The organism is Geodermatophilus sp. URMC 62, from assembly GCF_052931475.1.
In genome coordinates this window covers 4,687,795-4,744,274 of record NZ_JBRFHY010000001.1, presented here as the reverse complement: position 1 = coordinate 4,744,274, position 56,480 = coordinate 4,687,795, and the positions used below count along the sequence as shown (strand labels likewise).

Annotated in this window: 54 protein-coding genes (2 of these 54 only partly in view); 27 read left to right on the top strand and 27 right to left on the bottom strand. The window is 75.3% G+C overall.

Annotated features, from left to right (window positions below; all coding sequences use genetic code 11):
- The 9 genes from ACU616_RS22810 to iolC form a co-directional block, all read right to left on the bottom strand.
- On the bottom strand, positions 1 to 437 hold the 5' portion of the coding sequence (locus tag ACU616_RS22810) for a mycofactocin-coupled SDR family oxidoreductase (RefSeq protein ID WP_446760698.1). 418 nt of this gene lie to the left of the window's left edge; the window shows 437 of its 855 coding nt (coding positions 1-437); it begins with the start codon at positions 435 to 437; the stop codon falls past the left edge of the window.
- A gap of 229 nt (positions 438 to 666) precedes the next feature.
- The gene (locus ACU616_RS22805; RefSeq protein WP_446760697.1) at positions 667 to 2,160 is read right to left on the bottom strand and encodes a CoA-acylating methylmalonate-semialdehyde dehydrogenase; all 1,494 of its coding nucleotides are present in this window, start codon (positions 2,158 to 2,160) and stop codon (positions 667 to 669) included.
- Between the two features lie 9 nt (positions 2,161 to 2,169).
- Positions 2,170 to 3,180: a sugar phosphate isomerase/epimerase family protein gene (locus ACU616_RS22800; protein ID WP_446760696.1), complete on the bottom strand. Its 1,011-nt coding sequence runs from the start codon at positions 3,178 to 3,180 to the stop codon at positions 2,170 to 2,172.
- Positions 3,177 to 4,250, bottom strand: a complete 1,074-nt coding sequence (locus ACU616_RS22795; protein ID WP_446760695.1) for a Gfo/Idh/MocA family protein — start codon at positions 4,248 to 4,250, stop codon at positions 3,177 to 3,179. Before ACU616_RS22795 ends, ACU616_RS22800 begins: the two co-directional genes overlap by 4 nt.
- Complete coding sequence (locus ACU616_RS22790) at positions 4,247 to 5,209, bottom strand: sugar phosphate isomerase/epimerase family protein (RefSeq protein ID WP_446760694.1); 963 nt, start codon at positions 5,207 to 5,209, stop codon at positions 4,247 to 4,249. The genes ACU616_RS22795 and ACU616_RS22790 overlap by 4 nt, the downstream gene beginning before the upstream one ends.
- A gap of 31 nt (positions 5,210 to 5,240) precedes the next feature.
- A complete protein-coding gene (gene iolD, locus ACU616_RS22785; RefSeq protein ID WP_446760693.1) occupies positions 5,241 to 7,187 on the bottom strand; it encodes a 3D-(3,5/4)-trihydroxycyclohexane-1,2-dione acylhydrolase (decyclizing) in 1,947 nt (648 codons plus the stop codon).
- Positions 7,184 to 8,095 (bottom strand): 5-deoxy-glucuronate isomerase, encoded by a 912-nt coding sequence (iolB, locus tag ACU616_RS22780; protein ID WP_446760692.1) that lies wholly within the window; start codon positions 8,093 to 8,095, stop codon positions 7,184 to 7,186. Before iolB ends, iolD begins: the two co-directional genes overlap by 4 nt.
- Positions 8,096 to 8,106: 11 nt before the next feature.
- A complete protein-coding gene (locus tag ACU616_RS22775; RefSeq protein WP_446760691.1) occupies positions 8,107 to 9,030 on the bottom strand; it encodes a class I fructose-bisphosphate aldolase in 924 nt (307 codons plus the stop codon).
- Complete coding sequence (iolC, locus tag ACU616_RS22770) at positions 9,023 to 9,985, bottom strand: 5-dehydro-2-deoxygluconokinase (RefSeq protein ID WP_446760690.1); 963 nt, start codon at positions 9,983 to 9,985, stop codon at positions 9,023 to 9,025. The genes ACU616_RS22775 and iolC overlap by 8 nt, the downstream gene beginning before the upstream one ends.
- Positions 9,986 to 10,206: 221 nt before the next feature.
- On the opposite strand from iolC, the gene ACU616_RS22765 reads away from it, so the two are divergent.
- Positions 10,207 to 10,935, top strand: coding sequence for a GntR family transcriptional regulator (locus tag ACU616_RS22765; protein WP_446760689.1), 729 nt, complete (start codon positions 10,207 to 10,209; stop codon positions 10,933 to 10,935).
- Positions 10,936 to 11,079: 144 nt separating this feature from the next.
- The gene (locus ACU616_RS22760; protein WP_446760688.1) at positions 11,080 to 11,361 is read left to right on the top strand and encodes a hypothetical protein; all 282 of its coding nucleotides are present in this window, start codon (positions 11,080 to 11,082) and stop codon (positions 11,359 to 11,361) included.
- 59 nt (positions 11,362 to 11,420) lie between these two features.
- On the opposite strand, the gene ACU616_RS22755 is transcribed toward ACU616_RS22760, so the two are convergent.
- From ACU616_RS22755 to ACU616_RS22735, 5 genes are read right to left on the bottom strand one after another with little or no spacing between them, the layout of a single operon-like run.
- Positions 11,421 to 11,681: a hypothetical protein gene (locus tag ACU616_RS22755; RefSeq protein ID WP_446760687.1), complete on the bottom strand. Its 261-nt coding sequence runs from the start codon at positions 11,679 to 11,681 to the stop codon at positions 11,421 to 11,423.
- 59 nt (positions 11,682 to 11,740) lie between these two features.
- Positions 11,741 to 12,589 carry an ABC transporter permease gene (locus ACU616_RS22750; RefSeq protein ID WP_446760686.1) on the bottom strand — a complete coding sequence of 283 codons (849 nt, stop codon included), beginning with the start codon at positions 12,587 to 12,589 and terminating at the stop codon, positions 11,741 to 11,743.
- Positions 12,586 to 13,551 (bottom strand): ABC transporter ATP-binding protein, encoded by a 966-nt coding sequence (locus ACU616_RS22745; protein WP_446760685.1) that lies wholly within the window; start codon positions 13,549 to 13,551, stop codon positions 12,586 to 12,588. The genes ACU616_RS22750 and ACU616_RS22745 overlap by 4 nt, the downstream gene beginning before the upstream one ends.
- The gene (locus tag ACU616_RS22740; RefSeq protein ID WP_446760684.1) at positions 13,548 to 14,627 is read right to left on the bottom strand and encodes a hypothetical protein; all 1,080 of its coding nucleotides are present in this window, start codon (positions 14,625 to 14,627) and stop codon (positions 13,548 to 13,550) included. The genes ACU616_RS22745 and ACU616_RS22740 overlap by 4 nt, the downstream gene beginning before the upstream one ends.
- Positions 14,611 to 15,132, bottom strand: coding sequence for a sigma-70 family RNA polymerase sigma factor (locus tag ACU616_RS22735; protein ID WP_446760683.1), 522 nt, complete (start codon positions 15,130 to 15,132; stop codon positions 14,611 to 14,613). The genes ACU616_RS22740 and ACU616_RS22735 overlap by 17 nt, the downstream gene beginning before the upstream one ends.
- 198 nt (positions 15,133 to 15,330) lie before the next feature.
- Here ACU616_RS22735 and ACU616_RS22730 point away from each other — a divergent pair, with 198 nt between their 5' ends.
- Positions 15,331 to 16,182, top strand: a complete 852-nt coding sequence (locus tag ACU616_RS22730) for an MEDS domain-containing protein (protein ID WP_446760682.1) — start codon at positions 15,331 to 15,333, stop codon at positions 16,180 to 16,182.
- Positions 16,179 to 17,117, top strand: coding sequence for an anti-sigma factor RsbA family regulatory protein (locus ACU616_RS22725; RefSeq protein WP_446760681.1), 939 nt, complete (start codon positions 16,179 to 16,181; stop codon positions 17,115 to 17,117). The genes ACU616_RS22730 and ACU616_RS22725 overlap by 4 nt, the downstream gene beginning before the upstream one ends.
- Before the next feature lie 51 nt (positions 17,118 to 17,168).
- Here the strand turns inward: ACU616_RS22725 and ACU616_RS22720 are convergent, their stop codons facing one another.
- Complete coding sequence (locus ACU616_RS22720) at positions 17,169 to 18,341, bottom strand: acyl-CoA dehydrogenase family protein (RefSeq protein WP_446760680.1); 1,173 nt, start codon at positions 18,339 to 18,341, stop codon at positions 17,169 to 17,171.
- A 162-nt stretch (positions 18,342 to 18,503) separates the two neighbouring features.
- On the bottom strand, positions 18,504 to 18,680 hold the full coding sequence (locus tag ACU616_RS22715) for a hypothetical protein (RefSeq protein ID WP_446760679.1): 177 nt from the start codon (positions 18,678 to 18,680) through the stop codon (positions 18,504 to 18,506).
- A gap of 138 nt (positions 18,681 to 18,818) precedes the next feature.
- On the opposite strand from ACU616_RS22715, the gene ACU616_RS22710 reads away from it, so the two are divergent.
- From ACU616_RS22710 to ACU616_RS22690, 5 genes are all read left to right on the top strand, one after another.
- The gene (locus tag ACU616_RS22710; RefSeq protein WP_446760678.1) at positions 18,819 to 19,478 is read left to right on the top strand and encodes a GntR family transcriptional regulator; all 660 of its coding nucleotides are present in this window, start codon (positions 18,819 to 18,821) and stop codon (positions 19,476 to 19,478) included.
- 223 nt (positions 19,479 to 19,701) lie between these two features.
- On the top strand, positions 19,702 to 21,126 hold the full coding sequence (locus tag ACU616_RS22705; RefSeq protein WP_446760677.1) for an MFS transporter: 1,425 nt from the start codon (positions 19,702 to 19,704) through the stop codon (positions 21,124 to 21,126).
- Positions 21,127 to 21,144: 18 nt separating this feature from the next.
- A complete protein-coding gene (locus ACU616_RS22700) occupies positions 21,145 to 22,020 on the top strand; it encodes a transketolase (protein WP_446760676.1) in 876 nt (291 codons plus the stop codon).
- On the top strand, positions 22,017 to 23,084 hold the full coding sequence (locus ACU616_RS22695; RefSeq protein ID WP_446760675.1) for a transketolase family protein: 1,068 nt from the start codon (positions 22,017 to 22,019) through the stop codon (positions 23,082 to 23,084). The genes ACU616_RS22700 and ACU616_RS22695 overlap by 4 nt, the downstream gene beginning before the upstream one ends.
- Before the next feature lie 35 nt (positions 23,085 to 23,119).
- Positions 23,120 to 23,881 (top strand): SDR family NAD(P)-dependent oxidoreductase, encoded by a 762-nt coding sequence (locus ACU616_RS22690; RefSeq protein ID WP_446760674.1) that lies wholly within the window; start codon positions 23,120 to 23,122, stop codon positions 23,879 to 23,881.
- 71 nt (positions 23,882 to 23,952) lie between these two features.
- Here the strand turns inward: ACU616_RS22690 and phaZ are convergent, their stop codons facing one another.
- Both phaZ and ACU616_RS22680 read right to left on the bottom strand, forming a co-directional pair.
- Complete coding sequence (gene phaZ, locus ACU616_RS22685; protein WP_446760673.1) at positions 23,953 to 25,197, bottom strand: polyhydroxyalkanoate depolymerase; 1,245 nt, start codon at positions 25,195 to 25,197, stop codon at positions 23,953 to 23,955.
- Between the two features lie 130 nt (positions 25,198 to 25,327).
- A complete protein-coding gene (locus ACU616_RS22680) occupies positions 25,328 to 26,932 on the bottom strand; it encodes an acyl-CoA synthetase (protein WP_446760672.1) in 1,605 nt (534 codons plus the stop codon).
- Between the two features lie 395 nt (positions 26,933 to 27,327).
- Here ACU616_RS22680 and ACU616_RS22675 point away from each other — a divergent pair, with 395 nt between their 5' ends.
- From ACU616_RS22675 to ACU616_RS22655, 5 genes are read left to right on the top strand one after another with little or no spacing between them, the layout of a single operon-like run.
- The gene (locus tag ACU616_RS22675; RefSeq protein ID WP_446760671.1) at positions 27,328 to 28,116 is read left to right on the top strand and encodes an ABC transporter ATP-binding protein; all 789 of its coding nucleotides are present in this window, start codon (positions 27,328 to 27,330) and stop codon (positions 28,114 to 28,116) included.
- Complete coding sequence (locus tag ACU616_RS22670; protein ID WP_446760670.1) at positions 28,113 to 28,979, top strand: ABC transporter ATP-binding protein; 867 nt, start codon at positions 28,113 to 28,115, stop codon at positions 28,977 to 28,979. The genes ACU616_RS22675 and ACU616_RS22670 overlap by 4 nt, the downstream gene beginning before the upstream one ends.
- Positions 28,976 to 29,866: a branched-chain amino acid ABC transporter permease gene (locus ACU616_RS22665; protein ID WP_446760669.1), complete on the top strand. Its 891-nt coding sequence runs from the start codon at positions 28,976 to 28,978 to the stop codon at positions 29,864 to 29,866. The genes ACU616_RS22670 and ACU616_RS22665 overlap by 4 nt, the downstream gene beginning before the upstream one ends.
- Positions 29,859 to 31,097: a branched-chain amino acid ABC transporter permease gene (locus ACU616_RS22660; RefSeq protein WP_446760668.1), complete on the top strand. Its 1,239-nt coding sequence runs from the start codon at positions 29,859 to 29,861 to the stop codon at positions 31,095 to 31,097. Before ACU616_RS22665 ends, ACU616_RS22660 begins: the two co-directional genes overlap by 8 nt.
- An 8-nt stretch (positions 31,098 to 31,105) precedes the next feature.
- Positions 31,106 to 32,344 carry an ABC transporter substrate-binding protein gene (locus ACU616_RS22655; RefSeq protein WP_446760667.1) on the top strand — a complete coding sequence of 413 codons (1,239 nt, stop codon included), beginning with the start codon at positions 31,106 to 31,108 and terminating at the stop codon, positions 32,342 to 32,344.
- Positions 32,345 to 32,406: 62 nt separating this feature from the next.
- Here the strand turns inward: ACU616_RS22655 and ACU616_RS22650 are convergent, their stop codons facing one another.
- From ACU616_RS22650 to ACU616_RS22640, 3 genes are all read right to left on the bottom strand, one after another.
- Positions 32,407 to 32,856: a MaoC/PaaZ C-terminal domain-containing protein gene (locus ACU616_RS22650; protein ID WP_446760666.1), complete on the bottom strand. Its 450-nt coding sequence runs from the start codon at positions 32,854 to 32,856 to the stop codon at positions 32,407 to 32,409.
- Between the two features lie 19 nt (positions 32,857 to 32,875).
- Positions 32,876 to 33,844 carry an NADPH:quinone oxidoreductase family protein gene (locus ACU616_RS22645; protein ID WP_446760665.1) on the bottom strand — a complete coding sequence of 323 codons (969 nt, stop codon included), beginning with the start codon at positions 33,842 to 33,844 and terminating at the stop codon, positions 32,876 to 32,878.
- Positions 33,845 to 33,998: 154 nt separating this feature from the next.
- On the bottom strand, positions 33,999 to 34,376 hold the full coding sequence (locus ACU616_RS22640) for a hypothetical protein (protein WP_446760664.1): 378 nt from the start codon (positions 34,374 to 34,376) through the stop codon (positions 33,999 to 34,001).
- Positions 34,377 to 34,544: 168 nt separating this feature from the next.
- Between ACU616_RS22640 and ACU616_RS22635 the strand changes: the two genes are divergently transcribed.
- The 4 genes from ACU616_RS22635 to cydC are packed head-to-tail and all read left to right on the top strand — an operon-like array spanning position 34,545 to position 40,308.
- Positions 34,545 to 35,969: a cytochrome ubiquinol oxidase subunit I gene (locus tag ACU616_RS22635; RefSeq protein WP_446760663.1), complete on the top strand. Its 1,425-nt coding sequence runs from the start codon at positions 34,545 to 34,547 to the stop codon at positions 35,967 to 35,969.
- Between the two features lie 2 nt (positions 35,970 to 35,971).
- Positions 35,972 to 37,006, top strand: coding sequence for a cytochrome d ubiquinol oxidase subunit II (cydB, locus tag ACU616_RS22630; RefSeq protein ID WP_446760662.1), 1,035 nt, complete (start codon positions 35,972 to 35,974; stop codon positions 37,004 to 37,006).
- 16 nt (positions 37,007 to 37,022) lie between these two features.
- Complete coding sequence (cydD, locus tag ACU616_RS22625) at positions 37,023 to 38,681, top strand: thiol reductant ABC exporter subunit CydD (RefSeq protein ID WP_446760661.1); 1,659 nt, start codon at positions 37,023 to 37,025, stop codon at positions 38,679 to 38,681.
- 13 nt (positions 38,682 to 38,694) lie between these two features.
- Positions 38,695 to 40,308: a thiol reductant ABC exporter subunit CydC gene (gene cydC / locus ACU616_RS22620; RefSeq protein ID WP_446760660.1), complete on the top strand. Its 1,614-nt coding sequence runs from the start codon at positions 38,695 to 38,697 to the stop codon at positions 40,306 to 40,308.
- Positions 40,309 to 40,348: 40 nt separating this feature from the next.
- On the opposite strand, the gene ACU616_RS22615 is transcribed toward cydC, so the two are convergent.
- Positions 40,349 to 41,293 carry a quinone oxidoreductase family protein gene (locus ACU616_RS22615; RefSeq protein ID WP_446760659.1) on the bottom strand — a complete coding sequence of 315 codons (945 nt, stop codon included), beginning with the start codon at positions 41,291 to 41,293 and terminating at the stop codon, positions 40,349 to 40,351.
- Positions 41,294 to 41,389: 96 nt separating this feature from the next.
- Here ACU616_RS22615 and ACU616_RS22610 point away from each other — a divergent pair, with 96 nt between their 5' ends.
- From ACU616_RS22610 to ACU616_RS22595, 4 genes are all read left to right on the top strand, one after another.
- Positions 41,390 to 42,025 carry a cysteine hydrolase family protein gene (locus ACU616_RS22610; protein ID WP_446760658.1) on the top strand — a complete coding sequence of 212 codons (636 nt, stop codon included), beginning with the start codon at positions 41,390 to 41,392 and terminating at the stop codon, positions 42,023 to 42,025.
- Between the two features lie 162 nt (positions 42,026 to 42,187).
- Positions 42,188 to 43,345, top strand: coding sequence for an NAD(P)/FAD-dependent oxidoreductase (locus ACU616_RS22605; RefSeq protein WP_446760657.1), 1,158 nt, complete (start codon positions 42,188 to 42,190; stop codon positions 43,343 to 43,345).
- A gap of 24 nt (positions 43,346 to 43,369) precedes the next feature.
- Positions 43,370 to 44,899 carry an L-piperidine-6-carboxylate dehydrogenase gene (gene amaB, locus ACU616_RS22600; protein WP_446760656.1) on the top strand — a complete coding sequence of 510 codons (1,530 nt, stop codon included), beginning with the start codon at positions 43,370 to 43,372 and terminating at the stop codon, positions 44,897 to 44,899.
- Between the two features lie 66 nt (positions 44,900 to 44,965).
- On the top strand, positions 44,966 to 46,288 hold the full coding sequence (locus ACU616_RS22595) for an ATP-dependent 6-phosphofructokinase (RefSeq protein ID WP_446760655.1): 1,323 nt from the start codon (positions 44,966 to 44,968) through the stop codon (positions 46,286 to 46,288).
- A gap of 160 nt (positions 46,289 to 46,448) precedes the next feature.
- Here the strand turns inward: ACU616_RS22595 and ACU616_RS22590 are convergent, their stop codons facing one another.
- Entirely contained in the window at positions 46,449 to 47,342 is an 894-nt protein-coding gene (locus ACU616_RS22590) for a PadR family transcriptional regulator (protein ID WP_446760654.1), read from the bottom strand.
- A complete protein-coding gene (locus ACU616_RS22585; RefSeq protein WP_446760653.1) occupies positions 47,320 to 47,955 on the bottom strand; it encodes a hypothetical protein in 636 nt (211 codons plus the stop codon). Before ACU616_RS22585 ends, ACU616_RS22590 begins: the two co-directional genes overlap by 23 nt.
- A gap of 283 nt (positions 47,956 to 48,238) precedes the next feature.
- On the opposite strand from ACU616_RS22585, the gene ACU616_RS22580 reads away from it, so the two are divergent.
- Together ACU616_RS22580 and ACU616_RS22575 are read left to right on the top strand one after the other, a co-directional pair.
- Positions 48,239 to 48,874 carry a hypothetical protein gene (locus ACU616_RS22580; RefSeq protein ID WP_446760652.1) on the top strand — a complete coding sequence of 212 codons (636 nt, stop codon included), beginning with the start codon at positions 48,239 to 48,241 and terminating at the stop codon, positions 48,872 to 48,874.
- A 172-nt stretch (positions 48,875 to 49,046) separates the two neighbouring features.
- Positions 49,047 to 49,445 carry a hypothetical protein gene (locus tag ACU616_RS22575; RefSeq protein ID WP_446760651.1) on the top strand — a complete coding sequence of 133 codons (399 nt, stop codon included), beginning with the start codon at positions 49,047 to 49,049 and terminating at the stop codon, positions 49,443 to 49,445.
- Between the two features lie 40 nt (positions 49,446 to 49,485).
- On the opposite strand, the gene ACU616_RS22570 is transcribed toward ACU616_RS22575, so the two are convergent.
- Positions 49,486 to 49,776 carry a DUF1540 domain-containing protein gene (locus tag ACU616_RS22570; protein WP_446760650.1) on the bottom strand — a complete coding sequence of 97 codons (291 nt, stop codon included), beginning with the start codon at positions 49,774 to 49,776 and terminating at the stop codon, positions 49,486 to 49,488.
- A 227-nt stretch (positions 49,777 to 50,003) separates the two neighbouring features.
- Here ACU616_RS22570 and ACU616_RS22565 point away from each other — a divergent pair, with 227 nt between their 5' ends.
- A complete protein-coding gene (locus tag ACU616_RS22565) occupies positions 50,004 to 50,600 on the top strand; it encodes an AAA family ATPase (protein ID WP_446760649.1) in 597 nt (198 codons plus the stop codon).
- Between the two features lie 2 nt (positions 50,601 to 50,602).
- Here the strand turns inward: ACU616_RS22565 and ACU616_RS22560 are convergent, their stop codons facing one another.
- On the bottom strand, positions 50,603 to 53,113 hold the full coding sequence (locus ACU616_RS22560) for an HAD-IC family P-type ATPase (protein ID WP_446760648.1): 2,511 nt from the start codon (positions 53,111 to 53,113) through the stop codon (positions 50,603 to 50,605).
- Positions 53,114 to 53,225: 112 nt separating this feature from the next.
- Here ACU616_RS22560 and ACU616_RS22555 point away from each other — a divergent pair, with 112 nt between their 5' ends.
- On the top strand, positions 53,226 to 54,764 hold the full coding sequence (locus ACU616_RS22555) for a sensor histidine kinase (RefSeq protein WP_446760647.1): 1,539 nt from the start codon (positions 53,226 to 53,228) through the stop codon (positions 54,762 to 54,764).
- Between the two features lie 118 nt (positions 54,765 to 54,882).
- On the opposite strand, the gene ACU616_RS22550 is transcribed toward ACU616_RS22555, so the two are convergent.
- The gene (locus ACU616_RS22550; protein ID WP_446760646.1) at positions 54,883 to 55,092 is read right to left on the bottom strand and encodes a hypothetical protein; all 210 of its coding nucleotides are present in this window, start codon (positions 55,090 to 55,092) and stop codon (positions 54,883 to 54,885) included.
- Positions 55,093 to 55,346: 254 nt separating this feature from the next.
- Between ACU616_RS22550 and ACU616_RS22545 the strand changes: the two genes are divergently transcribed.
- Positions 55,347 to 56,480: the 5' portion of an elongation factor G-like protein EF-G2 gene (locus ACU616_RS22545; RefSeq protein WP_446760645.1), read on the top strand. It continues 936 nt past the right edge of the window; only the first 1,134 of its 2,070 coding nucleotides appear in the window; its start codon is at positions 55,347 to 55,349; its stop codon lies beyond the right edge, outside the window.

Genomic DNA, 56,480 nt, shown 5'->3' with positions numbered 1-56,480 from the left:
GTGGCCGCGCGGACGGTGTGCCAGGCGCCGGTCAGGTCGGTGTCGACGGTGTTCTTCCAGTCCTGCAGGCCGATCTCCCAGAACGGCCCGGCGCCGCAGCAGATGCCGGCGTTGGCGACGACGACGTCGATCCGGCCGAACTCGGCGAGCCCCCGGGCCACGACGGCCTCGACCGCCGCGTAGTCGCGGACGTCGGCCTGCTCGGCCACCATGCGCCGCCCGGTGCTCTCGACGGCGGCGCGGGTCTCCTCCAGGTCGGCCTTCGTGGCCATCGCGGTGCTGGCCCCCGGGATGTCCTCGCAGATGTCGAAGCCGATGACGTCGGCTCCCTCCTTGGCGAGGTCGATGGCGAACTGGCGCCCCTGCCCGCGACCGGCGCCGCTGATGAGGGCGACCCTCCCCGCGAAGCGATCGGGGTCGAACGTCGGTCCGGTCATGGCGCTGTGTCCTCTCCTGGTGGTGCGTGTCCTGGTGGCGCGTGTCCTGGTGGCGTGTCCTGGTGCGTGTCCTGCTGGCGTGCGGGTCCCGCGCGGGCGGGAGGTCGACCTGACGGGGACGGCCGGCGCCGGTGGGGACGAGCCCCACCGGCGCCGGCCGGTTCCACGGCCCCGTCCCGAGGCTCACCGTGAGCGTGCGAACGGTGAGCCTCGGGACGGGGGTCCTGCGTCAGGCGTTCTGCGGGAAGCCGAGGTTGAGCCCGCCGTGGCTGGGGTCCAGCCAGCGGCTGGTGATGACCTTGCCGCGGGTGAAGAAGTGCACGCCCTCGGCGCCGTGGGCGTGCGAGTCGCCGAAGAGGCTGTTCTTCCACCCGCCGAAGGAGTAGTAGGCCATCGGCACCGGGATCGGCACGTTGATGCCGATCATCCCGACCTGCACCTCGTGCTGGAAGCGCCGGGCGGCGCCGCCGTCGTTGGTGAAGATCGCGGTGCCGTTGCCGTACTCGTTGCGGTTGATCAGCTCGACGGCGTGCTCGTAGGTGTCCACCCGCAGCACCGAGAGCACCGGCCCGAAGATCTCGTCCTGGTAGACGCTCATGGACGGCTCGACGTGATCGACCAGGGTCGGGCCGAGCCAGAACCCGTTCTCGCCGCCCTCGGGCTGCACCTCGCGGCCGTCGACGACGAGCTTGGCGCCCTCCTTCTCGCCGGCCTCGACGTAGGACTCGACCCGGTCGCGGTGGCGCTTGCTGATCAGCGGGCCCATGTCGCAGCCCTGGCGGCCGTCGCCGGTGCGCAGGGTGTTGGTGCGCTCGGCGATGCGGGCCACCAGGTCGTCGCCGACCCCGCCGACGGCGAGCACGGCGCTGATCGCCATGCACCGCTCACCGGCCGAGCCGAACCCGGAGTTGACCGCGGCGTCGGCGGCCAGGTCCAGGTCGGCGTCGGGCAGCACGACCATGTGGTTCTTCGCCCCGCCCAGGGCCTGCACCCGCTTGCCGTGCCGGGTGCCGGTCTCGTACACGTACTGGGCGATCGCGGTGGACCCGACGAAGGACACCGACTGGATGTCGGGGTGCTCGAGCAGCCGGTCGACGGCCACCTTGTCGCCCTGGAGGACGTTGAAGACGCCGTCGGGCAGCCCGGCCTCCTTCCACAGCTCGGCGATCCACAGCGACGCCGACGGGTCCTGCTCGCTGGGCTTGAGGACGACGGTGTTGCCGGTGGCGATGGCGATGGGGAAGAACCACATCGGCACCATCGCCGGGAAGTTGAACGGGCTGATGACCGCGACCGGCCCGAGCGGCTGGCGAACCGAGTGCACGTCGACGTTGGTCGAGGCGTTCTCGGTGAACCCGCCGCGCACCAGCGAGGGCACGCCGCAGGCGTACTCCACGACCTCCTGGCCGCGGGAGACCTCGCCCAGGGCGTCGTCGAGGACCTTTCCGTGCTCGGCGGTGATGATCGCGGCCAGCTCGGGCTTGCGGGCGTTGAGCAGCTCCCGGAAACGGAAGAGCACCGCGGTGCGCTTGGCCAGCGAGGTGTCCCGCCAGGCCGGGAAGGCGGCCGAGGCGGCGGCGACGGCGGCGTCGACCTCCTCGGTGGAGGCGAGCGCGACCTCGCCGAGGACCTCGCCGGTCGCGGAGTCGGTGACCTCGCCGGTGCGGCCGCTGGCGCCCTCGCGCCGTGCGCCGTCGATCCAGTGCGGGATGGAGGTGGGCATGGTGGCCTCTCAGGGAGCGGTGTCGTCGGGGAGGGGGGTCTGCGGCAGGTTGGTGCGGTGGGCGGTGCCGGACTGCGAGGTGCCGGACTGCTGGGTGCCTGATTGCGGGGTGGCTGGCTGCGGGGCGCCTGGCTGGGGGGCACCGCTGCCGAGCGCGTCGCCGGGGAAGTGCTTGGCGACGAGTTCGCGGATGGCGGCGAGCATGCGGACGCCGGACTCGCGGGCCTGGTCGTCCCAGCCGAAGACGCAGGTGGTGAGGACGCCGTCGAAGCCGATCCCGGCCAGGGCGGCGAAGGCCTCGTCGGCGTCGACGTCGCCACGGCCGAGCTCCATGTGCTGGTGCACGCGGGTGGTGTTGCCCGGCGGGTTGGTGATGTAGCGCAGCCCGTCGGAGGCCCGGTGGTCCATCGAGTCGGCCACGTGCACGTGGGTGAGCAGCTCGCCGGCGTTCGTGATGATGCCCGGCGCGTCGTCGCCCTGGTGGAACGTGTGCGGCATGCAGTACAGGAAGGAGACACACGGCGAGTCGATGCCGCGGATCATGTCCAGCGCCGGCAGGCCGAGCTCGATGAAGTCGTCCGGGTGCGGCTCGAGCGCGAGCTTCACGCCCTCCCGCTCGAAGACCGGCAGCAGCTCCTCCATCGACCGCCAGAACATCGCCTCGGCGAGCTCCGGTGCCTCCGGCCGGCCGTTGAACTCCGAGTTCATGGTGTCGACGCCGAGCTCGACGCAGATCTCGATGGCCCGCTTCCAGTAGCGGACGGCGGCCTGCCGCTCCACCTCGCCCGGGCCCGACCACCGCATGACCGGCAGCAGCGAGGTGACGCCCACGCCGGCGTCGGCCAGCCGCGACTTGAGGGCCCGCACGGTGGCGGTGTCGACCCGCGGGTGCTTGAAGAACGGGATGAAGTCCTCGCGAGGCGAGAGCTCGATCCACTCGTAACCCATGCCGGCCACCACGTCGGGCAGCTCGAGCAGGGGGGTGGTCCGCAGCATCTGCGGGTCCAGGGCGATCCTCACCGGGCCTCCATCCGAACGACGGTGCGCTGTCCGCTGTGCAGCGCCTCGACACCGGCCGCGCAGACGGCCTGGGCGGCGTAGCCGTCCCACGCGCCCGGGCCGTCCACCTCGCCGCGGCGCGCGGCGTCCACCCAGCGCTGCAGCTCGATGTCGTAGGCCCGGCCGAAGCGCTGCCGGAAGTCCGGCGCGATGCCGGTCGAGCGACTCGCCCCCGCCGGCCCGGCGGTGGCGCGCACCAGGCCGGCGTCCAGGCCGATCATCGCGCTGCCGTCCTCGCCGACCACCTCGGTGCGCACCTCGTAGCCCACGCCGGTGCTGACGAAGCACTCGACGTCGACCACCCGGCCGCCGGTGGTCTCCAGCAGCACCAGCAGCGGGTCGGACTGGTCGGCGACGGCGTGCCGGGTCGCCCGCGGCCGGAGCACGGTGACCGCGGCGATCTCCTCGTCGAGCAGGAACCGGGCGACGTCGACCTCGTGCACCACCGAGTCGTTGACCATCATCTCGCTGGTGAAGTACGGCGGGACCGACGCGTTGCGGTGCGTGCAGTGCACCACCAGCGGCTCGCCGAGACCGCCCCCGTCGACGAGCGCCTTGAGCTCGGCGTACTCCGGGTCGAAGCGGCGCATGAAGCCGACCTGGACCAGCCGGCGGCCGGTGCGGGCGGTGTGCTCGTCCTCGGCCCGCACCACGGCCAGGGAGCTGCCGGCGTCCATGGTCAGCGGCTTCTCGCACAGCACCGGTGTGCCGCGCTCGATGCAGGCGAGCACCTGCTCCTCGTGGAACTGGCCGGGCGTGGCGATCACCACGGCGTCGACGTCGTCGTCGGCGATCGCGGCCAGCGGGTCGCCGACCACCCGGCAGCCGGGCACCCCGGCGGCCACCTGCTCGGCCTTCTCGGCGAACGCGTCGCTGACCGCGACCACCTGCGCGCCGGAGACGCGGCTGTGCAGGCGGGCGACGTGGTCGGCGCCCATCATCCCGACGCCCAGCACGGCGACCCGCAGGTCGCGCACGGGGACGTCGGCCAGGGCGGGCAGCGCCCCGGCGCGGGTCTCGGCGGTGGTCACGCCCGGTCCTCCTGGGGGGTCGTCGGGGAGCCCAGCTGCAGCGAGGGGAACCCGCAGCCGCCGATGTAGCGGTGGGTGCGCCGGGCGATGGGGAGGGGCACGTCCGGCGGGCAGGGGTAGAGGTCGTGCTCGACGATCGCGAACACGTCCAGGCCGTGCGCCTCGATCGCCTCGAACAGCGGTGGGTAGGCCGGGACGCCGTTCGGCGGCTCGGTCATCGCGCCCATCCGCACCGCGTCGGGCCAGGTGATGTCCTTCTCCAGCACCTCGTCGACGATCGTCGGGTCGACCTGCTTGAGGTGCAGGTAGCCGATCCGCTCGGGGTACTTGTTGATCAGCTCGACGTTGTCGCCCCGGTAGTAGCTGACGTGCCCGGTGTCCAGGCACAGCGGCACGTACTGCGGGTCGGTGTCGGCGAGGAACCGCTCGATGTCGCGCTGCCAGCCGACGTGGGTCTCGGCGTGCGGGTGGAAGGCGATCGACAGGCCGTACTCCTCCTGCACCGCCCGGCCCAGCCGCGTGACGCCGGTGGTCTTGGCCTCCCACTGCTCGGGGGTGAGGTCGCGGGACTCGACGTCGGCGCCGGTCTTCTGGTCGCGGAAGGTGTCGGGGATGACGACGACGTGGGTGCCGCCCATGGCCTTCGTCAGCGCGGCGACGTCCCTGACCTGGCCCCACACGGCGTCCCACGAGTCGGGCCGGTGCAGGTGCTCGAAGACGGTGCCGGCCGACACCTTCAGGTCCCGCGCGGCCAGCTCGTCGGACAGCCGGGCCGGGTCGGTGGGCAGGTAGCCGTAGGGGCCCAGCTCGATCCACTCGTACCCGCAGGCGCTGACCTCGTCGAGGAACCGCTGCCACGGCACCTGCTCGGGGTCGTCGGGGAACCAGACGCCCCACGAGTCGGGTGCCGACCCCACCCGGATGCGGGCGCGGCCAGCCGCGGGGTGCTGCGCGGTCATGTGTTCTCTCCTCCGGGGGACGGGCGGGACATCACTGGTCGGCGCCGCCCTCGGACGGCGCGAGGTAGGCGGGCCGCTGGACGGCCTTCCAGCGGTCGTAGACGGCGCGGGCCTCCTGCGTGCTCGACAGCGTCGAGACCTCGCCGACCGGCACGTCCCACCACGACTCGCTCGACGGTGCGTCGACCAGCGGGTCGGTCTCGACGTGCACGACCGTCGTCCGGTCGCCGGCCTTGGCCTTGCGCAGCGCGGCCTCGAGGCTCGGCCCGTCCTGCGCGACCAGCACGTCGACGCCGAGGCTGGCGGCGTTGGCGGCGAGGTCGACCGGCAGCACGTCGCCGTCGAGCCGGCCGGAGTCCGACCGGTAGCGGTAGCGGGTGCCGAAGCGCTGGGAGCCCAGCTGCTCGGACAGCGCGCCGATCGAGGCGAAGCCGTGGTTCTGCACCAGGACGACGACGATCTTGACGCCCTCCTGGACGGCGGTGACCAGCTCGGTGGGCATCATCAGGTAGGAGCCGTCGCCGATCATGACGAACACGTCGCGGTCGGGGCTGGCCATCCGGATGCCGATGCCGCCGGGGATCTCGTAGCCCATGCACGAGTAGCCGTACTCGACGTGGTAGCCCTTGCGGTCGCGGACCCGCCACATCTTGTGCAGGTCGCCGGGCATCGACCCGGCGGCGCAGACGACGACGTCGCGCGGCGCGGACACCTCGTTGACCAGGCCGATGACCTCGTTCTGGGTCAGCTTGCCGCCCTCGCCGGCGCTCGGGGTCTCCGGGTGGTAGGCCGCCTCGACGGTGGCCTCCCACGCGGCGGCCAGCTCCGCCGTCCGCTGCCGGTACGCGTCGTCGACCGACCAGCCGGCCAGCGCGTCGGTGAGCGCGGTGAGCGTCTCGCGGGCGTCGGCCTGGATGCCGACGCCGGCGTGCTTGACGGCGTCCAGTGCGGCGACGTTGACGTTGACGAACCGCACCCCGGGGTCGTTGAAGGCGGTGTGCGAGGCGGTGGTGAAGTCCTGGTAGCGGGTGCCGATCCCGATGACGACGTCGGCCTCGCGGGCCAGGGCGTTGGCCGCCGTCGTCCCGGTGGAGCCGATGGCGCCCACCGACTGCGGGTGGTCGTAGGGGAGCGCGCCCTTGCCGGCCTGGGTCTGCCCGACCGGGACGCCGGTGGCGGAGACGAAGGCGTCCAGGGCCTCGGTGGCCTGCGAGTAGATGACGCCGCCGCCGGCGACGACCAGCGGCCGGCGGGCCGAGCGGATGACCTCGACGGCGCGGGCCAGCGCGGCCGGCTCGGGCAGCGGCCGGCCGACGTGCCAGGTCCGCTCGGCGAACAGCTCGACCGGCCAGTCGAAGGCCTCGGCCTGCACGTCCTGCGGGAAGCAGAGGGTGACCGCGCCGGTCTCGGCCGGGTCGGTGAGCACCCGCATCGCGCCGAGCAGGGCGCCGGGCAGCTGCTCAGGCCGCCAGATCCGGTCGAAGTAGCGCGACACCGGCCGGAAGGCGTCGTTGACGGTCACGTCGCCGCTGTGCGGCTGCTCGAGCTCCTGCAGCAGCGGGCCGGCCGAGCGGGTGGCGAAGGTGTCGGCCGGCAGCAGCAGCACCGGCAGCCGGTTGATGGTCGCCAGCGCCGCGCCGGTGAGCATGTTGGTCGAGCCGGGGCCAACGCTGGTGGAGACCGCCCAGGTCTGCAGCCGGTCCCTGGCCCGGGCGTAGGCCACGGCGGTGTGCACCACGGCCTGCTCGTTGCGGCCCAGCACGTAGGGCAGGGCGCCGGGCTCGTCGATCTCGGCCTGCAGCAGGGCCTGGCCGAGCCCGGCGACGTTGCCGTGCCCGAAGATGCCGAAGCAGCCGGCGAACAGCCGCTGCCGCTGCCCGTCGCGCTCCGTGTGCTGCTGCGCCAGGAAGCGGACGACGGCCTGGGAGACGGTGAGCCGTACCGTCTCGGTCCGGGCCGGCGGGGGGAACTCGCTCACGGTCGGGGTGCTCCGTTCTGCTCGGTGCCGGCGGGGGAGTGCAGGGGGAGGCGCGGGTCGACCGGCTCGTCGGCCCAGGTGCCACGGATCCAGGCGTGGTCGGGGTCGTCGACGATCCGCCAGGCGCGCTCGGTGCCCGGGCCGGCCATGACGTTGAGGTAGTAGAGGTCGTGCCCGGGGGCGGCGATCGAGGGACCGTGCCAGCCGTGGGGGATGAGGACGACGTCGCGGTCGCGCACCTCGGCGAGGACGTCGATGGGCCGCTCCGGTGTGCCGTAGACCCGCTGGTAGGCCAGGCCCGGCTGGCCCTGCGGCCCGGCGGCGACCTCGAAGTAGTAGATCTCCTCGAGCTCGCTCTCCACCTCGGAGGTCTCGTCGTGCTTGTGCGGCGGGTAGGACGACCAGTTGCCGCCGGGGGTGATGACCTCGCAGGCGATGATCGCGTCGGCCTCGAAGACGTCGGCGGTGGCGAAGTTGTTCACCTGCCGGCTGCACCGGCCGGCGCCCCGCAGCTCCACCGGGACGTCCGCGGCGGGGCCGTGGCGGACCGCCAGCCGCCGGCGGGCGCGGGCGCCGCACAGCGCGAACCGTCCGCCGTCCGTGCTCGACAGCTCCGCGGTGACCCCGAGGGGGAGGTAGGCGAAGTCGGTCGGCCCGGCGAAGACGCTGCTGCGCCCGGTGAGGGTCAGCAGCTCCCCGTCGCACTCGACGGTCAGGCCGCCCTGCAGCGGGACGACGACGACCTCGTCCGGGCCGGTGTCCAGCGTGTGGCGGTCACCGGCGGACAGCTCGAGCACACGCAGGCTCGAGTGCCCCCAGCCGGCGGACTCCGGCGTCACCTCGAGGGCGTAGGGACCGGCGGCGGCGCTGCCGGCGGGCAGGTGCTGCGACTCGGTGGTCGCGGTCATCGGAGGACCCCTCAGTGCACGAGGGACACGGCGGTGTCCACGGCGGCGACGACGTCGTCGTCGGGCGGGTAGAGCAGCGTGCGGCCGACGACCAGGCCCCGCACCGCGGGCAGCGCCAGGGCGTCGCGCCAGCTGGCGTAGGTCTCCTCCGGCCGGCGCGAGGGGTCCCCGCCGAGCAGCAGGGTGGGGAGGGTGGTGGCGTCCATGACCCGCTCCATCTCGGCGACCACCGGCAGCTTGAGCCAGGTGTAGGCCGAGGTGGCGCCGAGGCCCTGGGCGATGTGCACCGACTTGACCACCCCGTCGGGGCTGAGGTCGTTGGTGACCCGCCCGTCGACCCGCCGGGACAGGAACGGCTCGAGCATGGCGATCACGCCGGCCCGGGCCAGCTCGGTGACCGCGCGGCCGGCGGTCTCCAGCATCCGCACCGTGCCGGGGTCGTCGAGGTCGATCCGGTTGAGCATCTTGGCCGCGTCGAAGCGGGCCTCGACCACGCCGGCGACGTCGTACCCGGTCATCCGGTCGTCGAGCTCGAAGCTCGAGCCGGCCAGGCCGCCGCGGTTCATCGAGGCCACCACGACCTTGTCCTCGAGCGCGCCCAGCAGCAGCAGGTCCTCGGCGATGTCCGCGGTGGCCAGCAGGCCGTCCACGCCGGGGCGGGCGAGCGCCGTCCGGAGCCGGTCGAGCATGTCGGTGCGGCTGTTCATCGCCGTCGGCCGCCCCTGCGCCGACAGCGCGCCGCGGGCGGGGTGGTCGGCGGCGACCAGCATCAGCCGGCCGTCCTCGGGCAGGAAGGACGACCGCCGGCGCCGCGCGGCCAGGGCCCGGCCGATGGCCTGCGGGTCGCGGCTGCGCAGCTCGGTGACCTCGGCGTAGGTGGTGCACAGCGGCGGCGCGCCGAGCACCTCGGCGGGGGACAGGGCGGTGTCAGACACGGGTGCCCTCCAGGGAGGCGGTGACGTGGGCGGCGATCTCGTCGGCGGTCGGCATCGCCGTCGAGCACTCCAGCCGCGAGGCGACGATCGCGCCGGCGGCGTTGGCGTTGCGCAGCAGCTGCTCCAGCGGCAGGCCGGCGAGCAGGCCGTGGGCGAGGGACCCGCCGAACGCGTCGCCGGCGCCGAGGCCGTTGACGACCTCGACCGGCGTGGGCGGGACGACGACCCGCTCGGTGCGGGTCTTGCCGAGGACCCCGCGGGGCCCCTGCTTGACGATCGCCAGCTCCACCCCGGCGTCGAGCAGCGCGTCGGCGGCGCGGTCGGGCTCGGTCTCGCCGACGGCGACCTCGCACTCCTCGCGGTTGCCGACGGCGACGGTCACGTGCGGGAGGGCCGCCCGCACCTGCGCCGACGCCTCCTCGCGCGAGGCCCAGAACATCGGCCGGTAGTCCAGGTCCAGCACGGTGTGCCGGCGCCGTCCCCGGGCCTCCCACGCGGCGTGGTGGGCCGACCGGCTGGGCTCCTCGGACAGGCCGGTCACCGTCGCCCAGAACAGCGCCGCGTCGCGGATCGCCGCGAGGTCGAGGTCCTCCGGGCGGACCTGCAGGTCCGGGGCGGTGGGCCGGCGGTAGAAGTACAGCGGGAAGTCGTCGGGCGGGAAGATCTCGCAGAAGGTGACCGGCGTCGGGTGGGCCGGGTCGACCACCACCAGGCCGTCGTCGACGCCGAGGTCGCGCAGCGCCCGCCGCACGAACCGGCCGAACGGGTCGTCGCCGACGCCGGTGACCAGGGCGGTGGCGTGGCCGAGCCGGGCCGCGGCGACCGCCACGTTGGCGGCGCTGCCGCCGAGGAACTTCCCGAACGTCTCGACGTCCTCGAGGCCGACCCCGACCTGCAGGGGGTAGACGTCGACCCCGCTACGGCCCATCACGACCATCTCCCGGGCGTTTCCCACGGTGCTCCGTTCCCCTGCTCGTCGGTCGGCCTGCCCTGGCGACTGTGCTCCGGCACACACGGTCGTGTCAAGACTTTGTTAGGACATGAAGGCAACAGGACGTCGGGACGTCGAGCGCCCCGTACGAGTGAGGACAACAGGACGTGCGCAGGTGCGATCATGACCGCGGCGTGCGGGTCGTCGGCCGCACGCGTGCGGCGCCCACAGCCGAGGAGGTCCCTGTGCTGGTGTTCGACATCGACCGGTCCAGCCCGACGCCGCTGTACTTCCAGCTGGCCTCGGCGATCGAGGGCGCGATCACCGGGGGCGCCCTGCCGGCCGGCTCGCGGCTGGAGAACGAGGTCCTGCTCGCCCAGCGGTACGGGCTCTCCCGCCCGACGGTGCGCCGGGCGGTGCAGGAGCTGGTCGACAAGGGGCTGCTGGTGCGCAAGCGGGGCGTCGGGACCCAGGTCATCCAGCCGCACGTGCGGCGCTCCGTGGAGCTCACCAGCCTCTACGACGACCTGTCACGGGCCGGCGACGCACCCACCACCGAGGTGCTCTCCCTGGAGCGGGTGCCCGCGCCGGCCGACGTGGCCGAGGAGCTCGACCTGCCCGAGGGTGACGAGATCGTCGTGCTGCGCCGGCTGCGGCGCTCGCGCGGCGAGCCGCTGGCGCTGCTGACCAACCACCTGCCGGGGCGCTTCCGGCCCACCGTCGAGGAGCTGACGGAGCGGGGTCTCTACCAGTACCTGCGCGCCCAGGGCGTGCACCTGCGGGTGGCCCACCAGCGCATCGGGGCGCGACTGGCCCGGGCCGACGAGGCCCGGCTGCTGGAGGAGGCTCCGCGCTCGGCGCTGCTGACGATGCAGCGGACCGCCTTCGACGACCAGGGCGCCGCCGTCGAGTACGGCCGGCACGTCTACCGCGCCTCCCGCTACGACTTCGAGACGACGCTCGTCGGCCGCTGACCGCACCCGGTCCACTCAGTGGGTGTCGACAGGACCTGCCGGACACCGCGGCTCCGGGAGACGGTGGCTCCGGCCACATCTGCTCACCCGTGGTGGGGACACTCACAGTGTCCCGGCGACAGTTGCCAAGCCCGGTGGCCGACCATGGAGGAGGAGACACCGACCGACACCACGGAGACCACCATGCAGGGCACCGCCTTCGCCTACGCCGCCACCACCCCCGAGCTGCCCTTCCTGGACGCGCTCCGTCGCCGCCGTGCCGCGCGGCGCGCCCGCCGCGCGGTGCGGCAGGAGCTCGCCGACTACGCCACCGTCAGCGACCGCGACGACCTCGCCGCCCTGATCGCCGGCCGCGGGGACGCCGACGGCGAGGCCGCCGCCGCCCTCGTCCGCCAGGCCCGCCGCGACCTCTTCCGCACCCGCTGACGCACGGCCCCGTCCCGGGGCCGGCCCCGAGCCTGCGAGGGGGGGGACGGGGTCCTCCCTCAGGTGAAGGGGTTCTCGCCGGCCTCGACCTGGGCGGCGAACTCCCGCAGCGCCGCGCGGTCCGGTGTGCCGCCGGCGTCCCGGACCGCGGCGTCGAGCACCTCGAGCACCTCGTCGGCCGGCCGGCCGGCCATGCGGTCGCCGATCGCCGCCAGCGCGGGGGCCACCCGCTCGCTGAGCAGCTCCGCCCGCCGGGGCACCGGCGGGCGCAGCAGGCGCAGCAGCTCCTCCTGCAGCCCGCTCCGCCGTCCTCGCGCCACGCCCACCTCCTCGCCGTCCGCCTCCCCGTCGCTCGCGGTACCCGCCGGCGGGGCGGCGCTCACACGTCCCGGCGGGTGAACGACAGCGCGGCCAGCCCGCCGATCAGCAGCAGCCACACGGCCACCCAGGCGAGGTAGCCGGCGCTCAGCGGGGCGACCCCGAGGAACGGGGAGCCCTCGAACCCGGCGCCCAGGGCGCCGAACGCCGTCGTGTCCTGGAAGGCGTACATGGCGCCGCGCCACAGCCCGTCGGTGGGCAGCAGCACGCGCGAGACCGTGCCCACCTGCGCCACGCCGTCGTTGCCGACCACCTCACCGACGCTGCCGACCACGCCGGCCACCCAGGTGGCGCCGAACAGCCCGACCGCGACGATGCCCGAGGCCATCGGGGAGACGGCGGTGGACAGCAGCAGCGCGAGCGTCATCAGCACCGTCGTCTGCGCGGCGAGCAGCAGCAGCCCGACCACCGGGTCCGGCGGCCAGTAGCCGACCGTGACCTGCACGACGAGGAACTGCGCCAGCCCGGCCACGGCGACGAACCCGCTGCCGAAGGCCACCAGCCCCAGCCACTTGCCGAGCAGCACGGTGCTGCGGCGCACCGGCCGGGCCAGCACGGCCAGCGCCATGCCCGACTCCACCTCGCCCGAGAGCGTCGGGCCGGCCAGGAACGCCGTCCCGAGCGCGGCGATCAGGCTCAGGCCGAACATGACGAGGTTGAGCAGCTGGGAGGCGACCAGCCGCGCCTCGCCGCTGGTCAGCGCCCCGAACTCGGGGTCGACCGACGCCAGCTTGGCGAAGCCCCAGGCCGACAGGCCCAGCAGCGCCAGGGTGAGCACGCCCAGGGCGCGCAGCACCTTGCGGCGGGCCGCCTCGCGCAGCGTCAGCCCGGCGACCGTCAGGACGGTCACGGTCCCTCCTCGTGGCGCAGGATGCCCAGCAGCCGTTCCTCCAGGCTGATCCGCGCCGGCTCGACCGCGTGCACCCGCACGCCCAGGCCCACCAGGTCGGCGACCAGGCCGGGCACGACCGACCCGTCGTCGTCGGCGGGCAGCGCGACGGTGACCTCCTCGCCGTGGCGGGTGACCGCGCCGACCGCGGCCAGCCGGGCCTGCGCCGCGGCGGAGAGGCCGCCCAGGCGCAGCCGCAGCTCCCGCCGGCCGAGCAGCTCGGCGAGCGTCCCGGAGGCGGCCACCCGGCCGCGGTCGAGGACGACCACCCGGTCGCAGACCCGCTCCACCTCGCCGATCAGGTGCGAGTTGAGCAGGACGGCCACGCCGCGCTCCCGCAGGGACAGCACGACGTCGCGGACGTCGGCCCGGCCCAGCGGGTCCAGCGCGCTGGTCGGCTCGTCCAGGACGACGAGCTCCGGGCGGGCGACCAGCGCCACGGCCATCCCCAGCCGCTGCTGCATGCCCTTGGAGAAGCCGCCCACCCGGTCGCCCGCGCGCTCGGCCAGCCCGACCAGCGCCAGGCACCGCCGCTGCTCGTCGTCCGGGACGCGGGCGCCGGCCAGCCGCACGTGCAGGGCCAGCACCTCCGCCGCGGTCAGCCACGGCTGGTACCGGAAGAGCTCGGGCAGGTAGCCGACCCGCTCGCGGGCCCGTGGGTCGCGGGCCCGCCGGCCCAGCAGCAGCACCTCGCCGGCGTCGGGGCGCACCAGCCCGAGCAGCATCTTGATGACGCTGGTCTTGCCCGCACCGTTGGGCCCGAGCAGCCCGAGGACCTCGCCGCGGCCCACCGCGAAGGAGACGCCGTCGACGGCGGTCCGCCGTCCGTACCGCTTGCGCAGCCCGCTGCACCACACCGCCGGCGAGGGCGGCAGCCGGGCGAGCAGCTCCTCCCCGGCGGGGGCGGCGGTGCCGGTGCTCACCCCAGGGTCCGGGCGACGGCGAGGACCTCGTCCTCGTCCAGCGAGCCGGCGACCCCGGTGACCACCCCGTCGGCGACCCACACCACGCCGGTCATCGTGCCGTCGCGGGAGGCCAGGACGGTGGCCTCGTGCCCGCCGACGTCCGCGGTGGACGACGTGGCGAACTCCGCCGGGATCGGCAGCGGCAGCGTCGTGCCGTCGCCGGCGAAGCCCCGCAGCTGCTCCGCCAGCTCCTTGGGCAGCCCCGGCAGCGACAGCAGGTAGTCGCGGGCGGTCTCGAACGGCACCCCGGAGGAGTACGCGGTGGGCGCGGTCACCCGGGCGACGACGAGGGCGGGCACCCCGCGCGCCTCCGACCACACCGCGGCCACGCCCGGGCCGGCGCGCAGCTGGAAGACGCTGCCGTCGAGCCCGGCCGGCGGGGGCGGCAGCGTCTCGCCGGCCGCGGCCGCCGCCTGGGCGGCCCGGTCGGCGGAGAAGGTGAACTCCGCGACCGCCTGGCCGCCCACCGTGTAGGCCGGCTCGCCGGTCACCCCGGCGGGGAGGGAGGCGACCTGCGGCACGTCGAGCCCGGTCGCCGCCTGCGCGGCCGCGGCGTCGGGCACCTCGCGGACGTCGGGGTCGGTGACCAGCCGCAGGTCGCCGTAGGCGGACAGGTCGGGCAGCCCGACGAGGTCGGCGGTGGTGACCGGGACCGCGGCGACCTCCTCGGTGCGGAAGACCTGCAGCCAGTCGCCGGCGGCCGCCGCGCCGGCGCCGCCCAGGACGAGGGCGACGCCGAGGGCCGCGGCGACGGGGCTGCGGACCGCCCGGCGCCACCGCCCGGCGCGGGCGGGTGCCGGAGCCGGGCCCCGGGCGTCGGCGGCGGCGGTCGCGGAGAACCGCCGCCAGGCCAGGTCGACGTCGGGGGCCGGCGGCGCCGACAGGGCCGCGCCGGCGGCCGCGGCGTCGGCGCGGGCGGCGGCCAGGCCGCGCAGGCACTCGGGGCAGCCGGCGACGTGGGCGCGGTCGTCGTCGGGGACGCCGGCCGGCTCGTCGAGCAGGCGGCGCAGCGTGCCGTCAGTGGGGTGGCGCATCAGGGGTCAACTCCTCGCGAAGGGCGGACTCGGCGCGTCGCACGGTCGTGCCGACGCTGCCGGGGGAGAGGTCGAGGGCGGCCGCCACGTCGGCGTAGCTCAGGCCGCTGTGGCGCAGGACGAGCGCGACGGCCTGCCGCCGGGGCAGCCGGGCGAGCGCGGCCCGCACGCGGCTGCGCTCCTCGCGGACGACGACGGTGTCGGCCACGTCGGGGGCGAGCGGCTCCCGGTCCGCCCCGGCGTGCGCGGCCTCCTCCCGCGCTGCGCGGCGGCGGCCCGAGCGGAGGTGGTTGAGCGCGGTGTGGGCGGCGGCGACCGCCAGCCAGCCCGGCGCCTCCGCGGTCGGCACCGACGAGCGGGCCCAGGAGAGGAACACCTCCTGGGCGACGTCCTCCGCCTCGTCGCGCGAGCCGAGCACGCGGGCGGCGACGGCGACCACCCGGGGGTAGCCGTCGCGGAAGACCTGCTCGAGGTCGGCCCGGGGGGCGCCGTCCCTGCCTGCCACGGCCCCGTCCCTCCGCTCGGCGCGCCCCGGCGCGGTCCCGCGAACGCCGGGGGTCCTCAGGGCCACGGGTACCTGCCTGACGACGTCCACATCCCTACAGCACCGCCGCGGCCGCGGATGTGACACCCACCCGCGCGGTGCGCACGGCGGTCGTCGGGGACCCTGACACCACCGGCCCCGGCCGGTACCGTCGGCCCCGTGACCGTTCCACGGGAGCTGGACTCCCCGACCGGTCTGGGGCCGGGGGACCACGTCTGCTGGACCTTCCCCGACGCGACCGGGCTCGCGGCCGCGGTGGTGCCCTTCCTCGACGAGGGACGCCGCCTCGGCGAGGAGCTGCTGCTCGTCGGCGCGTCCCGGCCGGTCCTGCTCACCGCGACCGACGGGCTGCCCGACCGCGACGAGCTGCTGGACAGCGGGCAGCTGCAGCTGCGCACCCTCGAGGACGCCTACGCCGCCGGCGGGGAGCTGGTCCCCGCCGAGCAGGTGCGGCGCTACCGCGACGCGGTGCGGGCGGCCCTCGACGGCGGGCGCAGCGGCCTGCGCGTGGCCGCGGACATCAGCGCGCTGGCCGCCGCCGAGCGGCCCGCGCTCCGGCAGCTGCACGCCTACGAGCAGCTCGCCGACGTGCTCGTGGACGAGGTCCCGATGACCGCGCTGTGCCTCTACGACGACGCGGCGGGCCACGACGTGCTCGGCCCGGTCGCCGTCCTGCACCCGGCGCAGCACCTGGGCGGCCGCGAGCCGCTGGCGCACCTGTCCGGGCGGGGGACGACCCTGGCGCTGCACGGGGAGGTCGACCGGACCGAGGCCGCGCACGTGGCCACCGCGCTGACCGACGTCGCCGGTGGCACCGCCGGCGAGCTGGTGCTCGACCTCACCGACCTGCGCTTCCTCGACGTCGCCGGCGCCCGCGTGCTCGAGGGCGCGGTGCGCGAGCTGGCCGCGCGGGGGACCCGGGTGCGGATGACCGGGGCGCGGCGGGCGGTCCTGCGGTGCCTCGACCTCTTCGGCCTGGACCTCGTCGGCCTGGAGGCCGAGGGGGCGTGAGGACGGTGCGCCCGACGGGGGACTGGAACGGCACGGGCCTGGCCCACGAGGGGTTCGTCTTCGCCGCCGACGCCGAGCTCGTCGACCGGGTGGTGCCCTTCGTGGACGAGGGGCTCCGCCGCGGGGAGCCGGTGCTCGTGGTCGCCGGCGAGCGGGTCCGGTCGCTGCTCGCCGAGCAGCTGGGCGACGACCTCGGCCGGCTGACGACCTTCGCGTCCGCGGAGACGTGGTGGCGGGGCGGGCACGCCACGCTGCAGGCCTACGACCGCGAGCTGCGCGCGCTGCGGGCCCGCGCGCCGCGCTGGCGGCTGGCCGCCGAGCCGGTGTGGTCCGCCCACGACGACGACGGCCGGGGGTGGAGCCGCTTCGAGGCGGTCGCCAACCGCTGCTACGGCGCGCTGCCGTACTACAGCCTGTGCCTGCACGACGCGCAGCGGCTGCCGGCCGCGGCCCTCGCCGCCGTGGCCCGCACGCACCCGCTGACCTGGAACGGGAGCGCGCCGGCACCGCAGCCGGCCTACGCGGACCCGGTGCGCTTCCTGCGCGAGGTGCAGCCGCCGTGGACGCCGCGCCCCGCCGACGCGGCCGTCCACCTGGTCACGACGCCGGTGCAGGCGCGCCGCGCGATGAGCGCGGCGGTGCCGCCCGACCGGCGGGCCCGGCTCGGCGACGTCGTCCCGGCCGGCCACGAGCTGGTCACCAACGCGCTGCGGGTGGCGGCCTTCGCCGAGGTCGCCACCTGGACCGACGCGGACACCCTCGTCGTCGAGGTCAGCGACGCCGGGCCGGGCCTGCCCGACGAGACGCTGGGCTTCGTGCCGCCCGCCGCGGCGGACGGACCGCACGGGATGTGGCTGGCCTGGAGCCTGGCCGACGACGCCGCCGTGCGGTCCGGTCCGGCGGGCACCGCCGTCCGGTTGTACTTCGGCCGCTGAGCCGGGCTCCTGACCCGGGGCTCCTGACCCAGGGGCGGTGCCCGGTGGGGCTCAGTAGGACCGGGGGAGTCCCAGCACCTTGGTCGCGACGAAGGCCTTGACCATGTTGTTCGCCACGGGCGCGACCTGGTACAGGCGGGTCTCGCGGAACTTGCGCTCGACGTCGTACTCGTCGACGAACCCGTTGCCCCCGTGGGTGTCCAGCGCGGTGTTGGCCGCCGCCCAGCTGGCCTCGGAGGCCAGGTGCTTGGCCATGTTGGCCTCGGCGCCGCACGGCTCGCCGGCGTCGAAGAGCCGGGCGGCCTCGTAGCGCATCAGGTCGGCGGCGCGGACCTTCATGTAGGCGTCGGCGATCGGGAACTGCACCCCCTGGTTGGCGCCGATCGGGCGGCCGAAGACCTCCCGCCCGGTGGCGTAGGCGACCGCCCGCTCGACGAACCAGTAGCCGTCGCCGATCGCCTCGGCCGCCAGCAGGATCCGCTCGGCGTTCCACCCGTCGATGACGTACCGGAACCCGGCGTCGACCTGGCCGACGACGTGGTCGGCCGGCACCCGCACGCCCCGGTAGGTGACCTGGTTGGTCGCGTAGTTGAACATCGTGCGCACCGGGGAGACCTCGAGGGTCCCGGGCTGCTCGGCGCACACCTGCCGCAGGTCGAGGAGGAACAGGGTGAGCCCGCGGGTCCGGTCGGCGGCCTTCTCGCTGGTGCGGGCCAGCACGAGGGCCAGGTCGGACTCCGCGATGCGGCTGGTCCAGTTCTTGTGCCCGCTGATGAGGAAGTCGTCACCGTCGCGGGTGGCGGTCGTCTCGATGGCGGTGGTGTCGGAGCCGGCAGCGGACTCGGTGATCGAGAAGGCCTGCAGCCGCAGCTCGCCCGAGGCGATCGGCGGCAGGTAGGTGTCCTTGAGCGCCTGACTGCCGTGCCGCAGCAGGGCGCCCATGGTGTACATCTGCGCGTGGCAGGCGGCGGAGTGCCCGCCGGAGCGGTTGATCTCCTCCATGACCACCGACGCGGCGGTCACGCCCAGCCCCGCGCCGCCGTACTCGGTGGGGACGAGGACCGAGAGCAGGCCGGCCGCGGTGAGGGTGTCGACGAACTCCCGCGGGTAGCGGCGGTCGCGGTCGGTCTCGCGCCAGTAGGCGTCGGGGAACCCGGCGCACAGCGCGCGGGTGCGGGCGCGCAGGTCGTCGAGGTCGGTGCCGGTGGTCGCGGTGTCGGGCACGGGGCCTCCTGGGGTCGTCGGGCCGCTCGAGGGGATCGGTCGGGCACGGGTCCACCGGCCCGTGCGGACGTGCCCGCGCCGCTGGGCGTCGGGACGACCGGCCACGCGCCCGTCCCCCGGCGGCGGTCCGCGGGCCGCCGCCGGGGAACCGCGCCGGCGCGCTCACGTCCGGGGCGGGGGGACCGGCTCCTCGATCCAGTTCCAGCTGTGGTGGCTGAAGAGGGTCTTGTTGCCCCGCGCGTCGTAGATCACGAGGTGGCCGGTGGCGGTGAAGCTGAACCGGGCGGCGTCGTCGAAGCGGATGACTTCGCCGTCGGCTCGGTGGAGGTCGAAGGCCATGTCCGGAGCCTGGCACGGCGGGTGCCGCGCGGCCCTCCGTACCCGCTCCCCCCACCGCGGACGGGGACCCGCCGGATTGAGGATCGGGGTGGTCGGTCGACAGTCGACAGTTATGCTGCGGTCGAGCCTGGGGGTGTCGTGAGCGTCGAGCCGTTGTCGAGTCTGGACCGCAGCACGCTGCGCGAGCGCTCGCTCGAGGCGCTGCGGTCGGCCATCCTCTCGGGCCGGTACCGGCCGGGGGACCACCTCGGCGAGGTCGAGCTGGCCGGCTCGCTGGGCGTCAGCCGCGGCACCGTGCGCGAGGCGCTGCGGCACCTGCAGCAGGAGGGCCTGGTCACCGCCGGGACCCGCGGCATGCTGCGGGTCAACAGCCTGACCCCCGCCGAGGTCCGCGAGCTGTTCCGGGTGCGCGCCGCGCTCGAGGGGCTGGCGGTCCGCGAGGTCATCGCCTCGCCCCGGCGTGCGTCCGCCGCCGAGGCGCTGCGGGCGGCCGTGGAACGGCTCTCCGACTCGGACGAGCCCGCCGCGCGGATGGCGGCGGACCTCGCCTTCCACCTGCTGCTCTGCCAGCTGTCGGGCAACTCCATGCTCGTCGAGGCCTGGCAGCGGCTCGAGGGCCGGATGCGCGTGGCCATCCTCAACGGCGCGGCCCTCCAGGCGCCGATGATGAGCCGCGACCGGCACGTCCCGATCGTCGAGGCCATCGAGCGCGGGGACGTCGAGGCCGCCGTGCAGGTCGTCGACGAGCACATGGCCGGTGCCGCGGACCACTTCGCCCGGGCCTCCGCCTCCGCCTGAGCAAGGACCCCCTGCTCCCCACCGCTCGCGAGCTCGCGGCGGGCCCCTGCAGGGGGCCGCCCGTCCTCTCCGTCCCTCGCCGGCGTCCTCACCTGCGCGGACACAGGTCGCGCGAGGTGACCCTTGACACCATGACCCGCACCACCCACTCTGGTCGCCAGTTGACTGTCAACAGTCAACGCTCAACGGGGTTCCGACGCACACCCGGCCATTGGAGGTCACCGTGACCGAGCGGCATCCACCCGTCCGCGATCCACACCTCGAGGAGGTCGCCAGCTGGCACCCGATCGAGGGCACACCGACGAAGAAGAAGGTCGCCGTCGGCTGCTCCGTCGGGGCGACGATCGAGACCTACGACTTCATCGGCTTTGGCATCGCGGCCGCGCTGTACTTCAACACCGCCTTCTTCCCCGCCGAGGACCCGCTGTCGGGCACGCTGCTGTCCTTCGCCACGCTCGGCATCGGTTTCGCGGTGCGCCCGCTCGGCGGGATCATCGGCGGCTACCTCGGCGACCGGGTCGGCCGCAAGCCGGTCCTCGTCGGGTCCCTGCTGCTCATGGGCATCGCGACGGTCCTCATCGGCGCCCTGCCCACCTACGAGCAGGTCGGCATCTGGGCCGGGATCCTGCTGGTGGTCGTGCGGGTCGTGCAGGGCCTGGCGTTCGGCGCCGAGTGGGGCGGCGCGATCCTCATGTGCTTCGAGCACGCCCCCTGGCGGAAGAAGGGTCTCTACACCGGCATCACCCAGGCCGGGTTCCCGGTCGGGCTGCTGCTGGCCAACCTCGCCTTCCTCGCCAGCGTCCCGCTGGGTGGCTCCTGGGCGTGGCGGGTGCCGTTCCTGCTCAGCGCCGTCCTGATCGTCGTGGGCATCGTCATCCGGCTCAAGGTCGAGGAGTCCCCGGAGTTCGAGGAGCTCAAGGAGGAGGGCGAGCTCTCGAAGAACCCGCTCCTCGAGGTGCTCCGCGACGACTGGCGCAACATCCTGCGGGCCTTCTGCCTGCGGATCACCGAGACCGCCGGCTACGCGGTGTCGGTCACGTTCATGCTGTCCTACATCGCCTCCGAGGAGCTGGCCGACCGGCCGGTCACTCTCACCGCGACCATGATCGCCGCCGGGATCGGCATCGTCGCCACCACCTGCTGGGGCGCGCTCACCGACCGGATCGGGCGGCGCCCGGTCTACCTGCTGGGCACCGCGCTGCACCTGCTGTGGGGCATCCCGCTGTTCCTGGTGGTCAACACCGGCGCCGCGGTGGCCATCGTCGTCGCGTTCGTCGTCAGCTACGCGGTCCTGCAGAACATGCTGGCCGGGGTGCAGGGCGCCTGGTTCTCCGAGCTCTTCGCCACCAAGACCCGCACCACGGGCGCCTCGCTGGCCTACCAGCTCTCGGCCGTCGTCTCCGGCTTCACCCCGCTGATCACCACCGCGCTCTACGCCGGGTACGGCTGGATCGGCCCGGCGCTGCTGTTCAGCGGCTACGGCCTGCTGGGTCTGGTCGCCGCGCTGCTGACCCGCGAGACCTGGGGGCCGGCCGAGCGCGAGGAGGTCGCCGCCCTGGAGCGCAGCCTCCGGACGCCGTCCGCCGTCCCCACCCCCCGTTCCGCGACGTCCGAGCGCCGGCCGACGGCCGACTCGACGACCGACTGACCCGAGGAGGAGCACCTCATGACCTCACTGACCACACCCCAGGCGGCACCCCGCACCGACGACCGCGCCGAGCGGATCGAGCGGATCCGCCAGGCCGCGTACCGGATCCGCCGCAACGCCCTCGACATGGGGGAGGTGCAGGGGCAGGGCTACATCGGCCAGGCGCTGGGCGTCGCCGACGTCCTCGCCGTCGTCTACACCGACCAGCTGCGGTACCGCCCGGAGGACCCGCACTGGCCCGACCGGGACCGCTTCCTGCTCTCCATCGGCCACTACGCCATCGCGCTGTACGCCGCGCTGGCCGAGGCCGGCACCCTCCCGGCCGAGGAGCTGGAGACCTACGGCTCCGACGACTCGCGCCTGCCCATGTCGGCCATGGCCTCCTACACGCCGGGCGTAGAGATCTCCGGCGGCTCGCTCGGCCACGGGCTCGCCGTAGCCACCGGGATGGCCCTCGGGCTGCGCCACCAGGGCAACGGGGCGCGGGTGGTCGACCTGCTCTCCGACGGCGAGCTGGACGAGGGCTCGACCTGGGAGGCCGCGATGGCCTGCGCCCACCACGAACTGGACAACGTCACCGCGATCGTCGACGTCAACGCGCTGCAGGCCGACGGCCCCACCGCCGGCGTGCTGCGCACCGAGCCGGTGACCGACAAGTGGCGCGCCTTCGGCTGGCACGCCGTCCGCGTCGACGGCAACGACGTCGCCGCACTCGTCGACGCGTTCGACGAGGTGCGCGAGCACCGCGGCTCGCCCTCGGTCGTCATCTGCGACACCCGGATCGGCCGCGGCGTGCCGCTGCTGGAGAACCGCGAGAAGGCCCACTTCATGCGGGTGGAGGAGCACGAGTGGCAGATCGCCCGCGACCAGCTGCAGGAAGGACTGGCCCGATGACCGGCACGGCCCCCCGCAAGAAGCTCACCACCTCGGCGATGATCGCCTCGTTCGCCGACCCCGGTCAGCGCACGACCAGCGCACCGTTCGGCCACGCCCTCAACCGGCTGGCCGAGCAGCGGCCCGAGATCGTCGGGCTGTCGGCCGACCTCGCCAAGTACACCGACATGCACGTCTTCCGCGACGCCCACCCGGACCGCTTCTTCCAGATGGGCATGGCCGAGCAGTCATTGCTCGGGACGGCGGCCGGGATGGCGGAGGTCGGGCTGGTGCCCTTCGCCTCCACCTACTCGGTGTTCGCCACCCGGCGGGCCTACGACTTCCTCTGCCTGGACATCGCCGAGCCGAACCTCAACGTCAACGTCGTCGGCGCCCTGCCCGGCCTCACCACCGGCTACGGGCCCAGCCACCAGGCCACCGAGGACCTGGCGATCCTCCGCGGCTGCCCGAACCTGACGATCGTCGACCCCTGCGACTCGGTCGACATCGAGCAGGCCGTGCCGGCGCTGGCCGACGCACCCGGTCCCACCTACCTGCGGCTGCTGCGCGGTGCGGTGCCCACGGTGCTCGACGAGTACGACTACCGCTTCGAGCTGGGCAGGGCCGCCGAGCTGCGCACCGGGCGGGACGTCGTCCTCATCTCCACCGGCCTGATGACCATGCGGGCGCTGCAGGCCGCGGCGCGGCTGGAGGCCGACCACGTCGACGTCGCCGTCCTGCACGTGCCGACGATCAAGCCGCTGGACACCGAGGCGGTGCTGCGGGCCGCCCGCACCGACCGGCTCGTGGTCACGCTGGAGAACCACACCGTGGTCGGCGGGCTCGCCGAGTCCGTCGCCTCGACGCTCGCCTTCGCCGGGGCCGGCACGCGGGTGGTGCCCATCGCGCTGCCCGACGAGTTCCTCGCCGCCGGCGCGCTACCCACCCTGCACGACCGCTACGGCCTGTCCACCGACGCCGTCGTCGCCCGGGTGCGGGCCGAGCTCAGCGGCGCCGCCGGCCCGCGCCCGGCCGCCGACCCGGCCGATGCCCTGGCCGTCGACCCGGCCCCCGCCACCGCCTGACCCCCTCGATCCCCTCGACCCTCCTGGAGGACACCGTGTCCGTCTCCGACAAGACCGCCGTCGTCACCGGCGCCGGCTCCAAGCGCGGCATCGGCCGCGCCACCGCCCACACCCTGGCCGCCGCCGGCTGGAACGTCGCGATCCTCGACCTTGACGAGGCCAGCGCCAAGGACGCCGCCCACGAGGTGGCCGACCGCAACGGCGTCCAGGCCGTCGGCATCGGCTGCGACGTCACCGACGAGGCCTCCGTGGACGCCGCCCTCGGCGTCCTCGCCGGCGCCCTGCCCCCCGTCGGTGCCCTGGTGAACAACGCCGGCATCACCTCGCCCACGCCGTTCCTCGAGGTCAGCGGCGAGGAGTGGGACCGCATCTTCGCGGTCAACATCCGCGGCGCGTTCAACGTGACCCGCCGCCTGGCGCCCGGCATGGCCGAGCGCGGCTTCGGCCGGATCGTCTTCCTCTCCTCGGTCTCGGCCGAGCGCGGCGGCGGCGTCTTCGGCGGGGTGGCCTACTCCGCCGCCAAGGCCGGCCAGCTCGGCTTCACCCGGGCCCTGGCGCGCGAGCTCGGCCCGCACGGCGTGACGGTCAACGCCGTCGCGCCCGGGCTGATCGACACCGACATCACCGGCGGTGCGCTGGAGGGCGAGCGCAGGACCCAGCTGGTCGCGGGCATCCCCGTCGGCCGCAACGGCCGGGTCGCCGACGTGGCCGACCTCATCACCTTCCTGTGCCGGGAGGAGACCGGCTACGTCACCGGGGCCACCTACGACGTCAACGGCGGCTCGCACATCCACTGACGGCCGACGCGACGCGACGGGGTCGTGCCCGGGGGGCGACCCGGGCACGACCCCCGTCGCGTCCTGCTGCCTCAGAGGGCCGCGGCGGCCGTCCGGGCGCGCTCCTGCTCGGCGACGAAGGCGCGGAAGGCCGGGTAGATCTCGGCCTCCCAGCGCTTCCCGGCGAAGACGCCGTAGTGGCCGGCGCCCTCCTGCAGGTGGTGCCGGTGACGCTCCGGGGGGATCCCGGTGCACAGCCCGTGCGCCGCCTCGGTCTGCCCCGGTGAGCACATGTCGTCCTGGGCGCCCTCGACGGTGAGCAGCGCGGTGTCGGTGATGGCCGCCGGGTCCACCCGCCGGCCCCGCCAGGTGAAGACGCCGCGGGGCAGGTGGTGCTCCATGAACACGCGCTGCACCGTCTCGAGGTAGAACTCCGCCGGCACGTCCATCACCGCGCCGTACTCGTCGTAGAAGGCGCGCGTGGTCGCGGCCGCGGCCTCGTCGCCGGCGACCATCGCCCGGTACATCCGCAGGTGGGCGTCCATGTGCCGGCGCGGGTTCATCGACATGAACGCCGTCAGCTGGGTGACCCCGGGGTAGACGCGGCGACCGGCGCCGGCGTGGCGGGCCGGGACCGTGGTGATGAGCAGCCGCTCGAAGCGCGACAGCGAGTGCCGGCCGGCGTTGAGGTTGACCCGGTTGGGGTTGACCCGGGTGTCGATGGGCCCGGCCATCAGCGTGACGCTGCGGGGCTGGGCGGGGTCGTCGGCGGCGGCCAGCACGGCGACCGCGGCCAGCACCAGCGGCGCCGGCTGGCAGACGGCCATGACGTGCGTGTCGCGGCCCAGCAACCGCAGCGCCTGCAGGATGTGGTCGATGTACTCGTCGAGCCCGAACCGGCCCGCGGACACCGGGACGTCGCGGGCGTTGTGCCAGTCGACGACGTACACGTCGTGGTCGGCCAGCAGCGTGCGGACCGTAGGCCGCAGCAGCGTGGTGAAGTGCCCGGAGATCGGCCCCACGACCAGCACCTGCGGCTGGCCGGTGACCCCGGGCTTGGCGAAGTGCAGGACGTCGGCGAACGGCGTCGACAGCGCCGACCCCACGACCACCTCGGCCGGCCTGCCGTCGACCGCCACCGCGTCGATGCCCCAGTCGGGGCGGACGTGGGTGGGCCGGGCCTCGGCCACGATCCGGCAGGCGGCTCGCAGCCGGCGGGGACCGGGCAGCCCGGCCAGCGGGGCCGGCAGTGCCTCCAGGGCCCGCACGGTCAGCGCTGACGACGTCCGGGCCGGAGCGGTCAGCCGCTGCTGCCACTCATAGGCGGTGTAGAGCACAGGTCGGTCCCCTCGGTCGCGCGGGCGTGTGGCCCGCGCCACACCTACCCGACGGTAACCGACGGTTCCGCACCCGGCCTGCGCAGACCCCCTCGTCGGCGCGGCGCGCCGGCAGGGAGGCGCGGGCGGGTCACCCGGCGAGACCGGCGTACGTCGTCCGCAGCTCCCGCTTGAGGATCTTGCCGCTGGCGTTCTTGGGCAGGGCGTCGGCGACGGCGACGTAGCGCGGCGTCTTGAACCCGGCCAGCCGCTCGCGGCAGAAGGCGATCAGCTCCGCGGTGTCCACCGTCTGCCCCTCCCGCGGCACCACCACCGCGGCCACGGCCTCGATCCAGCGCTCGTGGGGGATGCTGAAGACGGCGGTCTCGGCCACCGCGGGGTGGCTGTAGAGGACCTCCTCGACCTCGCGGCTGGCCACGTTCTCGCCGCCGGTCTTGATCACGTCCTTCTTGCGGTCGACGACGGTGATGTAGCCGTCCTCGTCCGCGACACCGAGGTCGCCGCTGTGGAACCAGCCGCCCCGGAAGGCCTCCGCGGTCTTCTCCGGGTCGTTCCAGTAGCCGGCGGTGGCGTGCGGGCTGCGGTGCACGATCTCGCCCTCGACGCCGGGGCCCACCGGCCGGTCGAGGTCGTCGACGATCCGGGTCTCGGCGTTGATGCAGGCCGTGCCGGCCGATCCCGGCTTGCGCAGCTGGTCCTCCGGGGGGAGGACCAGAGCAAGCGCGGACATCTCCGTCTGCCCGTAGAAGTTGAACAGCGCCATCCCCGGCAGCCGGCGGCGCAGCTCCTCGACGACGGCGACGGGCATGATCGACGCGCCGTAGTAGCCCTTGGCCAGCGAGGAGAGGTCCCGCCGGTCGAAGTCGGGGGAGCGCAGCAGCCCGATCCACACCGTCGGCGGGCAGAACAGGCTGGTGATGCCCTCGCGCTCGATCGTCTCCAGCACCGTGGCCGGGTCGGGCCCGTCGAGGACGACGTTGGTGCCGCCGAGGTAGAGGTTCGGGTTGAGGAAGCAGTGCTGGGCGGCGACGTGGAACAGCGGCAGCGCGTGCAGGGCGACGTCGTCGGCGCCGTAGCGGCCGTCGACGATGCAGCTCACGTACTGGGTGACCAGGCTGCGGCTGGTCATCATCACGCCCTTGGGCCGCGACTCGGTGCCGCTGGTGTACATCAGCTGCAGGACGTCGTCATCGGCGACCGGCACGTCCGGCGGCGTGGCGTCGGCGTGCGCCGCCCACGTCTCGACCGGCTCCCAGCCCTCCGGCACCGGCCCGCCGCCGCCGAGCACGCCGCTGTCGAGCACGCCGCGCACCCGCACGTCCCGGTCCCGCCCGGAGAGCTCCAGCGCCTCCCGCGCCACCGGCAGCAGTGCGGACTCCACCACGACGCCGGTCGCCCCGGAGTGCCCGAGGATGTAGGCCACCTCGCCGGCCTGCAGCATGAAGTTGACCGGGACGGCGATCGCGCCCAGCCGCGCCAGCGCGAAGGTGAGCACCACGTAGCCGTCGTCGTTGTGCGAGAGCAGCGCGACCCGGTCGCCCCGGGCCACGCCCCGCGCGGCCAGCGCGTTCGCCGTGCGGTCGACGACCGCGTCCAGCTCGGCGTAGGTGTGGGACCGCTCGCGGTAGCGCAGGGCCGTCTTCCCCGGTGTGCGGGCCGCCGAGCGGCGCAGCAGGTCGCCGAGGGCGTGCCGGCGGGACCGGGCGATCGTCGCGGTCAGGTTCTCGTCGAACACGGTCGTCCCTTCCTCCTGTGGCCCGCTGCGGTCGTACGGGGACGCTCCCGCGTGACCCGGAGCACAAGCTAGTGGGACCTCCGGCCCGTCCGGGAGCTCCGTTCCCCCGTCCGGCGGAGCGACGACGACCGCGCTCGTCCCCAGATGCGGCTCCCGCGTGCGGGACCGCGCCGGCCCGATGGGGGCGGCGGGTGGTCCCCAGCACCGGCCGGCGGCCGGCACGGCCGCGCAGTGCGCGCCGTGGCCGCGGCACCGACGGTGCCCGCCGCCGCGGGATGGCGGACGGTCCGGGTCCGTATCACCGGTAGGTCACGGTCTCGCGTCCTCACCCATCCGTGGCTGACCAGCCGCTTATCGTTCCGCCGCATGTGGTCCCCGTCACCCCAGGTCAGCCCGTGCTGACCGTCGACTCGCTGCAGGTCACCTACGGCGGTGCGGTCGAGGCCGTCCGCGGCGTGTCCATGGAGGTGCCCGACGGCGCCGTGGTCGCCGTCCTCGGCAGCAACGGCGCCGGCAAGAGCACCCTGCTGCGCACCGTGTCCGGGACGCTGCGGCTGCACCGCGGCCGCGTCGACGCCGGCACGGTCCGCTTCGGCGACCTCGACCTCACCCGCCGCGACCCCGGCCAGATCGTGCGGGCCGGCATAGTCCAGGTGCCCGAGGGGCGGCGCGTCTTCGGCCGGCTCACCGTCGAGGAGAACCTGCGCGCCGGCGGGATGGGCAACCGCGACCGGTCGGCCAAGGCCGCGGCCGTCGCCCGCGTGCACGACCTCTTCCCGGTGCTGCGCGAGCGGGCCTCCCAGCGGGCCGGGCTGCTGTCGGGCGGTGAGCAGCAGATGCTCGCCATCGGCCGCGCCCTGATGGCCAGTCCGCGGCTGCTGCTGCTCGACGAGCCCTCCCTCGGCCTGGCGCCGCGCGTCATCGGCCAGATCGGCGAGGTGGTCGCCGAGATCAACCGCCAGGGCACCTCGGTGCTGCTCGTCGAGCAGAACGCCACCATGGCCCTCGGCGTCGCCGACCGCGCCTACGTCCTCGACGTCGGCCGGGTGTCGCTGTCCGGCGACGCCCGGGAGCTGGCGCGCACCGACGAGGTGCAGCGGCTCTACCTCGGCCACACCGGCGCCGCACCCGAGCAGCGGACCGCGCAGGCGCCGCGCCGCACGCTGTCGCGGTGGTCGGCGTGAGCGGCCCGCAGGTGGCCGACGGCGGGGTCCGGTCCGACGTCCCGCCGGTCGAGGTCGAGCACGTCAGCGTCGCCTTCGGCGCGATCAGGGCGCTCAACGACGTCTCGTTCACCGTGGCGCCGGGCTCGATCCACGCCGTCATCGGCCCCAACGGCGCCGGCAAGTCGACGCTGTTCAACGTCCTCTCCGGCGTCTACCGGGCCACCGAGGGGGAGGTGCGCTTCGGCGAGGCCCGGCTCAGCGCCATGCGGCCGTTCCAGATCGCCGGCGTCGGGGTGGCCCGCGCCTTCCAGAACATCGCGCTGTCCGGCGCGCAGACCGTCGCCGAGAACCTCATGCTCGGCCGCCACCACCTCACCCGGGCCGGTTTCCTGTCCTCCGGGCTGCGGCTGCCGCGGGCCACCCGGGAGGGGAAGGTGCACGGTGCGCGGATCCGGGAGATCGCGGAGTTCCTCGACCTCGGCGACAAGCTGCACACCCCCGTGGGCGTGCTGTCCTACGGCGACCAGAAGCGGGTCGAGGTGGCCCGGGCGCTGTGCATCGAGCCGCGGCTGCTGCTGCTCGACGAGCCGGTGGCCGGCATGAACGCCCAGGAGACCGTCCGGATGGCCGACGCGATCCGGGAGATCCGGGCCGGCCTGGGCATCTCGGTCATCCTCGTCGAGCACGACATGGGGATGGTCATGTCCCTGGCCGACCGGGTGACCGTCCTGGACTTCGGCCGCCGCATCGCCGACGGCACCCCGGCGGAGGTCCAGTCCGACCCCGAGGTCATCCGCGCCTATCTCGGCTCGGGCACCGAGGACAGTCCCGCCGACGCGGTCACCGCCCATCCCACCGAGGCCACGGGGAGCCCGTCGTGACCCAGTTCCTGTCCCTGCTGCTCAACGGCATCTCGCTGGGCGCCATCTACGCGCTCATCGCGCTCGGCTTCGTGATCATCTTCAAGGCCAGCGAGGTCGTCAGCTTCACCCACGGCTCGCTGCTGCTGCTCGGCGCCTACACCATCGCCCGGACGTCGGACAGCCTCGGCTTCCTCCCCGCGGTGCTGGCCGGCATCCTCGTCACGGCGCTCGCCGCGTTCCTCGTCGAGCGGTTCATCATCAACCGGCTCCGCGGCGCCCCGGTGATCAGCCTGGCCATCGTCACCATCGGCGTCGACATCATCCTGCTCACCGAGCTCATCCGGCGGATCGGCCCGGACATCCTCAACGTGCCGCACCCGTGGGGCGGCGAGTCGGTGCGCATCGGCGGCATCGGCATCAGCGAGAACCGGCTGATCGCGATGGGCGTCGCCGCGGTGCTCATCGTCGCGTTCTTCGCCGCCTTCAAGTACTCCAGCTGGGGCGTGGCGATGCGCGCGTCGGCCGAGGACGGAGAGGCCGCGGCGCTCATGGGCATCCGCCAGGGCCGGGTCTCCGCGCTGGCCTGGGTGGTCGCCGGCGTCCTCGCCGCCGTCGCCGCGCTGTTCCTCGTCGGCGCCCCCACCCCCGGGGTGAGCGCGGCGGCCTACACCGTCGCGCTGCGCGCCTTCCCCGCCGCGATCCTCGGCGGGCTGGACTCCACCGGCGGCGCCCTGGTGGGCGGGTTGCTCATCGGCATCACCGAGGCGCTCGCGGCCGGCTACCAGGACCAGCTGTCCTTCCTGGGCCGCGGCTTCGGCGAGGTCGCGCCCTACGTCGTGATGATCATCGTGCTGCTGGTCCGGCCCTCCGGCCTGTTCGGGACCAAGGAGCTCACCCGTGTCTGACACCCTGTCCGCGCCGGCCGGCGCCACCCGCCGCCCCCCGGCGGCGTCCGGGTCGGCGGCCCGGCGGTCCCCGGCCCGCTTCCTCAAGCCGCTGCTGCTGCTCGCCCTGCTCGTCGTGCTGCTGGTCCTCCCGCTGTACGTGGAGGAGTTCTGGCTGCGCACCGGCTTCGCCGTCGCCGGGGCGATCGTCGGCGCCATCGGCCTGAACCTGCTGGTCGGCACCACCGGGCAGCTGTCGCTGGCGCACGCGTTCTTCCTCGCCGTCGGCGCGGTCAGCTACACCTACGTCTCCGGCGAGTCCGGGGGCCTCGGCACCCGCGCGGCGCTGCGCGGCCTGGAGCTCCCGCCGGTCCTGGGCATGGTCGTCGGCGTCCTGCTCGCCGGCCTGGCCGGCCTGCTGTTCAGCCCGATCGCGGCCCGGCTGCGCGGCATCTACCTCGGCGTCGCCTCGCTGGGCCTGGTGTTCATCGGCGTGCACGTGCTCAACACCTGGACGCCGGTCACCGGCGGCTTCAACGGCCGCTCGGTGCCGGAGTTCTCGCTGTTCGGGTTCAGCTTCGGCAACGACGACCCGCAGCTCTACGTCCTCGGCGTCCCCTTCCGGGAGGCCGAGCGGCTCTGGTACCTCGGCCTCGTCCTGGCCCTGGCCGCCTACCTCTTCGCCCGCAACCTCCTGCGCAGCCGGCCGGGCCGGGCGCTGCAGACCCTGCGCGACAGCGAGGTGGCCGCCTCGGTCATGGGCGTCAACGTGCAGGCCTACAAGGCCCGGGTGTTCCTCGTCAGCTCGATGTACGCCGGGCTCGCCGGCGTGATGTACGCGCTGTCGATCGGCAGCATCGCCCCGGAGTCCTTCGGCCTGACCGTGTCGATCCTCTACCTGGCGATGATCGTGCTCGGCGGGCTGGGCTCGGTCGCCGGCGCGGCGCTCGGCGCGGCCTTCGTCACCGCCCTGCCGCTGGTGTTCCAGCAGTTCGCCGACGTGCTGCCGCTGGTCAGCGCCCCCGGCGAGGGCGGCATCAACGCCGGCATCGCCGCCCGCTACCTCTTCGGCCTGGCGATCGTCCTCGTCGTCCTCTTCGAGCCCGGCGGCCTGGCCGGGTTCGCCAACCGCTTCCGCCGCCGGGGTCGCAGACCCGGCCGCGGATCCCCGAGCGCCTCCGCGGCCTCGGGACCGAGCACCACCGTCCCCGACCCGTCCGATCCACCAGCGCAAGGGAGCAGCACCACATGAGAGCAGGAATGCGTCTACGGGGGGCCACCGTCCTGGCCGCTGCGGTCGTCGTCGCGGTCAGCGGCTGCAGCACCAAGGCACCGGACAGCGGCGGCAGCAGTGGCGGCGGCGGGGGAGGTGGCGAGGGGGACGTCGCCACCGACGTCGGCGTCGAGGGCACCACCATCCGGCTCGGTGTGCTCACCGACCTGACCGGCGTCTTCGCGGCGCTGGGCACCGACATCACCAACGGCAACACGCTGTACTGGCAGGACAACCAGGTCTGCGACACCTACGACGTCGAGCTCGACGTCCAGGACACGACCTACGCGCCGCAGACCGGTGTACAGCTGTACTCCGGCATGGAGCCCAACATCCTCGCCATGCAGCAGACGATCGGCTCGCCGATCAACACCGCGCTGGCCGCGGACTACGAGAGCGACCAGATCGTCAACTTCCCGTCGGCCTGGGCCCGCACGCTCACCGAGATCCCGGGCACCGGCGTCCTGGGCGCCACCTACGACGTGGAGCTGGCCAACGGCTACCAGTACCTGTTCGACCAGGGGCTGCTGAAGGACGGCGACAAGGTCGGGCACATCTACTTCGAGGGCGAGTACGGCGAGAACGGCCTCGCCGGCACCCGCGCCGTCGCCGAGGCCCGCGGCCTGGAGGTGGTCGAGGCGCAGATCAAGTCCAGCGACCAGGACATGTCCGCGCAGGTCACCCAGTTCGCCGCCGAGGGCGTCAAGGCGATCGTCCTGACCGTCGCCCCCGCGCAGACCGCCTCGGTGGCCGCGGTCGCCCAGGCCCAGGGCCTCGACGTGCCGATCCTGGGCAACAACCCCGTCTTCGCGCCCGGCCTGCTGCAGGGCCCCTCGGCGCAGTGGCTCAAGGACCACCTCTACGTGTCCTCGCCGATCACCGCGTGGGACTCCCAGCCCGACCTGCTGCAGGAGTACCAGGCGGCCTACCCGAACACCACGCCGAGCCTCGGCGCGATCTTCGGGTACGCCATGGGTGACGTCATGAACCAGGTGCTGACGTCGGCCTGCGAGGACGGCGACCTCACCCGCGAGGGCGTGCTCAACGCCTTCGACGACCTCTCCGACGTCGACACCGGCGGGTTGCTGGTGCCGATCAACGGGTTCGAGAACGGGGTGTCGCCGAGCACGCAGAGCATCGTCCTGCGGCCGGCCGACGTCCCCGGCGGCGCCGAGGTCGTGCAGGAGGCCTTCGAGGGCGAGCTGGCGAGCGACCTGGCCGGCTGATCCACCGACCGGCGCCCCCGCCCCACCCGGGAGGGGGCGCCGGTCGCGTGTCCGGGGCCGGCTCAGCGGGCCGGGCGGAGGGCGACCATCAGCCCGATCTCGCCGTCCTGCAGCACCGCGTCGTCCTGGTCGAGCAGGGCGAGACGCCGCCGGAGGATGCCGGCGTCGCCCCGGCTGGTGAGCCGGGTGTCGAGGACCTCGACGCGGCACCGCACGGTGTCGCCGATCCGCAGCGGCCGCCGGAACCGCCAGTCGTCGATGCCCAGCAGCGCGATCGAGCAGCCCTCGAACACCCCGATCCGGGAGGTCAGCCCCAGCGCCACCGACAGCCCGAGGACGCCGTGCGCGATCCGCTCGCCGTAGCGGCCGGAGCCGGCGGAGACGGCGTCGGTGTGCACGGGGTTGGTGTCCCAGCTCCAGCCGGCGAAGGTCACCACGTCGGTCTCGGTCACCGTGCGCGCCTGGCTCTCGAACACCTGCCCGGCGGAGAAGTCCTCGAACCAGTGGGTCACCGCGCCACCTCCTCTCGGGTCACCGCTCCCGGACGCGGACGAGCACCCGCCCGACCGCGCGCCGCTCGTCCAGCTCCCGGATCGCCCGGGCGGTCTCCTCCAGAGGGTGCACCGCCCCGATCGGCGGGTCGACCACCCCGGACTCCAGCAGCGGCAGCAGCTCGCTCCAGTGCTGCCGGGGGAGGTCGGGCTCGGCGCGCCAGAACTCCGCCGAGGCCGCCCCGACCACGGTGGTGTTGGACAGCAGCAACCGGTCAACCCCGACCGTGGGGATGGCGCCGCCGGTGAAGCCGAGCACGAGCAGCCGGCCCTCGGGGGCCAGCGCGCGCAGCGAGTCGGGGGCGCGGTCCCCGCCGACGGGGTCGACGACGACGTCCACGCCCCGCCCGCCGGTCAGCCGGCGGACCTCCTCGAGGAAGCCGTCGGCCGGCACCACCTCGTGCGCGCCGCAGGCCCGCGCGACCGCGCCCCGCGCCGGGCTGGACACCACCGCCACCACCCGCGCCCCGGCGACCGCGGCGAGCCGGCAGGCGGCGCCGCCCAGGCCCCCGGCGGCGCCGTGCACCAGGACGGTCTCGCCCCGCTGCAGCCGTGCGCGGCGGGAGAACGCGAAGTGCATCGTCAGGTGGTTGAGGGGCACCGCTGCCGCGGCGTCGAGGGACACCGTGTCCGGCAGCGGGAAGACCATGGCGGCGTCGACGGCGACGGTCTCGGCGAAGCCGCCGAGGGTGGGCAGCGCCGCCACGCGGTCACCGGTCCGGAAGCCGCCGGCGTCCGCGCGGACGACGCCGCTGACCTCCCAGCCCGGGACGAACGGCAGCGGCGGCCGCAGCTGGTACTCCCCGCGGGTCTGCAGCACGTCCGGGAAGACGACCCCGGCGGCGTGGACGTCGACGAGCACCTGGCCCGGGGCCGGCTCGGGCTCCGGCACGTGCCGGACCTCGACGGCGTCCGGTCCGGTCAGGGCGGTGACCACCGCGGCGCGCACGGGACCACCATGCCGCCTCCGGGGCCGGTCGGCGCGCCCTGGGCCCCGGACGGGACGGCGGATCGGGCACGGATCGCGGTCGTCGGCCCGCCGGGGCCGCGGCGTGTGCGCATCCCGCGGCCCCGGCCGGTGCGGCCCCGCCGCGCCCGGAGGGTCAGGCGGCCAGCGGGTGGTGGTGGCAGCGGCCGCCGGAGGAGGGACGTGCCGCGCAGGGCGCACCGGCCCGGGTCCGGCCGCCGCTGTCCCCGCACCGGGCCGGCGCGGCCGGCCGCGCCGGGCGCGCGGCGGCCGGCTCCGGGTGCGCGGCGGGGGCCGGCCGGGTGAAGGGGAGGACGACGGCGTCGCGGTCCGGGACCGCCACCGCGCCGGCACCGGGGACGGCGGTGACAGTCGGGGCTGCGACGGTCGGGGCGGTGACGGCCGGCGCGCCGCGACGGGCGGCGACCCGGCGCAGGGCCGCCGAGGCGGTCACGCCGGCGGTGAAGGCAGCGAGGGCGGTGGCGACGTGGGTGGCGACGTGGCTGGAGCGCATGCCCGTCTCATCGGCAGTCCGGGGCCCGGGTGGAACGGCCCGGTCTGCCAGCACGTTCGCGGTGCCGCCCGGTCCGGCGCGTGCCACGCTGGCCTCCCGGACGCCCGCCTTCCCCCGCCAGCCCCGTGACCGCACCGGGCGCCCGGTCACACGGAACGAGGCCCGCCCTTGGACGTCGTCGAGCTCTCGCGGTTCCAGTTCGCGTCGACGAGCATCTTCCACTTCTTCTTCGTCTCGCTGACCGTCGGCCTGGCGTTCCTCATCGCGGTGATGGAGACGATCGCCCACGTCCGCGCCGACCGGCGCGACGTCTACGGGAAGATGACCAACTTCTTCGGTCACCTGTTCCTCATCAACTTCGCCGTGGGCGTCGTCACCGGGATCGTGCAGGAGTTCCAGTTCGGGATGAACTGGAGCGAGTACTCCGACTTCGTCGGCAACATCTTCGGCGTCCCGCTGGCGCTCGAGGTGCTCATGGCGTTCTTCCTCGAGAGCACCTTCATCGGGCTGTGGTGGTTCGGCAAGGACCGGCTGCGGCCCTGGATGCGGCTGGGCAGCATCTGGCTGGTCGCGATCGGCACGCAGATCAGCGCCTTCTGGATCGTGCTGGCCAACGCCTGGATGCACCACCCCGTCGGGTACGAGGTGGTCGACGGGCAGGCCCGGCTCACCGACTTCGCCGCCGTGGTCTTCAACTACAAGGCCTGGCTGTACTTCGCCCACGTGCAGGGCAGCGCCTGGGTGGTCGCCGGGTTCTTCGTCCTCGGCATCAGCGCCTTCCACCTGCTGCGCCGGCAGGACACCGACGTCTACTCCCGGTCGCTGCGCGTCGGGCTCGTCTTCGCCGCCATCGGCACCGTCTTCTCCATCGTGAGCGGCCACACCGAGGCCCAGGTCGCGCGCGAGGACCAGCCGATGAAGTTCGCCGCGATGGAGGCGCAGTGGGAGACGTCGGACTCACCGGCGCCCTGGTCGCTGGTCGCCGTCATCGACGAGGAGGAGCAGGAGAACTCCTTCAACATCGAGATCCCCATCGTCGGGTCGGTGCTGGCCTACAACAGCCTCGAGGGCCGCTACGAGGGACTCATCCCGCTCAACGAGCAGTACCAGGAGGCCTACGGCGAGGGGGACTACATCCCGCCGGTCACCTGGGTGTACTGGTCGTTCCGGATCATGGTCGCCATCGGGTCGCTGCTGCTGGCCACGGCGTTCCTCGGGCTGTTCCTCTGGTGGCGGCGACGGCAGGGGCTCGACACCACCCGCTGGTACCTGCGGGCGCTGGTGCTGTTCATCCCGCTGCCCTGGATCGCCAACTTCACCGGCTGGATGGTCACCGAGATGGGCCGCCAGCCCTTCATGGTCTACGGCGAGCTCACCACCACCGAGGGCGTCAGCGCCAACAGCCCCGGCGAGGTGCTCGCCGGCCTGATCGGCCTGTGGGTGGTGTACCTCGCGCTCATCGGCCTCGACGTCTACCTGCTCAGCGTCACCGCCCGGGCCGGCATCCACCGCAAGCCGGAGGCGCAGCTGGTGGCCGCGCCGGCCCCGGACTACGAGAGCGTCGGGCACCAGGGGTACGAGAGGAGGAACTGACGGTGGATCTCGTGACGCTCTGGTTCTGGTTGATCGCGTTCACCTTCACCCTCTACTTCTTCCTGGAGGGCTTCGACTTCGGCGTCGACGTCCTGCGGCCCACGCTGGCCCGGACGGAGGCCGAGGAACGGGCGCTCACCGGCACGATCGGGCCGTTCTGGGACGGCAACGAGGTGTGGGTCATCGCCGCCGCCGGGCTGATGTTCTCCACGTTCCCCGTCTGGTACGGCGCGGTCTTCAGCGGCATGTACCCGCTGTTCGTGCTGATCCTGCTGGCCCTGCTGCTGCGCGGGGTCTCCTTCGAGTACCGCAACCAGGTCGACAGCAAGCGGTGGCGCGACTTCTGGGACTTGATGTCCTTCGCCGGCAGCGTCGTCCCCTCGTTCCTGTGGGGCGTCATCATGGCCAAAATCATCGAGGGGCTGCCGGTGGGCCGGGAGGGCCGCGTGCAGGGCGGCTTCGCCGAGATGTTCACCCCGTTCTCCGTGGTCGGCGGCCTCTCGACGCTGCTGCTGTTCACGCTGCACGGCGCGAACTTCCTGCTGCTGCGCCTGCACCGGGACACCGTCCTCTACAACCGCGCGCGGACGGCGGCGCTGCGGTGGGGGGCGCTGGCGACGGTGGCGATCGTGGCGTTCGTCGTCATGGGCTACGTGACCGAGGACCTCTTCGAGGACTTCGGGTTCGCCTCCTGGCTGTTCCCGGTCGCGGCCTTCCTGACGCTGGCCACCATCTGGCTGGCGCTGTCGCGCCGCCGCGACACGCTGGCCTTCACGATGAGCGGCCTGACCGTCCTGTTCGCCACGGTCACGGTGTTCATCGCGCTGTTCACCCGCGGCGAGGTGCTGCCCTCGACCCTCGACCCGGACTTCGGCCTGACGCTGCAGGAGTCGGCCAGCCAGCACTACACCCTGGTGCTGATGACCTGGGTCGGCGGGATCTTCCTGCCGCTGATCATCGGCTACCAGATCTGGAACTACTACGTCTTCCGGGAGCGGGTGCGCCCCGACGAGGGTGCCCTCACCCACGGCTACTGAGGGGCCCGGTCCCCTGATGGCGCGCGGTCCCGCGGGACGCCTGCTCCGGCTGCCCGGTCCCCGCCGGCTCGCCGTCGTCTGCGCCCTGCTCGGGCTGCTGACCTGGGCCCTGCTCGTGGTGCAGTGGGCGCTGGTCGCGGCCTTCGTCGCCGCGGTCGCCACCGGGGCGGCCACGCCCGGCGGCCTGGCGGGCGTCCTCGGTGGGATCGGCACGGCGTGGCTGGCCCGCGCGGGCGTCCTCGGGCTGCGCGACCGGGCCGCCGCCGCGACCTCGGCGCGGGTGCGGCGGACGCTGCGGGCGGCGCTGCTGCGCACGCTGCTGGCCCTCGGGCCGGCCGCGGTGGCCGGGGAGCGGGCCGGGGAGCTGGTCACCACCGTCACCGAGGGCGTCGGCCGGCTCGACGGCGTCGTCGGGCGGCTGCTGCCCGGCGCGGTGACCGCCGCCGTCGTCCCGCCGCTGGTGGCCGCCACGGTTCTCGTGCTCGACCCGGCCAGCGGCGGCCTGCTGCTGCTCACCGGCCCGCTCGTGCTGCTGTTCCTGTGGCTGACCGGCACCTTCGCCGAGCGCGCGGCCCGGGCGCAGTGGGAGACCCTGGCGCGGCTGGGGTCGGCGCTGGTCGACACCCTGCGGGTGCTGCCGACGCTGGTCGCCTTCGGCCGGGCGCGGACCAGCGCCCGGTGGCTGGCCGAGGTCAGCGAGGCCCACCGGGTCAGCACGATGCGGCTGCTGCGCACCGCCTTCCTGTCCGGGTTCGTGCTGGAGTTCGGCGCGGTGCTGTGCACGGCGCTGGTCGCGGTGACGGTGGGCGTGCGGCTGTTCGAGGGGCAGCTGACCCTGCAGCGGGCCCTGCTCGTGCTGCTGCTGACCCCGGAGTTCTTCGCGCCGTTGCGCGCGCTCGGCGCCGACCGGCACGCGAGCCTGGAGGGCGGCCCGGCCGCCGAGCGGGTGCTCGCGCTGCTGGACACCCCGCGCCCGGCCCGCGGCACCCGGCCGGTCCCGTCCCGCGTCCCGCACGTCGAGCTGCGCGGCGTCACCCTGCGCCACGGCGACCGGGTGGCCCTCGCCGGCGTCGACCTGGACCTGCCCCCGTGCTCGCGGACGGCCCTGGTCGGTCCCAGCGGTGCGGGCAAGACCAGCCTCGTCCGGGTGCTGCTGGGGTTCGCCGTCCCCGACGAGGGCGTCGTCCTGGTCGACGGCGTCCCGCTGAGCGACCTCGACCCCGACGCGTGGCGGGCGGTGGTGGCCCACGTGCCCGAGCGGCCCTGGCTGCTGCCGGGCACGGTGGCGGACAACGTGCGGCTGGGCCGGCCCGGCGCCACCGACGCCGACGTCGAGCAGGCCCTGGCGCGCGCCCGGCTGCTCGACGTCGTGGGCCGGCTGCCGCAGGGCGTGGACACCCCGCTGGGGGAGGACGCCGCCCGGCTCTCCGGCGGTGAGCGGCTGCGGCTGGCGCTGGCGCGCGCCTACGTCAAGGACGCCGCCGTGCTGGTGCTCGACGAGCCGACCGGCCAGCTCGACCCCGCGGGGGAGCAGGAGGTGCTCGCCGCGCTGGCCGACGTCGCGGCCGGGCGCACCGTCGTCACCGTCACCCACCGCAGCGCGCCGCTGGCGCTGCACGAGCGGGTGGTGGCCGTCGAGGACGGTGCGGTGCGCGGCGCGGTGGTGTCGCGGTGAGGGCGGTGTCGCGGTGAGGGAGGTGATCGCGCTCGCCCGCGGCCCCCGGCTGGCGCTGGCGGTCGCACTGGGGTCGCTCACGGTGCTGTGCGGCGCGGCGCTGCTGGCCACCTCGGGCGCCCTCATCACCGGCGCGGCGCAGCGGCCCTCGACGCTGCTGGTCCTCATGCCGCTGATCACCGCGGTGCGGCTGTTCGGCGTCTCCCGGGCCGCGCTGCGCTACGCCGAGCGGCTGGTCACCCACGACGTCACCCTCCGGCTGGTCGCCGGCGTCCGCGCGCGCCTGCTCGAGCGGCTGGTCCCGCTGGCGCCGGCCGCGCTCACCGGGGCCCGCGGCGGCGAGCTGCTGTCGCGGGTGCGTGCCGACGTCGACGAGCTGCAGGGCGTCGTCGCGCGCCTGCTCGTGCCCGCCGGTGTGGCCGTCGTCGCCGGGGGGACGGCGGTCGCGCTCACCGCCGTCGTGTCGCCGCCCACCGCCGCCGTCCTGGCCGTGCTGCTGCTGGTCCTGGGCGGAGCCGTCCCGGCCGCGGCCGCGCGGGCCGGCCGGCGGGCCGCGGTGGCCGCCGCCCGGGCCGACGCCGACGTCGCCGCCGACACCCTCGACCTGGTGCGCGGCCTGGCCGACCACCTCACCGGCGACGGCGGGGCCACCGCGCTGCGCGGCCTGGACGCCCACCTCGACCGGCAGGAGCGCGCCGAGCGGGCCGCGGCGCGCCTCACCGCGCTGACGACGGCCTGCCGGGAGGGGGTCCCCGCGCTGGGCCTGTTCGCGGCGCTGTGGCTGGTCGGGCGCGACGTCGCCTCCGGCGGGACGAGCCCGCTGCTGCTGGCCGCCTGCGCGCTCGGGGTGCTCGGGGCCTTCGAGGCCGTCGGCGGGCTCGGGGCCGCGTGGAGCACCGTCGGCGGCACCCGCGCCGCCGCGAGCCGGGTGCGCGCCCTCGGCGAGCAGCCGCCGGCGGTGACCGACCCGGACGCGCCGGTGCCGCTGCCGCCCGGGTCGGCGCTGCGGTTCGAGGGCGTCACCCTCACCCACCCCGGGGCGGTGCAGCCCGCGCTCGCCGGGCTGGACCTCACCGTGCCCGACGGCGCCAAGGTGGCCCTGACCGGCCGCAGCGGGGCGGGCAAGAGCACCGTGCTCGCCCTGGCGCTGCGCTCCCGCGACCCCGACGCCGGCCGGGTCACCCTCGGCGGCACCGACCTGCGCCGGCCGGCCCTGGCCGACGTCCGCTCCCGGATGGCCTGGCTGCCGCAGGACCAGCAGGTCCTCGCCGGGAGCCTGGCGGCCAACCTGCGGCTGGGCCGGCCCGGCGCCACCGACGACGAGCTGGCCGCCGCCCTGGACGACGTCGGCCTGGGCCCCCTGCTCGACACGGCCGGCCTCGACGGCTGGCTGGGGGACTCCGGCGAGCGCCTCTCGGCGGGGGAGCGGGCGCGGGTCGGCCTGGCCCGCGCCCTGCTCAGCCCGGCCGACGTGCTGCTGCTCGACGAGCCGACCGCCCACCTGGACCCCGCGCTGTCCGCTCGGGTGCTGGCGCTGCTGGCCCGCGAGCGGCGCAGCGTCCTGCTGGTCACCCACGACGCCGCCGCCCTCGACGCGCGCTGGCGGGTCGTCCCGCTCCCCGACTGAGCCGCCGGTCAGGGGAGCCGCCGGTCAGGGGAGCCGCCGGTCAGGGGAGCAGCAGCACCTTGCCGGTGGTGCGCCGGCCCTCGAGGTCCTCGTGCGCCCGGCGGGCCTCGGCCAGCGGGAACCGGGCGCCGATGCGGACGTCGAGCCGGCCGGCCGCCACCAGGTCCAGGACCGCGCCGGCCCGCTCGCGCAGCAGCTGCGGCGTGCGCGTGTAGGTGGCCAGCGTGGGCCGCTGCACGTACAGCGAGCCGTGCGCGGCCAGCTGCTGGACCTCCAGCGGCTCGGGCTGCCCGCTGGCGGCGCCGTAGACGATCATCCGCCCGGTCGGCCGCAGTGCCCGCAGCCCCGCGGCGAAGGTGGTCCGGCCGACGCCGTCGTAGACCGCGGCCGCGCCCTCGCCGCCGGTGAGCTCGCGGACCCGCTCGGCGAAGCCGTCGTAGCCGACGACGACCTCGTCGGCGCCGGCCTGCCGGGCGAGCTCGGCCTTGTCCTCCGTCGACGTCGTCGCGAGCACGTGCCCGCCGCGCAGCCGCACCAGCTGGGTGAGCAGCAGGCCGACCCCGCCGGCGGCGCTGTGCACCACCACCCACTCGCCCTCGGCCACGGGGTGTGAGTCGGCGACCAGGTAGTGGGCGGTGCAGCCCTGCAGCATCACCGCGGCCGCGACCTCGGCGCTCACCCCGTCGGGGACGGGCACCAGCCGGTCCGGCGAGGTCGCCACCCGTCCGGCGTAGCTGCCGGGGACGCCGAGCCAGGCCACCCGCTCCCCGGTGCCGACGACGCGGCCGGCGCCCTCGGCGCCCACCACCGCGGGCGGGGAGGCGGTGTAGGGCGGGCGGCCCTCCCGCTCGTAGACGTCGCGGAAGTTGACGCCCACGGCCTCGACGTCGACCAGCACCTCGCCGTCCCCGGGCACGGGGTCCGGCACGTCCTGCACGGTGAGCACCTCGGGCCCGCCGGTGCGCTCGTAGACCACCGCCTGCACGTCGCCTCCCTCGCCTCGACCGCCTCCGTGCCTACCACCGGGACGCCGGTCCCGCCGACCCTGGCGGGAGCCGCCGGGCACTGCCAGGCTCCCCGCATGCAGCGGGCCTTCGGCATGGACGTGCCCGAGACGGTCGCGGAGATGTGCCGGCCGGCCACCACCGCCGTCCTCGTGTACGACGCGCAGGTGGGCATCCTCGCCCACGTCCGCGACCGCGAGGGACTGACCGCGCGGATCACCGACGTGCTGCGCACCGCCCGGGCGTCCGGGGTGCCGGTGTTCTACGTGCGGCACGTGTCGCTGCCACCGTCGCACCTGGGCGTCGCCGCGCTGCGCACCGCGATGGCCTGGCAGCGGCGGGACCGCGCCGACGCCGTCACCGCCGCCTTCCCGCCCGACGCCGAGCACACCCGCATCGCCGCGGAGCTCGCCCCGGCCGGCGGCGAGCCGGTGTTCGACAAGCTGGGGATGTCGGCGCTGGTGGGGACGCCGCTGGAGGCGGCGCTGCGCGACCGCGGGGTGACCACCCTGCTGCTGGTCGGCGCGGTGCTGGAGATCGGCATCGAGCCGACCGCGCGGCACGCCGCCGACCTCGGCCTCCTGCCGGTGGTGGTCGAGGACGCGTGCGGCGTGGTGGACGACGACGCCGCGCGCCGGTCGCTGGCGAGCCTCGACTACAGCCTGCTCTCCTACCGGTGCACCACGGCGGAGGCCGTCGCCGCCCTGTGCTGAGGGCCGTCCGGCACCGGCGGTGTGCACCTGTCGCGGTCTCCGGCGCCCCCGCGGGCCGCTGTGTGCACACACCGCGGCCCGGCCCCCACTCGCTGGGCCTGGTGCGGCGGCCGCCGCACACCCAGGATGGGCCTCCCGGACCCGCTCGCCAGGAGGACCCCGATGAGCCCGCAGCTGCCGTCGTCCGCGTCGGTCGTCGTCATCGGCGGCGGGGTGGTCGGCCTGGCCACGGCGTACGAGCTGGCGCGGGCCGGGGTGCGCGACGTCGTCCTGCTCGAGCGCGACGCGCTCGGCTCGGGGTCGACGTGCCGGGCGGCCGGCGGGGTGCGGGCGATGTTCTCCGACCCGGTCAACGTCGCCCTCGGCGCGCGCAGCCTGGAGACCTTCCGCGACTTCCCGGTGCGCTTCGGCCAGGACATCGACTTCGCGCCGGTCGGCTACCTGTTCCTGCTGTCCACGGCGGAGGCCGTCGCGGACTTCGAGGCCGCCGTCGCCCTGCAGAACGAGCTCGGTGTCCCGAGCCGGGTGATCGACGTCGCCGAGGCGCGGGAGCTCTCCCCGCTGGTCGACGGCGAGGGGCTGCTGGCCGCCGCGTTCTCCCCGACCGACGGCCACTGCACGCCCGAGTCGGTCGTCCTCGGCTACGCGGCCGCGGCGCGCCGCGCCGGCGCCACCGTCCTGCCGCACCGCGCGGCCACCGGCATCGACGTCGCCGGCGGGCGGGTGACGGCGGTGCGCACCGACGCCGGGGCGATCCGCACCGGCACCGTCGTCTGCGCCGCCGGGGCCTGGTCGGCGCAGGTGGGCGCCTGGGCCGGCGTCGACCTGCCGGTCACCCCGCTGCGGCGGCAGATCCTGGTCACCGAGCCGGTGCCGGGCCTGGACCCGCACACCCCGTTCACCATCGACTTCGCCACCTCCTTCTACTTCCACCGCGAGGGGGAGGGCCTGCTGCTGGGCATGTCCGACCCCGACGAGACGCCCGGCTTCCGGCTCACCCGGTCCGACGCGTGGCTGCCCCGCCTCGGCGAGGCGGTCGAGCGGCGGGCGCCCGCGCTGGCCGGGGTCGGCATCGCCAGCGGCTGGGCCGGCCTGTACGAGATGACGCCGGACCACAACGCGCTCATCGGCCGGGCGGAGGCCGTGGACGGCTTCCTCTACGCGACCGGGTTCTCCGGGCACGGCTTCCTCATGGGGCCGGCCGTGGGGGAGGTGGTGCGCGACCTGTACCTGGGCCGCGAGACGCTGGTCGACGTCTCCGGGCTCGACGTCCGGCGGTTCGCCGCCGCGAGCGTCCGGCCCGAGCTCAACATCGTCTGAAGCCCGACCCCGAGGGAGCCGCACGTGACCACCCTGCCCACCGCCGAGGAGCTGCAGGCCCTGGCGCGCGACGCCGCCGGCCGCTGCGGGGTCGACCTCGATGCCGTCGCCGGCGACCACCCGGTGACCTCGCCGGTCAACGGCGCGCCGCTGGCCTCGGTCGGCTGGTCGACCGCCGCGGACGTCGAGGAGGTGGTCGCCCGGGCCGGGGCGGCGTTCCGGACCTGGCGGACGACGCCGGCGCCGGTCCGCGGCGGGCTGGTGCGCCGCCTGGGGGAGCTGCTGCGCGAGCACAAGGCCGACCTCGCCACCCTGGTGAGCCTCGAGGTCGGCAAGATCACCTCCGAGGCGGCCGGCGAGGTCCAGGAGATGATCGACGTCTGCGAGTTCGCCGTCGGGCTGTCCCGCCAGCTCTACGGGCGGACGATCAGCTCCGAGCGGCCGGGCCACCGCCTCATGGAGACCTGGCACCCCCTCGGCGTGGTCGGCGTCATCAGCGCGTTCAACTTCCCGGTGGCCGTCTGGTCCTGGAACACCGCGATCGCGCTGGTCTGCGGCGACCCGGTGGTGTGGAAGCCCTCCGAGCAGGCGCCGCTGTCGGCGCTGGCCGCCGCCGCGCTGCTGGACCGGGCCATCGCCGAGACCGGCGCGCCGGCCGACCTGGCCCAGGTGGTCCTCGGCGGGGCAGACGTCGGCGAGGCGCTGGTCGACTCCCCGGGCGTCGCGCTGCTGAGCGCCACCGGGTCGACCCGCATGGGCCGCGCGGTGGGCCCCCGGGTGGCCGACCGCTTCGGCCGCGCGCTGCTCGAGCTCGGCGGCAACAACGCCGCGATCGTCACGCCCTCGGCCGACCTGGACCTGGCCACCCGCGGCGTCGTCTTCTCCGCCGCGGGGACGGCCGGGCAGCGCTGCACGACGATGCGCCGGCTGATCGCCCACGCCGACGTCGTCGACGCGCTGGTCGAGAAGGTCGCCGCGGCCTACCGCGGGCTGCCGATCGGCTCGCCGCTCGACGCCGGCACGCTGGTGGGCCCGCTCGTCCACGATGCCGCGTACAAGGCGATGCAGGACGCGCTCGAGGCGGCCCGGCAGCAGGGCGGCGAGGTCGTCGTCGGCGGCGGGCGGCGGCTGGCCGAGGAGGCGCCCGACGCCTGGTACGTCGAGCCCGCCCTGGTGCGGATGCCCGGGCAGACCGACATCGTGCGGCAGGAGACCTTCGCGCCGGTGCTCTACGTGCTCACCTACCGGACGCTGGAGGAGGCGGTCGCGCTCAACAACGACGTCCCCCAGGGCCTGTCGTCGAGCATCTTCACCTCCGACCAGGCCGAGGCCGAGCAGTTCCTGGCCGCCGACGGCTCCGACTGCGGCATCGCCAACGTCAACATCGGCACCTCGGGTGCGGAGATCGGCGGCGCGTTCGGCGGGGAGAAGCACACCGGCGGCGGCCGCGAGTCCGGCTCCGACGCGTGGAAGGGCTACATGCGCCGGGCCACCAACACGATCAACTACTCCGGCGAGCTGCCGCTGGCGCAGGGCGTCGAGTTCCCCATCTGACCCACCGGTGACGGCGACACGCCCCCAGTCGTCATGACGACTGGGGGCGTGTGGGAGCGTCGTCGCATGGTCGACCACGCGGACCTCGCCGTCCGCACGCTGGGCCCCTGCCGCATCGACTCGCCGCTGGCCTCCCGGCTCGGGGACCGCGAGACCACGCAGCACTCCGTGGTCGAGGAGGACCGGATCCTCTTCGACGACACCATCTCGATGGTCACCTCCCGCGGGGTGCCGCTGGACCGGCTGCCCAGCCTCGAGCCCGGCGGCCCGCGGAAGAAGATCTACTTCGACCCGGCCAAGACCCGCGTCGGCATCGTCACCTGCGGCGGCCTGTGCCCGGGCCTCAACGACGTGATCCGCGGCCTGGTGCTCGAGCTGTGCCGGCACTACGGCGTCCGCCGGATCGTCGGCTTCCGCAACGGCTACCGCGGGTTCATCCCCGAGTTCGGCGAGGACGTCGTCGACCTCTCCCCCGAGGTCGTCATGCACATCGACGACGAGGGCGGCACGATCCTCGGCACCTCCCGCGGCGAGCAGGACCCCGAGGCGATCGTCGACGCCCTGGAGCGCCTCAACATCAACATCCTGTTCGTCATCGGCGGCGACGGCACCATCCGCGGCGCGATGGACGTCGTGCAGGTGGTGGAGGAGCGCGGCCTGAAGGTGGCCGTGATCGGCATCCCGAAGACCATCGACAACGACATCCCCTACATCGACCAGAGCTTCGGCTTCCAGACGGCGATGTCGGAGGCCACCAAGTCGATCCACGCGGCCAGCGTCGAGGCCCGCTCGGCGCCCGGCGGCATCGGCCTGGTCAAGCTCATGGGCCGGCACTCCGGCTTCATCGCCTGCTACTCCACCCTGGCCAAGGACGACGCCGACTACGTGCTCATCCCCGAGGTGCCCTTCGCGCTCGACGGTGAGCGCGGCTTCCTCGAGCACCTGCGCCACCGGGTGCAGGAGCGCGGGCACGCGGTGGTGGTCGTCGCCGAGGGGGCCGGCCAGGAGCACGTGGAGGGGGAGGAGCCCGGTCGCGACGCCTCGGGCAACGTCCGCTTCGGCGACATCGGCCGGCTGCTGCGCAAGCGGGTCATCGAGCACCTCGACGCGCACGGGGTGGAGAACAACGTGCGCTACTTCGACCCGAGCTACGCCATCCGCAGCGTGCCGGCCAACCCCTACGACAGCGCGTACTGCCTGCGCCTGGCTCATGCCGCGGTGCACGCGGCGATGGCCGGGCGCACCGAGGTGATCGTGGCGCGCAGGCGGCGGCGCTTCGTGCACATCCCGATGGGGCTGGCGGTCAGCCGCCGCAACCACGTCGACCCGCTCGGCGACCTGTGGATGTCGGTGCTCGAGGCCACCGGCCAGCCGGTGCGCTTCGGCTAGGGACCGGCCGCAGCCGGGCAGCTCAGGAACCGGCCGGGACTCCCGGCACCTCGCCCTCCACACCGCGCGACACCTCGCGCGCGGGGCCGCTGCGCCCGCGGACGGCACCGCCGCGGCCGCCGGCCCGCGGAGAGCCCCCGGGCCGGCGGCGGGGGCGGGGTCACGCGTCCGGCGTCCCGGTCGTCCCGGGACCCTCCGTGCCGCCGGTCGGGCCGGTCGTGCCGGTCGGGCCGGTCCCGCCGCCGGTCGTGCCGGTGGCGCCGGGACCGTCGGCGAGCAGCAGGTACAGCGCGCGGCGGGCCTCGGCGAGGACGGCGGCGGCCGCGGTGAGCTGCGCCTCCGAGCCGGTGCGGCCCACCTGGCGCACCGCGCCGTGCACCTCCTCCAGCAGGCCGCGCAGGTCCGGGCCGGCCGCGGCGCCCCGGGCACCGCCGAACGGGTCGGGCCAGGCCGCGCGGCGCTCCTCGACGTGGGCGCGCCCGGCGTCGGTGAGCGTCACGAGCTTGCGCCCGGCCTCGGCGGTGACGGTGGCCAGGCCCTCGTCCTCGAGCGCACTGATGGTCGGGTAGACCGCGCCGGGGCTGGGGGTCCAGCGGCCGCCGCTGCGCTCGGCGATGGCCTGCATGAGCTGGTAGCCGTGCATCGGCTGCTCGGCCAGCAGCAGCAGCACGGCGGTGCGGACGTCGCCGCGCGGCGCGCGACCGCGCCCGCCGCCGCGGCGACCGCGCCAGCCGCCCTCGGGGCGACCGGGTCCACCGGGACCGCCGGGGCCACCGGGGCCGCCGCGGCCACCGGGACCGCCCGGACCGAAGCCGCCGGGGCCGGGGCCGCCGAAGCCGGGGGCGCCGAAGCCGGGACCGAAGCCGCCGGGGCCGCCGAAGCCGGGGCCGTCGAAGCCGGGGCCGCCGAAGCCGGGGCCGCGGTCACGACCGTGGGGGCCGTGCTCGCGGGGGGAGTGGGAGCGCGGGGAGTGTCCGTGCGGGCCCTGCTGACGGGCGTCGCGTCCGGGGTGCCAGGGGCCGGGACGGCCCTCAGGGGTGGGGAAGGGGGGCATGGGATCCTCCTCGGGATCGATAAACAACACAGTAACGATATATCGAGACACGTCGCCCGTCCACCCCGTCAACGAGAGGTGCCGTCCGGTCCGGGAGCGGGCGCGCCCCGTCGTCGACGCCTCCGGCCGCGCCGTCGGTCCCGGTCCGGTCGGCGGCGGCGACCACGGCGCCGGTGACCAGCGCACCGGCCGCGTTGAGGAGGGCGTCGACCGGGGAGACCACCCGGCCCAGCGGCAGGAGGTACTGCAGCACCTCGATCGTGCCGCCGGCGGCCAGTGCCGCGACCGCCAGGCGGGCCGGGTGTGCCAGTGCAGGCCACAGCCGCACGGCCAGAGCCGCGGGGACGGCGAGCAGCAGCAGGTTGGCGACCAGCTGCAGCAGCGTGGCCGGCGACGTCAGCCCGGTGAGGTACCAGCGCAGCTCGCTCAGCGGTGCGCCCCACGCCCAGCCCGTCCCCTCGGGCGCCAGGGTCAGCGACGCCACGACCGCGAGGGCCAGGCCCAGCGTGGTCCCCAGGAGCAGACGTCGGCCGGCCGCCTCCCGTGCCGCGGAGGCGCAAGGCGGCGCGACGTGGTGGGCGAGGAGGAGTGCGGGGGAGCGGTCGTCGTCCATGCCCTGACGGTCGTCCCGGACGCCCACCCGGACCGGGGAGGCGACCGGGAGCTGCCTGGCAGTCGGAGCGTCCTGATCCCGACCGTTATCCCCAACTTCTCGCAGCACAACCGGGTGCGACCTCCCGCAAAAAGTACCGGAGTGGCCGGCCCCCGGCCGGCGGACGGCGCGGACCGCGGTGGCCGGGAGCGGCGACGCCCCCGCCGGGACGGGACGGCGCGTGCGGCGGGTCCCAGCTCGGCCACGGGACGTTGCCAGGTGGCTCACAGGTAGGACCCCCACCATGGAGACGACGGCCGGAGCGGCCGGCTGCCCGACCGAGGAGACCCCCGTGCGCAAGAAGCTCGTCCTCGCCACCACCGCCGGTGCGTTGACCCTCACCGGCCTGGCCGTCACCGTCCCCGCGATGGCCGAGGAGGACACCTCCTCGACCACCACCGAGACGACCATCGGGGACCGCATCCGCGACGCGCTCTCGGGCCTGGTCGACGACGGCTCGATCACCCAGGACCAGGCCGACGAGGTGGCCACCACGCTCAGCGACGCCGGCCCCTGGGGCGGGCACGGTCCGTGGGGCGGTCCCGGTCGCGGCGTGGACCTCTCGGTCGCCGCCGACACCCTCGGCATGTCCGAGGACGACCTCGAGACCGCGCTGGAGGCCGACGGCGCCAGCCTGGCCAGCGTCGCGGAGGACCACGGCGTGGCCGTCGACGACCTCGTCGCCGCCCTCGTGCAGTCGGTGAAGGACCACATCTCCGAGGCCGTCCAGGACGGCGACCTCACCCAGGAGCAGGCCGACGAGCGCATCGCGGACGTCCAGGACTGGATCACCGAGCGGGTCAACTCCACCGACACCGACCCGGGCGGCCCCCGGGGCCCCCACGGCTGGTGGGGCGACCGCGACGGCGACGACGACTGACCCCTCCCGACCTCCTGCACGCCGAGCGGCGCCGCCCCGTCCCCCGGGCGGCGCCGCTCGGCCGTTCCTGCGCCCGGCCCCCCGGGGCTGGACGGACGCCGATCCTGAGGTTAGCCTCGCCTCACCGGAACCCGAGGGGGCGGATGTGGGACTGCGACTGCCGGTCGGCGACGTGACCGTGCTGCTAGGGCCGGCCGGCGCCCGCCGCGGCGTCATGAGCGCGCTGGACGACGCGAGCGGCCGCTGCGCCTCCGGGCACGCATCGGTGCGGGTGCACCGCCTGGCCGCGCGGGACGGCGACGGCGTGCGTCAGCGGCTCGAGGCGATCGAGGCCGTCGCCGGGCAGGACGCGACCATCGTGCTCGTCGACCGCTTCACCGACGGCCTGCCCGCCCCCGACCGGCGCCGCCTGCTGGCCGCGCTGCGCCCGGTGGCCATCGCGGGCCGCGCGGTGCTGGTCGACGACACCGACCCGGTGGCCGCGCTCGCCGTCGCCGACGGCGCGCTGCGCGCGGACCCGGCGGGCGGGCTCACGCCCGAACCGCTCGGCGTGGACCTGCTCGCCTCCTAGCTCACGTCCGAGCTCGCCCCCGCGGAGGCGCCCGAGGGGTCTAGCGGGCCTGGAAGGTCAGGCAGTCGGCGGCGTCGGCCTCGGGGCCCACGCTGATCCCCGGGGCCGTGCACTCGAGCTTGTCGTTGTGCCGGCAGTCCGAGCGGTGGCAGGCGCCGACCAGGCCGTTGCGCCCGAGGCCACCGCGGAAGCTGATCTCCACGAAGGTCCCGCAGTGGGCGTGGTCGCCGCCCACGGTGATGGCCCCGGCGTGGCAGTTGTGCTCGGCGTTGTAGGAACAGCTGCTGACCGCGCAGTCCTGCACCTGGGGCATGTCCTGGAGAGAGGTCATGGTCTCAGGCTGGCAGGTCCGCGGGGGCCCCGCCAGCCCACTGAGGCTTGCCTGGGCTGTGGCGACGACCCCGCCGGACCGCACACCGCACCGTCCCGCCGCCCGGGTCCGACCGGGGCCCGCGGGCACGCTGGCGGGCTCCCGCTCGTTTCCCCGGTGACCGCCCAGCGGCCGCCCGGCGCCCGCCGAGGACGGCACCGCACCGGAGCCGTCGGGGAGGACGACAGATGACCGTGTCGATCGAGCAGCCGCCGCGCCCGTCCGGGCCCGGCGCCCCGGCGGGCACCGCCGTCCTGGTGGTGGTCGGCGGCCTGCCGGGCAGCGGCAAGACGACGCTGCTGCGGCAGGTGCTCGACGCGCACGTCCCCGGGGTGACCGGCCTGGACTCCGAGGACGTCGCCGAGCGGCTCACCCGCGCCGGCGTCCGGCTGCCCTATCCGCTGCTGCGGCCCCTGGTGCACGCCTGGCACCGCGCCCACGTGCTGCGCGCCCTCGCCGGCCCCGACCCGGTCGTCGTCCTCACCGACCCCTGGACCAGCCGGCCGTGGCGGGCGGTCGTGCTGTGGGCCGCCCGGCGCGCCGGGCGCGCGGTGCGGGTGGTCCTGCTCGACACCTCGCCGGAGGAGGCGGCGGCCGGCCAGCGGATCCGCGGACGGCGGATCCCGGCCGCGCGGATGCGCCGGCACGCCGCCCGGTGGGCGGCCTGGCAGCAGGCGCGGGCCGCGGCGGCCGGGCCCGACGGTCCCGACGACGTCCTCGTCGTCGACCGCGCGGCGGCCCGGCGGCTCACCCTCGACGACGTCCTCGGGCGGGTCCCCGCCTGACCTCAGGCCGCCGGCGCGAGGCCCAGCGCCCGCTCGAGGAGGCGGAACCGGTAGGCGGCCGACAGCAGGACGAACCACACGACCAGCGCCGGCAGCACCGTGCTGAAGACCGGGTGCGCGGCGTGGGTGAGCCCGAAGTAGTCGGTGGCCGCCGGCACGAACAGCAGCCCGGTGAACGCGACGACGAGCACGACGACGAGCGCCGCGGGCCGCCGGTCGCCGTCGGGCCGGGTCCACGAGGCGAGCAGCCGCGACGGCGGGCGCAGGAACAGGATGAGCAGGAACGCCGCGTAGGACACGAAGGTCGACAGCCCCGTCTGCGCGCCGATCGTGGCGGCTGCCTCGGCGAAGCCGACGTCGCCGGAGGACACCCCGGTGTAGCTCTCGAACTGCGCCACGACCTCGGCCGGGGTCCGGCCGCTGCCGACCACCTCGACCAGGCGGGTGTAGAGCGTGGCGTACACGGCCACCCCGCCGGCCGCCGTCACCACCATGGCCGGGACGACGAACCGCCACAGCGAGGTCAGCAGGTGCGGGTCGGGCCGCTGGGGCCGGGCCCAGGTGGTGAGGAACAGCGTGGGGACACCGACGGTCAGCAGCGTCAGCCCGACCTGGGCGGGGGAGTAGGGGAAGCCCAGCCCCAGCATCGTGACCGCGACGATCACCAGGCCCTGCGTGCCGACCCGGGCGAGGAACACCTGCATCGAGGTGCCGATGCCGGTGATGATCCGGCGGCCCTCGCGCTGGGCGGGCACCAGCGCGCCGATGTCGTCGTCGGTGAGCACGATGTCGGCGACGTCGCGGGTCACCGCGCTGCCGCTGCGCATCGCCACCCCCACCTGGGCCGCCTTGAGCGCGCGGGCGTCGTTGACGCCGTCGCCGATCATCGCCACGTAGCGGCCCTGGCGGCGCAGGGAGGTGACCAGGCGCTCCTTCTGCTCCGGCGCGATCCGCCCGAACACCGCGGTGCGCGCCACGAGCGCGTCGATCTCGGCGTCGGAGAGGGCGTCGAGCTCGGCGCCGGCCACCGGGTCGCCGGCGGCCAGGCCGGCCTGCCGGGCCAGCGCGGCCACCGTCCGCGGGTCGTCGCCGGAGACCACCTTGAGGTCGACGCCGTCGGCGGCGAACCGGGCGACGGTCTCGGGCACGCCGGGGCGCAGCTCGTCGGCGAGGACGACCAGGGCCAGCGGCTCCAGGGCGGGCAGCCGCGGCCGGCCGCCGTCGTCACGCAGCGGAGCGGCGGGGTCCACGGGGCGGGCGGCGACCAGCACGCGCAGGCCCTGCCCCGTCCGCGCGGCGACGGCGTCGGTGGGGGACGCCCCCTGCAGCGCCGGTGCCAGGCTGTCGGGCGCGCCGAGCACCAGGACGCCGTCGTCGGTGCGCACCGCGCTCCACCGCAGCGCCGAGGAGAACGGGACCTCCTCCCGCACTGGCAGCTCCTCCCCGGGCAGCGCCGCGGCGAGGGCCGCGGTGGTCAGGTTGGCCGCGGCGGTGCTGCGGGCCGCCGTCCCGACCAGGTGCTCCACCTCGGCCGCCGGCAGCGGGCCGACCGGCAGCACCTCGGCCAGCGTCAGCCGGCCGGTGGTGAGGGTGCCGGTCTTGTCGGTGCAGACGACGTCGACGTTGCTGATCGACTCCACGGCGTTGACCTGCTGCACGAGCGCGCCGTCGCGGGCGCTCCGCGCCGCGCCGACGGTGTAGGCGAGCGCGACGAGGAAGAACAGGCCGTAGGGCACCAGCCCCGACAGCACCGCGGTGGTCTGCACGACCCGCACCAGGGAGAAGCCCTCGAGCGCGGCCTGCAGCAGGATCGTCGCGCTCATCAACGCGACCAGCACCATGACCAGGCGGACGACGAAGGCGATCTTCCGCTGCAGCGGCGTGGTGTCGGTGCTCGCCCGGCGGACGTCGGCGGTCAGCCGGCTGGCGTAGCTGGCCGCGCCGACGTCGCGGGCCAGCTGCCACCCCCCGCCGCCGGCGCAGAAGCTCCCCGACAGCAGGTCGTCGCCGGCGCGCCTGGGCAGCGCCTCGGACTCGCCGGTGAGCAGCGACTCGTCGACCTCGACGGCACCCTCGAGCAGCGGCCCGTCGACGACCACCTGGTCACCGGGGCGCACGTGCAGCACGTCGCCGCGGACCACCTCGTCGGGGACGACCTCGACGTCGTGCCCGTCGCGCACCACCGTGACCCGCCCGCGGGAGAGCAGCTGCAGCCGGTCGAGCTTGCGCCGGGCGCGGATCTCCTGGACGGCGTTGATCGCCGCGTTGACCAGGCCGAGGCCGACGCTGGTGACCGCGTCGTTGTAGCGGCCGAGGGCCAGCAGTGCGGCGCCGATGGTGAACAGCACCGTGTTGAAGAAGTTGAAGACGTTGGTGCGCAGGATCCGCGCGTAGCCGCGGGTGGAGCCGCGCGGGGCGGTGTTGCCCTCGCCGCGGCGGTACCGGGCCTGCGCCTCGGCCTGCGTCAGGCCCCAGCTGGTGGCGGGACGGTCCTCGGTGCGGGTGGGCTGCACGGCTCGACCCTGACAGGCGCCGACGACGCGGGCGCGGCGACGTGCCGACCGCCCAGCCGGTTCCATCCCGGCGTCCAGGGAACGTCCAGTCCCGGCGCGGACCGTGGTCGCCATGACCCCCCGAGCCGGAGCCGGCCCCCGGCGGTGGTCGCTGCGCACCCGCCTGCTGTGGGCCTTCCTCGCGCCGCTGGCGCTGGTGGTCACCGTCGTGGGGGTCACGGCCACCGCCGCCGTCCGCGGTGAGCTCATCGAGCAGGTCGACACCCAGCTGGGCGCCGCGGTGGCCCGGTCGGCGTCGGCGGACGGACAGCCGCACGGCGGGTCCGACGGGAACGGGCCGGACTTCCTGCTGGTCCCCGGTCAGGGCGACGGCACCCTCGGCGCCCGCGTCGAGGACGGCACGGTCACCGAGGCCGCCGTCATCGACGGCGACGGCGACGGCGAGCCCCTCGGCGCCGGCGAGGCGCGGGCGCTGGCCGAGGTGCCCGCCGACGGCACCCCGCGCACGGTCGACCTCGGCCGCCGCGGGGACTACCGCGTCGTCGCGGCGCCGGCCGGGGGCGGGGAGGTGCTGGTGACCGGCCTGCCGCTGGACCCGGCGCGGGCGGCGCTGGTGCGGCTGGTCGCGGTGGAGGTCGCGGCCGGGCTGCTCGGGCTGCTGGCCGCCGGCGCCGTCGGGGCGCTGGTGATCGGCCGCACCCTGCGGCCGCTGCACCGGGTCGCGGCCACCGCCGGCCGGGTGGCCGCGCTGCCGCTGTCCACCGGCGAGGTCCGGCTGCCCGACCGGGTGCCGCCGGGTGACACCGACCCGCGCACCGAGGTCGGCCGGGTCGGGGCGGCGCTCAACCGGCTGCTCGACTCGGTGGAGTCGGCCATCACCGCCCGCCAGGCCTCGGAGACGCGGCTGCGCCGGTTCGTCGCCGACGCCAGCCACGAGCTGCGCACCCCGGTCACCTCGATCCGCGGCTACACCGAGCTGGTGCGCCGCCGCGGCGGCCTGCCCGAGGACGTCGACGCCTCGCTGCGCCGGGTGGAGTCCGAGGCGGTGCGCATGTCCGGGCTGGTCGACGACCTGCTGCTGCTCGCCCGCCTCGACGCCGGCCGCGAGCTGGTCACCGGCACCGTCGACCTGACCGGCCTGGTGCTGGACGTCGTCAGCGACGCCCACGCCGCCGGCCCGGGGCACCGCTGGCGGGTCGACCTGCCCGGTGCGGCGGTCCTCGTCCCCGGCGACGCCGCCCGGCTGCACCAGGTGCTGGCCAACCTGCTGGCCAACGTCCGCACGCACACGCCGCCGGGCACGACCGCCACCACGCGGCTGCGCGCCGAGGACGGCTCGGCGGTGCTCGAGGTCGCCGACGACGGACCCGGCATCCCCGCCGACCTGCTGGGCGGGGTGTTCGAGCGCTTCGCCCGCGGCGACTCCTCGCGCTCGCGGGCCGGCGGCAGCACCGGCCTGGGGCTGGCGATCGTGCAGGCGGTCGTCGGCGGGCACGGCGGCACGGTCGGCGTCGAGAGCGTGCCCGGCCGGACCGTCGTCACCGTCCGGCTGCCGGGCGCCACGGTGGCCGAGCCCGACGCCGACGACGAGGAGGACCCCGCCCCGGCTCCGGCGGCGGCGGCGGAGGCGACGGAGGCGACGATCAGGTGACCTGATCATGGCGCGTCCTCCCTCGCCGTGGACCGTGGGGGAGGACGCGCTGCGGTGCGGGAGGACGTGCTGCGGTGCGGGAGGACGGCGCCCCGCTGCGCGGGGTCCGCGTGGCCGCTCAGGCGGGCACGAGCCGCCGGCACTCCGGGCAGGGGAGGGCCGAGCCGAGCCCGCGGCGGCCGGCCCAGGCGCCCTGGACGACGGCGACCGGCGTCCCGCAGGCGGCCACCCACGGCGGCGGCCCGTCGGCGGCCTCCCGGGGGACGGCGTGCGCGCGGTCGCTGTCCTGGTCCCGGCCGGCCGCGTGGCCGCTGCCTGCGCTCGTCACCGGCCCAGTGTGACCGCCCGCGGGACGAGGGCCGCGCCCGGCGGTGCGGCCACCGCGGTGCCGCCGCCGTTCCCGGGCGCGACGCACGAGCGGGGGTCTTGCCGGGCCCGCGCGGCGGAGGGCAGGGTGTGACCCGAGACACATCCCGTGACCGACCCGGGAGGCCGCCGTGCCCGACCCAGCAGTCGACAGGACCGATCCGCCGAGCGGGGTGCCCGGCCGCCCGGCCGGGGACGAGCGGCCGGGCGGCTCCCGTGGCTAGGGACACCGTCCCGGCGCCGGCTCCGCGCGAGCCCGCCCGGGTGCGCAACGTGGCGCTGGTCGGTCACGCCGGCGCCGGCAAGACCACCCTCGCCGAGGCGCTGCTCGTGGCCACCGGCGCCCTGCCGCGCGCCGGGCGGGTCGAGGACGGCACCACCTGCCTCGACAGCGACGACGTGGAGGTCCGCCAGCAGCGCTCGGTCACCCTCGGGGTGGCCACCGTCGAGCACGACGGCACCCGCATCACCCTGCTGGACACCCCGGGCAGCCCCGACTTCGTCGGCGAGCTGCGCGCCGGGCTGCGGGCCGCCGACGCCGCGCTGTTCGTCGTCTCGGCGGTCGGCGGCGTGGACGCCTCCACCGTGCAGCTGTGGGAGGAGTGCGCCGCGGTGGGCATGCCCCGCGCGGTCGTGGTCACCCAGCTCGACCGGGCCCGCGCCGACGCCGAGGAGACCGTCCGGCTCTGCCAGACGCTGCTGGGCGCGGGCGTCTACCCGGTGCACCTGGTCGAGCGGGGAGCCGACGGCGCCGTCTCGGGCGTGGTCAACCTGCTCCAGCCCGGCGCCCAGGCCCCGGACGCCGACCGCCTCCGCAGCGAGCTGATCGAGGGCATCATCGGCGAGAGCGAGGACGAGGCGCTGATGGAGCGCTACCTCGCCGGCGACGAGCTGGTCCAGGCCGATCTGATGAGCGACCTGGAGACCGCGGTCGCCCGGGGCCACTTCCACCCCGTGCTCTGCGCGGCCCCGCTGCAGGGCATCGGCCTCGACGCGCTGCTCTACCTGCTGGTCAACGGCTTCCCCTGCCCGTGCGAGCACGGCTGCCCGCCGGTCACCCGGCCCGACGGGTCCCCGGCGCCGGCGCTCCGCTGCGACCCCGACGGCCCGCTCGTGGCCGAGGTGGTCAAGACGACGACCGACCCCTACCTCGGGCGCGTCTCCCTGCTGCGGGTCTTCTCCGGCACCCTCACCCCCGACACGCCGGTGCACGTGTCCGGGCACGGCGGAGCCGAGCGCGGCCACCCCGACCACGACGCCGACGAGCGGGTGGGCGCGGTGTCCTCCCCGCTGGGCGCGGCGCTGCGCCCGGTGGCGTCCGCCCCGGCCGGCGACGTCTGCGCGGTGGCC

Bases quoted from the DNA above. Each gene is read 5' to 3' on its own strand.
- ACU616_RS22805 (WP_446760697.1), bottom strand. From the start codon at position 2,160: ATGCCCACCTCCATCCCGCACTGGATCGACGGCGCACGGCGCGAGGGC.
- ACU616_RS22790 (WP_446760694.1), bottom strand. From the start codon at position 5,209: ATGACCGCGCAGCACCCCGCGGCTGGCCGCGCCCGCATCCGGGTGGGG.
- iolB (WP_446760692.1), bottom strand. From the start codon at position 8,095: ATGACCGCGACCACCGAGTCGCAGCACCTGCCCGCCGGCAGCGCCGCC.
- ACU616_RS22760 (WP_446760688.1), top strand. From the start codon at position 11,080: ATGGAGGAGGAGACACCGACCGACACCACGGAGACCACCATGCAGGGC.
- ACU616_RS22740 (WP_446760684.1), bottom strand. From the start codon at position 14,627: ATGCGCCACCCCACTGACGGCACGCTGCGCCGCCTGCTCGACGAGCCG.
- ACU616_RS22715 (WP_446760679.1), bottom strand. From the start codon at position 18,680: ATGGCCTTCGACCTCCACCGAGCCGACGGCGAAGTCATCCGCTTCGAC.
- ACU616_RS22700 (WP_446760676.1), top strand. From the start codon at position 21,145: ATGACCTCACTGACCACACCCCAGGCGGCACCCCGCACCGACGACCGC.
- ACU616_RS22695 (WP_446760675.1), top strand. From the start codon at position 22,017: ATGACCGGCACGGCCCCCCGCAAGAAGCTCACCACCTCGGCGATGATC.
- ACU616_RS22655 (WP_446760667.1), top strand. From the start codon at position 31,106: ATGCGTCTACGGGGGGCCACCGTCCTGGCCGCTGCGGTCGTCGTCGCG.
- ACU616_RS22640 (WP_446760664.1), bottom strand. From the start codon at position 34,376: ATGCGCTCCAGCCACGTCGCCACCCACGTCGCCACCGCCCTCGCTGCC.
- cydD (WP_446760661.1), top strand. From the start codon at position 37,023: ATGGCGCGCGGTCCCGCGGGACGCCTGCTCCGGCTGCCCGGTCCCCGC.
- ACU616_RS22610 (WP_446760658.1), top strand. From the start codon at position 41,390: ATGCAGCGGGCCTTCGGCATGGACGTGCCCGAGACGGTCGCGGAGATG.
- ACU616_RS22605 (WP_446760657.1), top strand. From the start codon at position 42,188: ATGAGCCCGCAGCTGCCGTCGTCCGCGTCGGTCGTCGTCATCGGCGGC.
- ACU616_RS22595 (WP_446760655.1), top strand. From the start codon at position 44,966: ATGGTCGACCACGCGGACCTCGCCGTCCGCACGCTGGGCCCCTGCCGC.
- ACU616_RS22590 (WP_446760654.1), bottom strand. From the start codon at position 47,342: ATGCCCCCCTTCCCCACCCCTGAGGGCCGTCCCGGCCCCTGGCACCCC.
- ACU616_RS22585 (WP_446760653.1), bottom strand. From the start codon at position 47,955: ATGGACGACGACCGCTCCCCCGCACTCCTCCTCGCCCACCACGTCGCG.
- ACU616_RS22580 (WP_446760652.1), top strand. From the start codon at position 48,239: ATGGAGACGACGGCCGGAGCGGCCGGCTGCCCGACCGAGGAGACCCCC.
- ACU616_RS22570 (WP_446760650.1), bottom strand. From the start codon at position 49,776: ATGACCTCTCTCCAGGACATGCCCCAGGTGCAGGACTGCGCGGTCAGC.
- ACU616_RS22565 (WP_446760649.1), top strand. From the start codon at position 50,004: ATGACCGTGTCGATCGAGCAGCCGCCGCGCCCGTCCGGGCCCGGCGCC.
- ACU616_RS22555 (WP_446760647.1), top strand. From the start codon at position 53,226: ATGACCCCCCGAGCCGGAGCCGGCCCCCGGCGGTGGTCGCTGCGCACC.